Here is a 54191-nt window from a genome sequence, read left to right on the forward strand (position 1 = left end):
GTGGAGACTGCGGTACGACGGTCGGGGATCGGGGTTCCCACGGCAAACATGGGCATGACGGACAGCCCCTCGGACATCCCGCGGCTACGGGACGGTGACCCACGGGCACAGGCCCCGGCTCAGCGGCGATGCCGCGGTCGGTGGCGACGGCGAGTGGATGAGATGTTGCCTGCAGCGCAGGTCCGAGGGTTGCCGGTGCTCCCGGCGACGCCAGCTCAGCCCAGATCGAGGTTCAGCCCAGTGGTGTGACCTTGGTGGCCTGCGGACCCTTCTGGCCCTGCTCGATGTCGAACGACACGCGCTGGCCCTCGTCGAGGCTCTTGTAGCCGTTGGTCTGGATTGCGGAGTAGTGCACGAACACGTCCGCGCCACCACCGTCGGGAGCGAGGAAGCCGTAGCCCTTCTCGCTGTTGAACCACTTGACGGTGCCCTCTGCCATTCTTGCTCTCCTCGTACCTGGTGCGGGGGCACTCGCCCCCGGCATCGCGCCGCCTGGCCGCTACGGTCCGCGCCCCGGTCGGGACGCCGTTCGCGATCACGCGAGGTCGGCGTCGCGCCGGAGCGTATCGTGTTCGGGCGCCGCTGCCGAGAGCCAATGACCTGTGTGTTTGCCGAAGCTGCACCCGTCGCCACTGTGCGTCGCCGGTGAGGGACATATCGGGGCGAGCGCAACGCCGTGTGACCACCGTCCGCCGGACGGTGGCTCCGCATCGGGTGGGAACGGGCCGGGCGGGTGCGCCGTTGCGCCCGTCCAGCCCTGCTCACCGGGATGCGACTCAGGCCACGCCGCTGTCGGTGGTCTGTGGCCCGGCCGCCTGCGGGTCGTCGATCTTGTACTTGGCGGCGGCCTCGGCGACCGCCCCCCGGTCGAACTCGCCGCGCTCCGCGAGTGCCCCCAGCGCGGCGACCGTGATCGACTCGGCGTCCACGTTGAAGTGGCGCCGTACCGCGGGACGGGTGTCGGACAGGCCGAACCCATCGGTGCCGAGGCTCGTGAACGGAGCGGGCACCCACTGCCGCACCAGGTCGGGCAGCGCCCGCATCCAGTCCGAGACGGCCACCACGGGGCCGCCGTCGCCCCGATCCCCACGACTCAGCGCCTGCGTGATGAACGGGACGCGCCGCTCCCCCTCCTGGTGCAGAAGGTTGTGCCGCTCGCTCTCGACGCCGTCGCGGCGCAGCTCGCCCCACGACGTGACCGACCACACCTCGGCGCCGACGCCCCACTGCTCCGCCAGCATGTCCCTGGCCCGCAGCGCCCACGGCACCGCGACGCCGGAGGCCAGCAGCCGGACCTGCGGCCCGTCCGGCCGAGGGCTCGGGGCATAGCGGTAGATGCCCTTGAGCAGCCCCTCGACGTCCAGGTCGGCGGGCTCGGCCGGTTGCACGTAGGGCTCGTTGTAGAGGGTGAGGTAGTAGATCAGATCCTCGCCGCCGAGCACGCCGTCGTCGCCTGCCTCGCCGTACATGCGGCGCAGCCCGTCCCTGACGATGTGCGCCACCTCGTGGGAGAACGCCGGGTCGTAGGCCACGACCGCCGGGTTGGTGGCCGCGAGCAGCTGCGAGTGGCCGTCGTTGTGCTGCAGGCCCTCCCCGGTGAGCGTGGTGCGTCCCGCGGTGGCGCCGACGAGGAACCCGCGGGCCATCTGGTCTGCCGCCGCCCAGATCGAGTCGCCCGTGCGCTGGAAGCCGAACATCGAGTAGAAGACGTACACCGGGATCATCGGCTGGCCGTGTGTGGCGTACGAGGTGCCGACCGCGGTGAACGAGCCGACCGACCCCGCCTCGTTGATGCCCTCGTGCAGCAGCTGGCCCTGCTCGCTCTCGCGGTAGGCGAGCATCAGCGAGGCGTCGACCGAGGTGTACTGCTGCCCGTTCGGGTTGTAGATCTTCTGCGTCGGGAACATGGAGTCCATGCCGAACGTCCTGGCCTCGTCCGGGATGATCGGCACGAACCGGCCGCCGACCTCAGGGTCCTTGACCAGCTCGCGCAGCAGCCGGACGAACGCCATCGTGGTGGCGACCTCCTGCTTGCCCGAGCCCTTGCGCACGACGTCGTAGACCTTGTCGCCGGGGAGCACGAGCGGCTTCGCCGCCACCCGCCGCGAGGGCAGGTCACCGCCGAGGGCCCGACGGCGCTCCTGCATGTACTCGATGGCCGGGTCGTGCTCGCCCGGGTGGTAGTACGGCGGCAGGTACGGATTCTCCTCCAGCGCCCGGTCGGAGATCGGGATGCGCTGGGAGTCGCGGAACTCCTTGAGGTTGTCCAGCGAGAGCTTCTTCATCTGGTGGGTGGCGTTGCGGCCGGCGAAGTGCGAGCCGAGGCCGTACCCCTTGATCGTCTTCGCGAGGATGACGGTGGGCTGGCCCTCGTGCTCCAGCGCCGCCGCGTAGGCCGCGTACACCTTGCGGTAGTCGTGGCCGCCGCGCTTGAGGTTCCAGATGTCGGCGTCGGACATCGGCTCGACCAGCGCCTTCGTGCGCGGGTCACGCCCGAAGAAGTGGTCCCGGACGTAGCCGCCGTCGTTGGCCTTGTACGTCTGGTAGTCGCCGTCGGGGGTGGTGTTCATCAGGTTGATGAGCGCCCCGTCCCGGTCGGCGTGCAGGAGGGCGTCCCACTCCCGGCCCCAGATCACCTTGATGACGTTCCATCCGGCGCCGCGGAAGAACGACTCCAACTCCTGGATGATCTTGCCGTTGCCGCGGACGGGGCCGTCGAGGCGCTGCAGGTTGCAGTTGACGACGAACGTGAGGTTGTCCAGGCCCTCCGTGGCCGCGATGTGGATCAGGCCGCGGGACTCCGGCTCGTCCATCTCACCGTCGCCGAGGAACGCCCAGACTCGCTGGTCGGAGGTGTCGGAGAAGCCGCGGTCGCCCAGGTAGCGGTTGAACCGCGCCTGCATGATCGCGTTCATCGGGCCGAGGCCCATCGAGACCGTGGGGAACTCCCAGAAGTCCGGCATCAGGCGCGGGTGCGGGTACGACGGGAGGCCGTGGCCCTTGCCGCCGTGCGACAGCTCCTGGCGGAACCCGTCCAGGCGGTCCTCCGAGAGCCGCCCCTCGAGGTAGGCGCGCGCGTAGATGCCGGGGGAGGCGTGCCCCTGGATGTAGATCTGGTCTCCCCCGCCCGGGTGGTCCTTGCCGCGGAAGAAGTGGTTGAAGCCCACCTCGTAGAGCGTCGCCGACGACGCGTAGGAGGAGATGTGGCCGCCGACGGAGATGCCGGGGCGTTGCGCCCGGTGCACCGTCATGGCGGCGTTCCAGCGCACCCAGCGCCGGTAGGCCCGCTCGGTCTCCTCGTCGCCGGGGAACCAGGGCTCGCGGTCGGTGGGGATGGTGTTGACGTAGTCGGTGCTCGTCAGGGCGGGCACACCGACGTGACGCTCCCGCGCGCGCTGGAGCATGCGCAGCATGAGGTAGCGCGCACGCTGCTGACCTGCGGCGTCCAGCACCGCGTCGAAGGAGTCGAGCCACTCGGCCGTCTCCTCCGGGTCGATGTCGGGCAGGTGCGCCGCGAGACCGTCGCGGATGACGTGCACGCGCCGCGGCCCGGCGTCCGGTGCCCCGGAGCGGGTCGAACGGGCGCCGTCGGTGGTCTGGCCGGTCAAGGGATCTCCCTGCGTAGGCTTGAAGCTTGGGTAGAAGTCCGGGTCATCCCCTATCGTGCCCCTCGATGCTCGATCTCGTAACGAGTGGTTGCGCGCCGGACTGCCAACGTGTTCGGATTCCGCAACCGTTCGGCAGGCCCTCGCGGGGTACCACCGAGTTGGGTGTGATGGAACACGAGGAAAGAGGTACACGCGTGGTCGCCGCGGATGATGCCGGACGTACGTCCGACATCGCGGGCAAGCTCGGCGTCGAGTCGGGCATGGTCGTCCAGGAGCTCGGGTGGGACGAGGACGTTGACGAGACGGTCCGTGACGCCCTCGAGGAGAGATCGGGCGATGACTTGCTCGACGAGGACGCCGATGAGGTGATCGACGTCGTCATCATGTGGTTCCGGGATGGCGACGGAGATCTGGTCGATGCATTGATCAACGCCCGGAGCCCGCTCGCCGACAGCGGCGTGGTGTGGGTTCTGACACCGAAGACGGGCCGTCCAGGTCACCTGGAACCGAGCGAGATCGCCGAGGCGGCGCCGACGGCGGGCCTCGCGCAGACCTCGAACATCACGGTGAGCGAGGGCTGGGTGGGCACCAGGCTGGTGGCACCGAAGGCGGCCAAAACGCGGCGGTGAGCCAGGGTCAGGGCTTGTCTGCCGGCCGTGCTCGGCGGCTCAGGCGTGCGCGCCGGGGCCACAGTCGCGAACGGCGGGGCGTCACGACGTCTGCGAGGTACGCGGCCGGCGTCGATCCCCCGAACCGAGTCGTGGGGCCACGGCCGCGTAGCGCTCGTGCTCGCGGCGGTGGTCCTGCTCAGCACGGGGGCGTTCCCCGTGCTGTCGCGGAAGTCGTCCGGGCCCCGACAGGCCGAGGCGTTCACGCCGGTCGCCCGAGCGATCGCGCTCACCAGCGGTTGCGGAGCCGGTCGCGCAGCGGGCGCCCGTCCGGGTCGTATACGAGGCGGTAGACCGGCACCGCCCACAGCTTGGTGAGCAGGCCCAGCCGCTCGGGCCGGTGGTGGCGCAGTCTTCCTGGCGGCCGCGGTCCCACGCGGCCGCCCTCGTGCCAAACGTCGAGCGCGTGCGCCACGGCGTCGGCGGCGCGGACGGCGTCGTCCGGGTCGACGAGGTCTGCGTCGTCGTCCGCGCGCCGCGCGAGGTGCTCCCGCAGCAGCTCGAGCCGAAGCTCGCGCGCGAACCGGCGGGCGCCGTCGCCATGCCCGTTGGGGTCGGTGGGCGCGCGGTTGTCGCGGACGGAGTCGAGCACGGCGACCGTCAGCTCACTGTCGTGGCTCCACGAGCGCCGGTTGAGGTTCGCACTCCCGACGGCCGCCCAGGTGTCGTCGACGACGGCGACCTTCGCGTGCACGTACACGGGCGTGCTCTCCGAGTTCTCCAGGTCGTAGACGTGCACCCGGTCGGGGGCAGCGCTCAGGCACCCCTCGATCGCCTGAAGCCTGCCGACCTGGTTGGGCGGCAGCGCCAGCGGCCCGTCGACGTCCGGGTGGCGCGGAACCACGACCATCAGGTGCAGCCCCGGGCTGCGCCGCAGCGCGCCGGCGAGCAGGCGGGCGATGTGCGGCGACCACATGTACTGGTCCTCCAGGTACACCAGCCGCCGCGCGCGGCGCAGCACCTTGGCGTAGCCCCTGGCGACCGAACGCTCGCCCTTCGGGGCGAACGGGTAGCCGGGGCGGATGGCCGGGTAGGTGCGCAGCACCTGGACCGCGGCATCGCCCTCCCGGGGCGGCTCCGGCGGCTGCTGCGGCAGCGGGTCCGCCACGAGGTCGGCCTTGCCGAGCAGGTCGCGCAGGTGGGCGACCGGGTTGTGGCGGTCCAGGGGGTGCGGGTCCTCCCAGCGTTCACGGAACACGGCATCGAGCATGGCCACGGCCGGCCCGCGCACCTCGATCTGCACGTCGTGCCACGGCGGCCGGTCGCCGTAGACGGCGGCCATGGCCAGGGCCTGCGGGTCGCCACGGTGGCGGGCGTCGTCGCGCCGGGAGTGGCACAGGTCGATGCCGCCTGCGAACGCCACGTCCCGCTCCGGTGCGTCGGGGTGCCGCAGCACCACGAGCTTCTGGTGGTGCGACCCGGCCCGGCGCACCCGCTCGTCGAGGAGGACCTCCCCACCCGCCTCGCGCACCACGTCCCCGAGCCGGCGGTTCTCCTCCTCGCTGTAGGACAGGGCGTCGGTGTGCGAGCGCCACATCAGGCCCTTGACGACGACACCGCGCCGCGCCGCGTCGCTGAACAGCTCACCGACCGTCGGCCCGTCCTCGCAGAGGCGCTCGTCGGCGTCGCCGCGCCAGTCGGTGAAGAACAGGTGGTCACCCCGTTCGAGCGCACGCACCTCGTCGACGAGCCGCGCGAAGTAGGCCGCCCCGTGCACGCGGGCCAGAACCGCGTTGCCGTCGCACCAGTGCGGCAGCCGGTAGGCGCGGTTGCCGCGCTCGTCAGCCCGCAGAAACCAGCCTTCGACGTCCACCGCACCTCCTCGTCCTCCCGGCCCGGGGCCGTTCGGGATGGAACACACCTGATCCGGCTAGGCTCGGACGTGACGGCACCGCTCGAACCGAGGAGACCACAGACATGGCGCCCGAAGTCGGCACAGAGGCCCCGGACTTCACCCTGAAGGACCAGAACAACCAGCAGATCACGCTCTCGTCCTTCCGGGGCGAACGAAACGTCCTCGTGATCTTCTACCCCTTCGCGTTCTCCGGCGTGTGCACGGGGGAGCTGTGCGCCGTGCGCGACGACATCGGGACCTTCCAGAACGAGGACGTGCAGATCCTCGCCGTCTCCGTCGACCACGTGTTCGCCCTGAAGGCCTGGGCCAACGAAGAGGGCTACCAGTTCCCGCTGCTGTCGGACTTCTGGCCGCACGGGGAGGTGGCGCAGACCTACGAGGTCTTCAACCACGACCGCGGGATGGCGCTGCGGGGTACGTTCCTCGTCGACAAGGGTGGGATTCTGCGGTTCACCGAGGTGAACCAGCCCGGCGAGCCCCGCGACCAGGAGTCGTGGAAGAAGGCGCTTGCCGCTCTGGACTGATCCTCGTCGCCTGGCCGCCGACGGCGGTCGGGCACGCGGGCGCGTAGCTCAGCGGGAGAGCACTCGGCTTACACCCGAGCGGTCGCAGGTTCGAACCCTGCCGCGCCCACTACGTCTGACCTGTGCGTTTCGTCTGTGCCGATCAGCGCCCGCGGGCGCGTGACACGAGTCGTGACACAAGGTGCTCCTATCCTCGCGGCATGACGAGGTCCCGTTCCGGGTCCCGCCGACAGCGCGGAGCGATCGACGAGCTCCCGAGCGGCGGGCTGCGGGTGCGGGGCAGCCCGGCCGGGACTCCACTAGGTCCGGGCGGCGCAGATCAAGGCCCTCCGCGGCCAGGTACTCCGCCTCGATCAGCTCCTCGTACGCCGGTCGGGTCCGGCGGGTGACCGGGGACCGGGCCAGATGCGCGGGACCCTTCGCGGGCCGGACGACTGCACAAGCGATCCACGCAGGTCACAGCGATTCCAGCGGGATACCAGTCGTTGCCGCCCAGCCGTCCCTGCTCGCGGCACCGGTCCTCCGCCGCGATCTGATGGCCATCGAGCACAGCTCGATCATCACCGCTCCGCGCGGCGGCGTCTGGGCCGACGAGGTGGGAGTGATCACCGGCTCGCTGGAGTTGCGCACCGTCTGCGGTGACCACGGCGAGGAGCGGGTGATGGTCCGCTACGAGGGCGCCGACGAGTGGTACATGGTGCGCGGCGCCACGACCCGGCCGACGCGGAGGTGATGCACCAGGTGCCGGTGGGGGTGCTGAACCGGCCCGAGGGGTGAGCCCTCTCGCCGGGCCCACCCCGGGCGCGGTAGGGCAAGGCACTCCCGTCGACGGACGTGCGCGGCGCACCCGGTCGTCTACCGTGGTCGGGTGCGTCCGCGTGCGTCGCGTGGGGCTACCGTCTCTGCGACGCCACGGCCGGTACGCCTGGTCACAAGGCCGTATTCGGGCGACTCCTGCTCGTTGGCAGGCATGACTTCAACCTGCCAGTTCCCGGACGGGTCCGAGCGGAACGTCGGCGCAGCGGCCGGGCGTGACCGGCGCGATCCGTGGGTAAGCGGTGGCCCCGTGCGATGACGCGGCGCCGGCTATGGCCCCCGCCGGGCGCGGCACGAAGTCCCGGTGGATCGATCGCGGTAGGGACCGCCCTTGCGGGCGGCCCCCCGCACAGGTCCCAGCGTGCGGGATTGCCGCACTGGGCTCCTGCCTCGGGGTCTCAGGTGGGCACGGTGGCGGGGTGCCGGGCGGAGAGGGCGTGCACGGTGGTCGCGGCGGCGGGCTGGAACTCGGCCAGCAGCGCGGCGACCTCGGTGCACGCGGCGGCGACGTCGGCCTCGGCGCCGTCGTGCAGCCCCTCGACCACGACCAGCGCCCGCGTCGTGGTCGGCCGTGTCGCGCTCTGCGCGCTCTGCCGCCAGCACCAGCGCCGGGCGCAGGCGACGCCCGCGCGGTCGACGAAAACCACCTCCCCGGGCTCCGGCGCGACGGCCTCGGCCGCACCGATGTCGGTGAACCGCTCGGTGCCGGTGGCGAACCGGACGGTGATGCCGCCGTCGATCCCGGCGAGGTCGACCACGGCGACCGGCAGCGCGTACCGGATCGATACGAGGTTGCCGAGGTCGACGAGGGTGTTGATGGATGGGATGTCGCCCTGCTTGGCCAGCCGCCGCAGCAGCGCCTCAGCGGCGCTGCGGTACTGGGTGGGCTTCGCTCCGAACGCCGCGAACGCGCGGCGCCAGGCCGCGATGGACGGCAGCTCGGCGACCGGCGTGGTCGCGAGCCGTTGCGCGACGTCCCGCTGGGCGGCGCGGTAGCGCTCCAGCAGCGCGGGCGGCGTCGGTCCGTTGGTCAGCCCGGACGCAGCGACGATCCCGGCGTGGATCGCCGGGTACCGCTCCAGGACGGCGAGGTCGTAGCGGAACACGCGTGGAAGACTAAAGGCGCAGCGCCAGTGCCATAGCCCGGGCCCGGCACCTGCGACGACGCCGCGGAGGAGAAGTGCGGGTTTCTGTCGTGAGCCGGGCCGGGATGTCGCTACGTGGTTTCGCGGACGATGAGCTGGGGAGCGAGCAGGGTTCGACCGACGGTATGCCCAGGCGACTGGATCAGCGAGCGCAGCAGTTCGGCGGCGTGGCGGCCGGATTCCGCGAATGGCTGCCGGATGGTGGTGAGGCCGCGGCTTTCGGCGAGCGGGCCATCGTCGATTCCCGCGACGGCGACCTCGGCGGGGACCTCGGTGCCGGCGGCGCGCAGACCCGCGAGGAAGCCTGCGGCGAGGACGTCGTGGTGGCAGATGACGGCGGTCGGTCGGTTTTCGCGGCGGAGGAACTCGGCGGCGAACGCGCGGGCGGTCGACAGGTTGTTCTCGGGCAGTTCGAAGTCCTCGAGTGCACCACCGTCCTCGTTGCTGCCGGCCGTTCGCAGTGCGTGGTTCATCCCGTCGCGCCGGAGCATGCCGGGGGAGACGTAGGACGGCGAGCGCTGAGGCTCGTGCAGGTAGCCGATGTGCCGATGGCCGCGGTCGAGTAGATGGCGCACGAGCAGGAAGCCGGCCTGCTCGTCGTCGAAGGTGACGCTGGTGAACGCCGGGTGGGCGGAGTCGACCAGTACGGTCGGTGGTCCCCAACGGCGCAGGCGGTCCGCGCCCTCCTCGGCGACCGGGATCCCCATGATCACCAGGCCGTCGACGTCACCGCGTATGGGCAGGGTCTCCAGCAGGGGCGATCCGGCCGTCGCGACTGAGGGGGCGTCGTGCACCACGACTTCGACATCGTCGGGGCCGAAGGTGCCCAGGATGCCGACCAGCCGGGTGCGATAGGACTCGTAGCTGCTGAGCGTGGCCGGACGCAACTGAGACGAAAGCCCGTCCCGTGCTCCGGCCCAACTGACGGGCGCACGGGTCATACTCGAACAATGCGCGGCCAAGAACCGGCGCGCCATAGCGGATCCTGGGAGGCCCGATGTCGCAAACCATCGTGTGGAACCAGGTGACTCCTGCCAACGTGGAGCGCGCGATACGTGAGTACGACCGACTCGGAGCGGACGGCTTCTTCGCCGAACACGGCTTCGCCCCTGCCACGACCTACGAGCTGGTATGGCACGAGCGCTGCTACCCGCCGAAGGCGATCTTGGGAACAGCGTACGAATTCGCCACGGGCAAGCGCCTCGCCTCCACCGATTTCGAGGGCGGGAAGGCCGGCGCCGTCAAGGTGCTCGGAACGCTTGGATTCACCGTCAGACATCGACAGAGCTGACCCCTCCGTGGACAGCCTTCGAGGCTGACGTCCTGGTCGTCCCGGGGTACGCATGCCCCGCCGTGGTGCAACAGCAGTCGGTGCAGGTGTGCTGCGATCCGCCCACGCCCCGGGCGCCCCTCGCCGAGACCCCGGGGCGTTGTGCTTCCCGGGCTGACAGCCCGGGGTCGTCACTTCGGCCTGACCTCCGCCATCTCCGACCATGCCTCACCGTCGATGTTCTGGTAGTTGATCTGCGGTGTCTCGGTGATCATTCCGGGCATCCAGGCGAAGAACTTCGTGGCGTGCTCGGTAGCCACGTGTGCCGATCCCGCGTCGGAGTCCGCGAAAGTCTCGACCATGGCGAACTCGTTCGGCTTGTCGCCGTTCTCGTAGTAGTCGAATGAGACGTTGCCGGGCTCTCGCCGCACGTCGGCGGTGTACTGCTTGATCCCGGCCAGCCACTCGTCGCGCTTCTCGGGACGGATCTGGGCCTTGAGGACGATGAGAATCACGGAAACCTCCCGTGGAGTCGTGGCGGCTGTTCGGTCGTCGCCGACGGTCCGGACCTGGCGTGCGCAGTCTTCCACGGCGGACGTCGTGGAGCGGTCTCCTTCGCTGCGGCGAGCGGCAGCGGTGCGCTGATCGAGGAGCAGGACGCGGGCTGCCTGGGCGAAGGGGCGCCGGTCAGCCTGGTCGCCCGCTGCGACTTCCGGGGGCCGCCCCTCGGAGAGGACAATCGACGGCCTTCCGGACCAGAAGGCAACTGCTACCTACACGAGGGGTGCGGCATGACGTCTCCAGGCGTGCACCTACGGGAGATCACCGACGACAACCGGGACGCGGTTCGTGCCCTCCGCGTCCGACGGCACCAGAAGCAGTTCGTCGACTCCGTGTCCAAGTCGCTCAAGGAGGCGGCAAAGACGCCGGACGCCAACCCCTGGTACCGCGCCGTGTACCGCGGCGACGAGCCGGTCGGCTTCGTGATGCTGTCGTGGAACCCTCCGGCTGGTCCTTTCGCAGGGCGGCATTTCCTGTGGCGTCTGCTCATCGACAAGCGGTACCAACGGTGCGGGATTGGCCGGGAGGCGATGACGTTGATCATTGATCTGGTTCGAGCCGATGGCGGCACCCAGCTACTGACCAGCTACGGGCCCGGCGAAGGCGAACCGTGGCCTTTCTACAAAGGGCTCGGCTTCGAGCCCACTGGCGAGATCGACGACGGCGAGATCGTTCTACGGCTCACACTGCCCCCTCGGTGAGTCCAGCGTTCATTGCGGCGGGACTTGCGGGCGACTGACGAGTATCGGTTGCCGGTGGCCCTTCGAGGGGCCGTGGACAACCGATACCCGTGATCATGGAACCGGCGGGGGTCCTGCGTCGTCCGTGCCGCCGTGTCCGTTCGCCTTGAAGGTGCGTTCCGCGGGTCCCTTGCCGTCGCCGTCGGGGCCTTGACCCGCAAACAGCTGCGCGGACCACGGTTCCAGCGGCTCTTCCCCGACGTCTACGCGCCCGCGCACGTCGAACCCGGCCTGATGCTCCGGTCGCAGGCCGCAGCGCTGCTCGTGGCGGGGCGCGGCGTGCTGGCGGGCTACTCGGCGGCGGAGGTGCACGGGGCATCCTGCGGGGATCTCGACGCTCCCGCGGAGGTACTCCTCCTGCGGCCCGGCGGGCAGAGCTACCGGTGCCGCGGACTGCGGGTGCACCGGGACCTCGTCGACCCGAGTGAGACCGTCGTCGTCGACGGGATGGCGGTGACCGGCGTCGTGCGTACGGCGTTCGATCTCATCCGCTGGGCTCCGGGCCGCACCGAGAAGGTCGTGGCGGTGGACGCCCTCGCCCACAACTGCGAACTGGAGCTCCACGACGTCCTGCGGCTGTGCAGCAGGCACCTGGGCGCCTGGGGCGGACGGCACATCAAACCGGTCCTGGAGCTGGCGGACAGCCGCGCCGACTCACCGATGGAGACGCGCATGCGGATGGCCCTCTGGTTCGGCGGACTACCCCCGCCGGCCGTCCAGCACCCGGTGGTCACAGGCGGCCGACGGTACCTGCTGGACCTGGCCTATCCTGCCGTCCGGCTCGCGGTGGAGTACGACGGGGGCCACCACCTCACCCAGGAGCGGGCTCGCCTCGACCTGGCCCGGGAGGCGGCGCTCGTGGCCGCGGGCTGGAAGGTGCTGCGCTTCGACGCCGGAGTGGTGCGCAACCACCCCAGGCAACTGGCAGAACACGTCCGCTGGGAGCTGTCCCGACGCGGGCAAGCGGCATGATCAGAGGTATCGGTTGGAGATGGCCCCGGCGGGGGCCGTGGGCAACCGATACTCGTGATCAATACCCACGCCGCCGGGTGATCACACCGCCACGGGAAGCGCGCTGAGCCCGTGCATCAAGAGGCTCTGCCGCCACACGAGCGGGTCCGGAGTGGCGGCCAGCGTCATCTGCGGAAACCGTTGCAGAAGGGTGCGGAATGCGATCTCGCCCTCGAGCCGGGCCAGCGGTGCGCCGAGGCAGTGGTGAATACCGTGGCCGAACGCCACATGCCCGCTCGTGTCGCGCCCGACGTCGAGGTCGGCAGGATCTCTGAACCGCTCCGGGTCGAGGTTCGCGGACAGGAGCGACACGAGCACTACGTCCCCTGCGGGTATGGGCTGGCCGCCGATCTCGACGGGTTCGGCGGTGAAGCGGATCGTGGCGAGGTTGACCGGCCCCTCGATCCGCAGGAACTCCTCGACGGCGTTCTGGATCAGAGAGGGGTCGGCCTGCAGCGCCGCGAGCTGGTCGGGGTTGCGCAGCAGCTGCCAGACCCCGTTGCCGATGAGGTTGACGGTGGTCTCGTGCCCCGCCACCAGGAGCAGGAACGCCGTCGAGATCACCTCGTGCTCGGAGAGCCGGTCCTCGTCGTCGCTCGCGGCGATGATCGACGACAGCATGTCCTCGCCGGGCGAGGTCCGCTTCGCGGCGACCAGGCCGACCAGGTACTCCTCCATCGCCTGCCCGCTCTGGACGCGCAGCTCGGACTGCTCGCTGGACAGCAGCGCCGTCGACCAGCTCCGGAACCGGTCGCGGTCCGCCGGCGGGACGCCCAGGAGCTCGCAGATCACGGTCATCGGGAGCGGGTAGGCGAATTCCTGGAGGAGGTCGACGGTTCCCGGAGCCTTCGCCGCCATGCCATCGGCCAGCTCGGTGGCAATGGCCTCGATGCGCGGTCGCATGCGGGCCACCGCTCGTGCCGTGAACGCTCCGCTGAGCAGCTTGCGCAGGCGCGTGTGGTCCGGTGGGTCGGAGTTCAGCATGTGGGTGCGCAGCGCGTCGCCGAAGGGCATCTGGCGTGACCCCGACACCCCGTTGCTGCGCAGCACCTCACCGAAACGTGCGCTGTTCTTCGACAGCCGTGGCTCCGTCAACGCGTTCCGGACGTCCTCGTAACGGGTCACCATCCAGAGGTCGAAACCTAACGGGCTCGTCACCTTCACGACGGGCCGCTCCCTGCGCAACTCCTGGAACACGGCATCGGGATCGGAGAAGAACCGCGCGTCGAGGCGGAAGGCGGCGTCCGCAGCGCCCGCCAGCGGTTGATCGGTCATCGGGGTCTCCCTCGCGAGGTGGGTGAGCGTCTGCTCAGCCGGCGCGGTCGAGGAGTCGATCGCCAGCTGCTGAACGGGCGTTCGGTCAGCAGAATCGACCGTAGCTGAACGAGCGGTCGGCCAGCAACGCCGCTTGCTGTGAAGACGCTCAGCTCTGCACTTGGGCCGTAAGGGCGATGGTCGCGCGCCGCGCCGCCTCGATCACCTCGCCCGGGCCGGCGCCGAAGCCGTGCGCGGCCGCCAGGGCGGTGGCGACGGTGTCGAAGGCCATCCGCGCCAGCAGCCGATCCGGGGCGGGGGCGCCGTGGGTCAGGCGCTCGACGACCTTGTCGAAGCCGGATCGGACGTCGTACCCGTCGGCCGCCAGCCGCCGCATCACGGGCTGGTTGGCCTGGGCGAGCCGGATCGCCTGTATCCGCTCGGGTGTGGTGCTCTCGACCCAGCGCAGCGCGGCGCGCTGCAGCAGGTCGGGCGTGGGCGGCTGGGTCTCGACCCAGTCCAGCAGCTCGTCGAGCTCGCGCAGCCGCTGCTGCACGAGGCTGGTGGCGATCTCGTCCTTGCTGCGGAAGTGGTAGTAGAGCGCCGACTTGGTGATGCCCAGCGCCTCGGAGATGTCGCGGGTTGAGGTGCTGGTGAACCCTTTCTCCGTGAACAGCGCGAGCGCCACCCGGAGGATCTCAGCGCGGGTCTCGGCCCCGGTCCGCCGCTCCCCGCCGGTGCTCGTCGTCGTCATCGCCATCCCTTCGTCGGCGACACCCTAGTCGACGACTGACCGGGCGTTCAGTAGCTACGGCTACTGAACGCTCGGGTCAGACGCATGAGACGACGTACCTGGCCCGTCAGGCTTGACCCTCAGCACGCATCGCAATGTGAGAGGCATGCCACGAATCGTCAACGAATACACAACGGCCCCGGCCTGGAATTTCCCCGGAAACGCCGCCTCGCCGGTATTCGGCCCGGGTTGCCGGATATCGGCCCGTTGCCGTTCTTGCTTGTCGGCGCGCTCGCTCAGCGGCCCGGTGCCGGGGGCGGAAGGAGGCTCCCGCCACCTCGGGGCCCCGGTCACGCTTCGCGATCCGAACCCCGTCCGACGCGCACCCGCCGGCGCGAGGACAATCGGGGTGACACTGCCGGAAAGGGGTGGGTTCTGTCGTGGATGGGTTCTGGGGTTCCGACTGGGTGGCGCGGTTCGCCGACGAGGTGATCGCCGAGGCCGACCGGCGGAAGCCGGGGGCGACGATCGTGTGCGCCTCGGGGCTGAGCCCGTCCGGGCCCATCCACCTCGGCAACCTGCGTGAGGTGATGACGCCGCACCTGGTGGCGGACGAGATCAAGCGGCGCGGCCGGGACTGCCGCCACCTGCTCTCGTGGGACGACTACGACCGGTTCCGCCGGGTGCCCGCGGGCATGGACCCCTCCTACGCCGACCACATCGGCAAGCCGCTCACGAGCGTGCCCGCGCCGCCCGGCAGCCCGCACACGAGCTGGGCCGAGCACTTCAAGGCGTCGATGACCGAGTCGCTCGCCGCGCTGGGCATCGAGGTAGACGCGATCAGCCAGACCGAGATGTACACCAGCGGGGCCTACACCGACCAGGTGCTGCTCGCCATGCGCGAGCGCAAGCGCATCGACCAGATCCTCGGGCGGTACCGCACGAAGGACTCGGCCGTGCAGGACGACGACCCCGACGGGTCCGGCGGGCGGTCGGCCACCGCCGAGTACTTCCCCTTCAAGCCCTACTGCACCCGGTGCGGGCGCGACCTCACCACCGTCGTCCACTACGACGACGACACCACCGAGATGACCTACACCTGCGAGTGCGGGCACTCGGAGACGGTGCTGCTGCGGGAGTTCACCAGTGGCAAGCTGGTCTGGAAGGTCGATTGGCCGATGCGCTGGGCGTACGAGGGCGTCGAATTCGAGCCCTCCGGCGTCGACCACACCTCGCCCGGCTCGTCGTTCCAGGTCGGCGGGCTGATCGTCGAGGAGGTCTTCGGCGCGAAGCAGCCCATCGGCCCGATGTACGCGTTCGTCGGCATCACCGGCATGGCGAAGATGAGCAGCTCCCGCGGCGGCGTGCCCACCCCCGCCGAAGGGCTCGCGATCATGGAGCCCGCGGTGCTGCGCTGGCTGTACGCACGCCGCAGGCCCAACCAAGGGTTCAAGATCGCCTTCGACCAGGAGATCTACCGGCTCTACGACGAGTGGGACAGCCTGGAGCGGCGGGTCGCACAGGGCACCGCGTCGCCGGGGGAGCAGGTGGCGCACGCCCGCTCGGCCCGCACAGCGCTGGGCGAGCTGCCCGGCACGCCACGGCCCGTGCCCTACCGGACGCTCGCCTCGATCGTCGACATCACCACCGGCGACGACGAGCAGACGCTGCGGATCGTCCGCGGCCTCGACCCCGCCGATCCCGTCACCGACCTCGACGAGCTCCGGCCGCGCCTGGACTGCGCCGAGCGCTGGGTCGCCACGTACATGCCGGCCGACCAGCACACGCAGGTGCGCAGCGAGCCCGACCGTGAGCTCCTCGCCGGCCTCGACGAGGGCGACCGCGAGGCGCTTCGCCTCCTGCTCGGCAGGCTCACCGACGACTGGTCCCTCATGGGGCTCAACCTCCTCGTCTACGGCGTGCCGAAGCTCCGCGCGGGGCTCCCGATGGACGCAGGCCCCACTCCCGAGCTCAAGGTGGCGCAGCGCCAGTTCTTCGCGCTGCTCTACCGGCTGCTCGTCGGCCGTGACACCGGGCCCCGGCTGCCCACGCTGCTGCTGGCCGTGGGGGCGGAGCGGGTGCGGGAGCTGCTCGATCCCGACGCCGCCGCCACCGCAGCGAGCTGATCTCCGTCTAGGCTCGGGTACGCAGACGACGAGCAGGGGAGCACAAGATGATCTTCACGATTCTGGGGTGGATCGTGTTCGGGCTGATCGCGGGTTTCATCGCCCGCGCGATCGTGCCCGGCAAGGACGACATCGGCATCCTGCGCACGATCCTGCTCGGCATCGCCGGGTCGGTCGTCGGCGGGCTGATCTTCGGGCTCCTGACGGTCGGCATCCGCGGGTTCGAGCCGACCGGCTGGATCGGCTCGGTCATCGGCGCCGTCATCGTGCTTCTCGCCTACAACCAGATCACGGGACGCAAGCGCAACCGGCTCTGATCGGCCCCTTGTAACGGCGCTCGGACGTCACGTCCCGGACGCTAGGTGCCCGTAGCCGTCCAGATACCCGTAGAGGGCGGCGGAGGCGCGCAGCCGCTGCACGCTCCGGCGGTGCAGCTCCTGCTCACGTTTGGCCAGCTCCGCGCGCACCTGCTCCGGGCTGCCTCCGCGTAGCGCGTCGACCACGGCGTGCACGACGGGGAACGGGTAGGCGCCGCGGCGCAACAGCGCGACCACCCTCGCGGTGCGCAGCTCGGCCTCGTCGTACACGCGGTATCCCGTGCCGGGCTCCCTGGCCGGGCGCAGGAGCCCACGCCGCTCCCAGAGCCGGAGCACGGGGGTTCGGGCCCGCGCGATGCGGGCCACCTCGCCGATCCGCAGCCCGGACCGGGGCACCGGGGCCGCCTGGGTGGGGGCCGCACCGGACTTCACAGCCGTCACTGTCGTCAGCGCAGTCAGGACGTCGGCGACCTCGGCGCGCTCGCGGTCCAGCTCGGCATGACTCGCGTCGACGTTCGCGATCGCGGTTGCCACGTCCCCCTCGTGGACGGCCCGCATGATCGTGCGTGTCCAGGCCCAGCCGTGGCCCGCGGCCATCTGCCGGACGACCGCGAGCGCCGAGACGTGCTCGCCCGTGAAGATGCGGTAGCCGCTGGACGTCCGCTCGACCGCAGGGAGCACACCGAGGTCGACGTAGTTGCGGACCTGCTGCACCGAGATTCCCGCAGTGGCCGCGACATCGACCGGCCGCCACCGCTCGCCGGTCTCCCTGCGTGCCACCCACTCCTCCGACCCTGATCTGAGGTTCGAGGCTTCTTAGGTGTCTACCGCGCAGAACGCGGACAAACTCTCAAGTAGCAGTTGAATGAGACGATTGAAGCATAGATCGTCGAACCCCTGGAGAGCCATCGATGCAGGAGCTGCCGGTCCGGACCCTTCGGGTCCTGGACACCGCACGGGTCACGCCGCATATGCGGCGCATCACCTTCGGCGGGGACGACCTCGCCGATCTCACGGCCCGGCTCGGGGCCTTCGGGCCCGACCAGCAGGTGAAGCTGTACTTCCCACGCCCCGGGCAGGCGGCTCCGCACCTGCCGCCGGTTGAGGACGCCGACATGACCTCGTGGTACCGCGCGTACACGGCCGTTCCGGAGGCCGAGCGGCCCTGGATGCGCAGCTACACGATCCGAGCGCACGACCCCGAACACGCCACGATCGACGTCCACTTCCTCCTGCACGCGGACGCCGGCCCGGCCACGCGGTGGGCGCGGACGGCGAGCCCGGGCGACGTGCTCGCCATGTTCGGTCCCGATGGCGCGTACGCGCGCCCCGTCCCGCTCACCTCGTCCATCGCCGACGCGGCCTGGTTACTGATGGCCGGTGACGAGTCGGCACTGCCCGCGATCGGCACCCTCGCGGAGGCGCTCCCACCGGGGAGACGGGCGGTGGCCTTCGTCGAGGTCGAGGGCCCGGCGGACGAGCAGCAGCTCGCGTGCGCCGGTGAGCTGGCCGTGCACTGGGTGCACCGCGGCGCGGCCCCCGCCGGGAGCGGCACCGCCCTGATCGACGCAGTGCGCGGCGCCCGTTTCCCGGAGGGGAGCGTGTTCGCCTGGCTCGCGGGGGAGGCGGGAACCGTGCGGCTGCTGCGCCACCACCTCGTCGAGGAGCGTGGCGTTTCCAAGCGGGCGATCGACTTCGCCGGCTACTGGCGCCGCCGCCGGACCCAGGACGACCCGCCGACCGAGCAGGACCTGGCCGACGCGCAGGAGTTGCTCGCCAGGGGGCGGGAGTTGGCGGCGCAGGAATTGGAAGCGCAAGAATTAGCCCGGGTATCCGAGCGCCACCGGTAACGCTGTGGGGGCCTGTGCGGAGTTAACCGAGCGCCCGCGGTGAAATCCCCCCGGCCGCGGGTGCATCGACCAGGGTTCGCCCTGGTCGGCGGCAGCACCCGTCCACTGCCCGGACGGGTGCTGCTGTCTAGGAGGGTCCTGAGCAACTCCGCCCGTAGCGCAGTAGGGCAGAGTTGCTCAGGGCGCTCCTGGGTGTCTGCTGGGCGGAACCTGACACATGGACGGCCCTGACCGTTCGGCCAGGGCCGCAGAGGGAGCCGGATCAGCCGAGGATGCGCTGAAGGCGTACGTGGCGGCGACGCGCGGTGCTGCGGTCTCGGATGGCGGCACACAGCTGGCATGGCTGGCCGTCCGGCATCACCATGGGGGCAGCGGCGATCATGTGACCGCAGAGCGCCTGGAAGTAGCCGTCGGGCCTCATGGCGGACTGGCCGAGCTCGGTGTCGGGAACCTCGTGCGCCCGCTCGTCGAGGCAGCACGTCATCGTGACGGTCTCGACCGCCATCTGACGGTGCTCTGACGAACGAAGGGGAGAGGAAGCGCCGCCAGTCATGGCGCAAGTGTCCCTAGTTCGCCTTGCGGATGCAAGCACGTCTGCAAGAACGTCTGCCCAGTGGGTCCACGCCGTGCCGCGTCTCTGGCCTGGGCGCAGCAGTGTGGCCGATCCCGCCCACGGCTGCCTAGGCTAGGAGCGCCCTGAACAACTCGGCCCTACTGCGCGACGCCCAGGCGGGCACCTCGCGGCGTTGGACGATCGGACCGATACAACAGCGGTATCGGCCCGATCGCCCGCCTTGCGATGCACCCACCTGGACGCCGCTCGCTACGGGCGGAGTCGTTCAGGACCCTCCTAGATCGCCACCCCCGTCCGGTGGCGGCGGCGCCGGGATGGGGTCGAAGACGGCGCATTCGACCCCCTGACCGATCGACGATCTCGCCCGCCGAATCCTCCGCGTAGCGCTTCGCGCACGCTATGCTGCCCAGTCGTGGTGGCGGAGGCGTGACTGTGAAGGCGCTGATCTGCCCCATCACGGCGAACCGCTGCGCCGTGGTCGCCCCTTCGCCCCGTGAGGACGGTCCGACGTGAGAAACGAGCCGGCAGAGCGCACCCGACCGAGGCTCGGTCCCGAGGCGGGGCAGGAGAGCGGCCCTACGGTCCTGCGCATCGTGCTCGGCACGCAGCTGCGGCGGTTGCGGGAGGCGAGCGGGATCACCCGGGAGGCGGCGGGCGACGCGATCCGCGCGTCCCACGCCAAGATCAGCCGCCTCGAGCTGGGCCGCGTGGGCATCAAGGAACGCGACATCGAGGACCTGCTCACCCTCTACGGAGTGGCCGACCCCGCCGAACGGCTCGATTACCTCTCCCTCGTCCGCCGCGCCAACGCACCCGGCTGGTGGCAGCAGTACGGCGACCTCCTGCCGAGCTGGTTCGAGATGTACCTGCGGCTGGAGCAGGCCTCCGCGTTCATCCGTACCTACCAGGTGCAGTTCGTCCCGGGTCTGCTCCAGACCGAGGAGTATGCCCGCAGCGTCATCCTCGTCGGCCACCGCAGCGAGTCGGCCGAGGAGATCGACCGCCGCGTGTACCTGCGCATCTCGCGGCAGAAGATGCTGACGGAGCCCGGTTCCCCGAAGCTGTGGGCCGTGATGGACGAGGCCGCGCTGAGCAGACCGTTCGGTTCGCCGGGAGTCATGCGCGCGCAGCTGCAGCGGCTGCTCGAGATGACCGAGCTGCCCAACGTCATTTTGCAGGTGCTGCCGTTCGAGCGCGGCGCACACGCGGCGGCCGGTGGCCCCTTCACGATCCTGCGGTTCGCGGAGCCGGACCTGCCCGACATCGTCTACCTCGAGCAGCTCACCAGCGCCGTGTACCTCGACAAGCGGCCTGACGTCGAGAACTACCTGGCCGTGATGGAGCAGGTCACAGTGCAGGCGGAGACGCCCGCCAAGTCGAAGGACGTGCTGCGGAAGACGCTGAAGGCGATCTGACCGACCCTGCGTCGCAGGCAACCATGTTCGCCCGCGGCGGGCGCATCAGACCTTGCGGCCGATCCCGCCCGCGTGGAGCGTGCGCACGGCGTCCTCGGTGCTCGTGCGCTCGTCGGGCCGCCAGTCGTTGACGTAGACGAAGCCCGGCTCGACCAGCTCGAGCCCTTCGAAGAAGCGGCGCTGCTCGGCCCAGGTGCGGAAACGGCCCCGGCGCAGGCCGCTGTCCATGAAGGCCCGCTCGGCGGCCTTCGCGCGCGGCTCGTCGTCGTCGAGGAAATTGCTGACCAGGAGGTACGACCCGGGCACCAGCCGCTCCACGATGTGCGCGGTGGCGCCGTAGGGGTCCTCCTTGTCAAACAGGTGGTGCAGGATCCCGCCCAGCAGCATCGCGTACGGCTGCGAGAAGTCGATCAGCTTCGTGCTGTCCTCGTGCTCGAAGATCGTCTCGGGCTTGCGGAGGTCGGCCCTGATGATCGTGGTGATCTGGTCGCGGTCCAGCAGCGCGCGGCCGTGGGCGAGCACGACCGGGTCGTTGTCGACGTAGACGACGCGCACGTCGGGCGCGATTTCGTGCGCCAGCTCGTGCACGTTGCCCGCGGTGGGCAGGCCGGACCCGACGTCGATGACCTGACGGATGCCGGCCTCGCCCACGAGGAATCGCAGCGCGCGGCGCAGGAATTCGCGGTTGTCCCTGGCGATCTGCGCCGCCTCCGGCACGACGTTGAGGAAGCGGTTGGCGGCGCGGCGGTCGATCTCGAGGTTCTCCTTGCCGCCGAGCAGGAAGTCGTACACGCGGGCGATCGAAGGCCGGCTCAAGTCCACATCCGCGGGAGCGTGCGTGTTCTCGTCGTCGCCGTACGACATTCCCTGCTCGTGGTCGCCCACCAAGGGGGTTCCTCCTCTGGCGACCAGGTCCGGTGACTCCGGGACGTGTGGAAGGAGCCTAGCGTGATCGACAAGTGCACACGACACCGTTCACCGAAAGTGGGGGCGTTTCCTCCGCTTTCGTGCTGAACGCGAGTAACCGTCAACACCCAGTGTTGACACGCCGGTTTCCATTATCGACGGTGGCGACGTGAGCGATGGCGAGTCCACGGCCGCGCGGCGGGTGGAGTCGCTCGTGCGGCGCGGGTGCCTGCGCTTCCGCGCCCTGTTCGACAGCACGCTGCTCGGGCTGGACGTCGAGACCTCTACCACTACATGACCGACGTCATCGGCGCGTTGCCCGGCGTCCGCACCGCCGACATGACGCTGCAGACCCGCACCCTCAAGAAGGCCTACGTGCGGATCAACCACGACGGGACCAGGGAGCGAACGGGATGACGACCGAGTTGGAGCCGTGGCAGTGGGACGAGCCCACCTGGCGCGGCCACGTCGAACGGGTGCGCGCGGGCGAGCGGCTCGTGCCGCCGAGCTGGCCCGGCGGGGCGCGGTGCGCCGTCGCGATCTCCTTCGACCCCGACCACGAGACCATCCCGCTGCGCGACGGCGAGACCCGTCCCGGGAAGCTCTCCCAGGGCGAGTACGGCTCCCGGGTCGCCGCCCCGAAGGTGCTGGCGCTGCTCGCCGAGTACGGAGTGCCCGCCAGCTTCTTCATGCCCGCCGTGTCGGCGCTGCTACACCCCGAGGAGGTCGCGGCCTACGTCGAGGGCGGCCACGAGGTGGCCGTGCACGGCTGGATCCACGAGCGCAACTTGCTGCTCGCCCGCGACGACGAGCTCGACCTCACCGGGCGGGCGATCGAGGTGCTGGAGCGGCTCAGCGGGGTGCGCCCGGTCGGGATCCGCACCCCGAGCTGGGACTTCTCCGACACCACTCTCGACATCATCGAGGAGCTCGGGCTGCGCTACGACTCGTCGCTGATGGCCGACGACGAGCCGTACGAGCTCGTGGCCGACGGGCGGCGGACCGGCGTGGTGGAGATCCCGGTCGAGTGGATCCGCGACGACGCCCCCTACCTGATGATGGAGCGCTACGCGGCGCTGCGGCCCTACACGCCGCCGCGGGCGCTCCTGGAGATCTGGCGCGACGAGTTCGACGCCGCCTACGTCGAGGGCGGTCTCTTCCAGCTCACCCTGCACCCCCACGTGATCGGGCACCGTTCCCGGCTCGTCGTGCTGCGTGAGCTGCTCGGGCACATCACGGCCTTCGAGGGCGTCTGGTGCGCCACGCACGCGCAGGTCGCCGAGGTGGCCCGTGCGCAGCTCACCCCCGACGCGGAGGCTCCCTCATGAGCGAGTTCACCGCCGCGGTCAGTGCGTCCGAGACGCGGCTGAGCGGCAGCAGCTAGCTGTGCGCCGCAGGCCGACAGAGGTCCCGATGCACTACCGGCCGGTGCTCGACCGCGCCGCGCGGCTCGGGATCCCCGTGCCGGGCATGAAACGGTTGGTCGCACAGATCAGCGAGCTGGAGAAGGGTGCCCCGATGGACGAACAGCGGATCGCCGACCTCGCGGGGGTGCTGCGGTGAGCGAGCTTTCGAGCGAATCGGCGACGCAACGCGTGCCGTCCCCCGAGGCCATGGCCGGCGTCGACGTCGAGGCGTTCCGCGGCTGGCTCGCCGGCCACGGCGACGACATGGTCGCCGACCTCGTCGCGTACGCCGAACAGGAGACCCCCAGCGACGACAGCGCGCTCCTCGCAGCGGGGCTCGCGCAGATCGAGGGGTGGGTGACCGAGCGGCTCGGGGCGCCGGGGTCGCGGGTGCTGCACGAGTCGGGCGAACACGGGGACGTGCTCGTCCTGGATTACGAGGGCGCGGGCGAGCGGTCGCTCACCCTGCTCGCGCACTACGACACGGTGTGGAGCGCTGGCACGCTCGCGGACTGGCCCGTGCGGATCGACGGCGACCGCCTCACCGGCCCCGGCGTGTTCGACATGAAGGCCGGGCTCGTGCAGGCCGTGTGGGCGGTGCGTGCGCTGCGTGCGGCCGGCGTCGATCACCCCCCGCTGCGGCTGCTGCTCAACGGCGACGAGGAGATCGGCAGCCCGTTCTCCCGCCCGCTGATCGAGAAGGCGTCCGCGGACGCGGCGGCAGTGCTGGTATTCGAGGCGGCCGCCGGCGGTGCCGTGAAGACCGCGCGCAAGGGCGTGGGTCTCTGGGACGTGCACGTGCGCGGGGTGGAGTCGCACGCCGGGCTCGACCCCGCGGCGGGCGCGAGCGCCATCGACGAGCTGGCCCGCCTGGTGCGCACCCTGCACGACGCCACCGACCTCGAGGCAGGCACGAGCGTGAACGTCGGTGTGGTGCGCGGCGGCACCCGCGTCAACGTGGTGGCGGGCCGGGCCGAGGCGGGCGTCGACGTGCGGGTACGGACCGCTGCGGAGCAGGCCCGGATCGACGCCGTGGTCGCCGGGCTGCGCGCGCACGACCGGCGCGCCGAGGTCACGACCACCGGCGGCTGGAACCGTCCGGTGATGGAGCGGAGCGAGGGGATCGCGGCGGTGTACGCCCTGGCCCGGGCCGCGGCGGCGCAGCTCGGGGTGGACCTCGCCGAGACGGCGGTCGGCGGGGCGAGCGACGGCAACTTCGCCGCCGCGTTGGGCCGCCCGGTGCTCGACGGTCTTGGCGCCGTGGGGGCCGGGGCCCACGCGCGGCACGAGCACGTGAGTATCGAGGGGATGATCGAGCGGGCAGCGGTGGCGGCGGGGGTGCTGGCGGCCTTCGCGGGGTGACTTGTATCGAGTTGTACATTTACGTACATGACGCAGCTCAACCTCAGCGAGGCGCGCGCAAGACTCACGGAGTTGCTCGACCGGGTGGCGGACGGCGAGGAGATCACGATCACGCGCTACGGCCGCCCTGCGGCTGTCCTTCTGCGTCCCGATGCGGTGCGGACGCGCCGGGCCGAGCAGACGATCGGACGCGCGCGGCAGATCGGCGCTCTGGTGGCAGCGGCCCGCGAGCAGCCCTTGCCCCCGGCGACGGTGCCGGCTCAGCGGGTCGATGAACTGATCGAAGCAGTCCGGTCCGGGCGCGACGGCTCCTGATCCGGTCGAACGGAGTGGACGCCTTCGACGCGGACGTCCTGATCTACGCGGCCGCGCCCGGTCACCCTCTGGGGCGGCGAGTCAGGGCGCTCTTCCCGGACGAGCCCGGAAGCAGCGCCGGTGTCGGTTCGGTCCTCCTCCTGCCCGAGGTGCTCGCCAAGCCTGCCCGGGACGGTGCCAACGACGAGCTGGCGGCTCTCGCCGGGTTGCTGAGCCGCCTGGATCTGCGTCCGGTCGACCCGGTCACGGCCGAGGTGGCCACCACCCTTGCGATCGAGCACCGCCTCCGGGTCGCCGACGCCGTGCACCTCGCCACCGCGGTGGTCGCCGGTGCGGATCGGTTCATCACGAACAACCGTCGGGATTTCCCGACACACATCCCCGAGATCGCGGTGACCTACCCCGAAAGGCTTGCCGACCTGTGACGAACGGTTCAGGCGAACCGGGGTGAGGAATATGAGCGCGGGGACCAGTTACCTGGCGACGCACGCGCGAACGCCCGGCTGGAACCGTCCGGTGATGGAGCGGAGCGAGGGGATCGCGGCGGTGTACGCCCTGGCCCGGGCCGCGGCGGCGCAGCTCGGGGTGGACCTCGCCGAGACGGCGGTCGGCGGGGCGAGCGACGGCAACTTCGCCGCCGCGTTGGGCCGCCCGGTGCTCGACGGTCTTGGCGCCGTGGGGGCCGGGGCCCACGCGCGGCACGAGCACGTGAGTATCGAGGGGATGATCGAGCGGGCAGCGGTGGCGGCGGGGGTGCTGGCGGCCTTCGCGGGGTGACGGGGCCGCCTTTCCGGCCGGCTACGAAGTCGGGATGAGGTGGAGCCCCTCGTGGTCGGCGAAGTCGGCGAAGTCGGCGAAGTCCTTCGTGTTGAACGTGGCGAGCGGGAGCTCACGAGTTAGGCACACGCGGCGATCCAGCTGTCGTTGGGCCGTCGGGGCCGGCCGCGCAGCTGTGAGTAGGCCTGGAGTTCGCCCCAGCGGCCGGCGACAGTCTGGTCGTACGGAAGCACGACGAGCTCGCCGAGGAAGGCGCGCATCGCGGCGAGGCGGTCAGGACCCCAGCGGCGGACGAGCGTCCATTTGGTCAACTCACCGACTGTCACGAACGTGACTGCGAGAACGTGCCCTGCCAGCTGTCCGGCCATGGGTGCCGGTGTCCGTCGGCGCAGAACCGAGGACGCCACGTCGGTGTCGAGGACGATCGTCACGGAGCCTCAGCGCGCCGTGACCTGTACAGGTCGGCGAGGAACTCCTCGAACTCCTCGTCCGACTCGAACGGATCGGCGTGCGGTAGGTCGTCCACAGAGCTGATCGGGCGTACACCCTGCTGCCGGATCAGCTCCTCCGTCGGCACGAAGTCGCGCGCCGGGCGCGGCGCGGGCGGAGGCGTTGAGGACACGACGGTTCACCTCCTTTGTCCTTCGGTAGCATCCCACGTCGGACCGACAAGGCGCGGGACCATTGCGTTCTTGTTCGCAGATGCACACGCGCCATCCCCACGCGTGTTGCTCGCCCGTCGTACTGTCGGACCGCCGGGCTCTCCACCGCTTGGAGGTTGCGTGAACGCCGCTGAGGTCCTTGCCGACGCCTTCGGCCGCATCGCCGAGGAGGTGCACGACGCCGTCGCCGGGCTCACCGTCGAGCAGCTCGCCGAGCGCATCGCGCCCGAGGCCAACACCATCGCCTGGCTGGTCTGGCACCTCACCCGGGTGCAGGACGACCACGTGGCCGAGGTGGCCGGTACCGAGCAGGTGTGGACCTCCCGGGGGTGGTTCGAGCGGTTCGGCCTGCCGTTCTCGCCGCGGGCCACCGGCTACGGCCAGACGCCCGAGGAGGTCGCCCAGGTGCGGGTCGGCGCCGACCTGCTCACGGGCTACTACGACGCCGTCGCCGAGCGCACGCTGGAGTTCGTCCGCAAGCTCACCGACGCCGATCTCGACCGGGTGGTCGACGACCGGTGGGATCCCGCGGTCACGCTGGGCGTGCGGCTGGTCAGCGTGATCGGCGACGACGAGCAGCACGTCGGACAGGCCGCCTACGTGCGCGGGATCCTGTTGCGTCGCTGACTGCTCCAGTTCTCGGTGGCGAGCTTCCCGCCCCCGTGTGACGGCCGGATTCCCGGACCGACTCCGGATGTGCGTGGGGATCGGCCGATTCCGTTGGGCGAGCACGGCGGGAAGCCAACGGCCGGCGGGAATAGTCGATGACGCGCCGCTGAACTCTTTCCGGCCGATCGAGAACGTCCGGTGAACGACATCTGACAACTCCGTCGGGAGTGCTGTCGTTCGTCACACCGGTGACGGGAAACGGGAACTCCTCTGTCAGAGTGGAGACGCACCGAGAACAAAGGAATGTCCCCCGCATGGCGATCGCCACCTCGGCGCCGGATGCCCGGCGCCGCTCTGCCCCGCCCGGGAACCGGATCCGTGGAAGGTCCCGCTCCCGGCTGCGCAGTACCTCTGAGAGAATGTCGGATATGTCGCGATGATCTATCTCGCCGGATTGCAGGCGGTTCCCCGGGATGCGCTGGAGGCGGCGGCGCTCGATGGCGCCACGCCAATGCGTTCCTCTTTCTCCGTAGCCCTCCCGCTACTCGGGCCAACTACGTTCTTCCTGGGAATCACGACGCTGTTTTCGTCGCTGCAGTCGTTCAGCGCCGCCGCCGAGATCACCACCTCGTACGAGCAGAACGTTGCGCGCTACATCTGACAGGGCGGCGCCGAGCAGCCGCCTTCCCGAGCACCTGCAGCCCGAGCCGGGCCGGATTCGCACGATCGCGCACCGCGGCGACTCCGCGTCCGCCCCGGAGAACACGATCGACGCCTTCGACGCGGCCGCCCGCGCAGGCAGCGACCTCATCGAGATCGACGTCCAGCTCACCGCCGACGGCGACGCCGCGGTGATCCACGACGAGTCGGCGATGCGCACGACGGGTATCGACGCCCCGGTGGCCGAGCTGACCGCGGCCCAACTCTCCGCCGCCGATGCGGGCAGCTGGTTCGGGCCCGAGTTCGCCCACGCGCGGGTGCCGATGCTCGCGACCGTGGCCGACTGGGGCGCGGCGCACCCGGACATCGGCTGGCTCATCGAGTTCAAGGGCTTGTGGACGCCCGCGCAGATGGCCGGGCCGGTGGCCGCGCTCCGCGGTCGCGGTCTCACCGGACGGACCATCCTGCAGAGCTTCGACCCGGACACGGTGGCGGCGGCCCGCGACGTCGCGCCGGACTTCGCCCGTGCCCTCCTGGTGTGGGAGCTGGACAGCGAGGACAAGCTGTTCAGCCGCCTGCGCGAGATCGAGGCGGCCGGCTGCAACCCGAGCGGGATGCTGCCGAACCGCACGCCGGGCCTCGCCGCGCGCCTGCGGGACGCCGGCTACAGCGTCTTCCCGTGGACGCTCGACGAGCCCGACGAGTGGGGGGCGGCGGGCGGGGCGGGGGTGGACGGCGTGATCACCAACCGCCCCGGTCCGTTCCTCGACTGGCACACCATCCGCTGGACCGGCCGGACCGCCTGACGGGGAGCGGGTCCGGCTTACGCGCAGTGGACGTCCACCAGGGCGTGGCGGCGGTCCTCCTGCACCGTGCGTAGGGCTTTCTCCAGCGCCGGCATCAGGTCCGCCCTTGCGCTCACCTCGATGCCCATGCCCCCCGACGCCTCGGCGTACGTCGCGTACCGGGGGGACGGGTCGAGGCGGGCGAGCGGGGACAGGTCGGGGACGCCGGCCGCGTGGCCGTCGGGGTACATCCGCAGCGCCGAGCCCTGCACCGCCCCCCAGTGGGCATTGGTGCAGACGATCGTGAGCACCGGGAGGTCGTGCATCGCCATCGCCTGGTGGCACGCGGCCGGGTTGGCGAACAGGTAGGCCCCGTCGCCGACGGTCGCGATCACCGTCGCCTCCGGGCGGGCCATCTGCAGGCCCATCGCCGCAGGCAGCCCCCAGCCGAGTCCGCCTGCAGGCGGTGTGCCGTAGAACGTGCCGGGGACGGTCGAGCCGAGCAGCTCCGCCGACCCCCAGTACTCGCTGACGACCACGGCGTCGGCCGGGCGCACCCGGGCCAGCGCCGCGTTCAGCACCGGCTTGGTGATCGGGTCGGCGTTCTCGAAGTCGGCGGCGAGCACCTGGTCGCGGCGGTCGCGCCAGCCACGCACGCGCTCGGCCAGCCGCTCACCGCGTGCCGGGTCGGACGTTCGCTGCGCCATCGCGGTGGTGAGCGCCTGCAGCAGCGCAGCGGTGCAGGCCGTGATCGACAGGTCGGCGCGGTGGGTGCGCACGGGGTAGCGGGTGAAGTGCGGGTCCGGGCCGGCCTGGACGACCACCGCATCAGGGCGTGGGCCCGCCGTTCCCGGGATCCACGGCACGTCGTGGTCGAGCACGAGGAGCACGTCGGCGTCGGCGAGCACGGCGTCGACCGCGTACCCGGCGTGCAGCGGGTGGTCGGCCGGGACGTTGACGTGCCGCGTCCCGTGCTCGACGACCGCGATCCCGAAGCGCCGGCAGAGCTCGTCGAGCAGCGGCACGGCCGCGAGGTCGGCCCCGGCGTCGGCCGTGACGACCACCGGGAACTCCGCGGCGGCGAGCAGGTCGGCCAGCCGGTCGACGGCTGCCGGCTCGGGGTGCGCGGGTGTGGGTCCCGCCGGTGCGGGGCGGTCGTCGGTGCCGAATACCGGCGCGGCGAGCACCTCGCGGGGCAGGGTCAGGTACACCGGGCCGCGCGGCTCGGTGCAGGCCACGTCCAGCGCCCGGTCGACGACGTCGGTGACCTGAGCGCCGTCGCGTAGCTCGTAGTCCCAGCCCACGAGCTCGCGCAGCATCCCGGCCTGGTCGAACATCTCCTGCGCCCAGTGGATCGGCGCATCGCGGGCGCCGAGCATCGAGTGCTCGAAGATCGGTGTGCGGCCCGCCGCGAGCAGGACGGGCACCCGGCTGCGGGCGGCGTTGAAGACGGCGCAGACCGCGTTGGCCGTGCCGACGCTCGTGTGCAGCATGACGGCCTGCACGCGCCCGTCACCGAGGTAGGAGCCGTGCGCCATCGAGACCGCGAGGTTCTCGTGGGCGCACACGACGACGTCGGGCAGGTCGAGGCCGGACTCCTTGCGCCGGGCGTACGCCTCGACGATCGGGGCGAAGTCGGTGCCGCTGTTGACGAACAGCCGGTCCACCCCGCGGCGCCGCAGCCGCACGAGGAACGCCTCGGCCACCGTCTCCGCGTCCTGCAACACCATCGTCGCTCTCCGTCCCCGCTCCGCTGAGCGGATCACTCCGCTGGGTTGATGAGCGGATCACTCCGCTGCGTCGATCAGGGCCTTCGCCAGCGCCTCGGGCGCCGTCACCATCGCCTCGTGCCCGGTCGGCACGGTGAGGACGGGCCAGCCGGCCGCCTCCGCCCGCTCGGCCTGCTGCTGGAACACTCGCATCCAGTCCGTGCACTCGACGAACGCGGCCGGCACCGCGTCGCAGGCCCCGGTGAGGGTGAGCGGCTGCGTGTAGGTCAGCCATGGGTGCGGGGTGAGCCGCGGGTGCAGCCAGTCGAGGTCCTCCTGACCGGTCACCCCGAGCACCTCCAGCGAGCGCACCGGCACGAGCCACCCGAACCCCGGGCCCGCCACCGACTCGCGGTAGTGCTCGGCCACCTGCGCGGGCAGCAGATCGATCGCGGCCTCCCCGTCGCGCCCGACGAACGCGTCGAGGTAGACGCGCCTGCGGATGCGATGCGGCCGCTGGTCGGTGACACCGGTGACGACCTGGCCCCCGTAGCTGTGCCCGACGAGCACCACGTCGTGAAGGTCCTCGGCGTCGAGCAGCGCCACCACGTCCCGCACGTGGGTGTCGAGGCCGACGGAGGGGTGCAGCAGGTGGGCCCGGTCGCTGAGCCCTGTGAGGGTCGGGGCCAGCACCTGGTGGCCGGCCTCCCGCAGGTGCGGCGCCACCCGGCCCCACACCCACCCGCCGTGCCACGCCCCGTGCAGCAGGACGAACGTGGCCGGCTCCGGTCGCGTCGGTGGCACCGCTGTCACAGCTCCTGGGGGTGGGTCGCGAGTGGCTCGATCGAGACATCCAGCCAGGGGAAGAGCGGCAGCGACGTCAGCGCGTCGTGCAGGGTCGTCGCGTCCGGCACCTCGAACAGCCCCACCCAGGCGTTGCGCCCGGGGACCCGCCAGAGCCGTTCGAGGATGCCCGCGTCCCTGAGCTCCTGGGCCCGCGCTCGCTCGGCCTTGCGCAGGCGGAGGCTCTCCTCCTCCGGCGTGTCCAGGGGCAGCCGGTTCTCGGCGCGTACCAGGAACTCCATCCATGCCTCCTACGTGTTGCTTGTCAGCGCGTCGGAACAGCGCGTCAGAAGAGCTTGTCGGTGGCCCGGGCGGCGCCCTCGCCGAGCGCGCGGAGCTTCTCCCAGGCGAGCTCGGGAACCACCCCGCCCCACCCGGCGAAGGTGCCGAAACCGCAGTCGGTGCTGGCGATCACCCGCTCGCGCCCGACGATGTCGGTGTAGCGCTCGATGCGCTCCGCGACGAGGCCGGGGTGCTCCACGAAGTTGGTGGTCGTGTCGATCACGCCGGGTGCGAAGACCTTGTCCTCAGGGATCTTCGCCGCGGCCCAGCCCGCCCAGTCGTGGCCGTGGCGGGGGTTGGCCGCCTCGCAGAGGACCGTGCCCGGCTTGGCGCGCAGCACCAGGTCGGCGATCTTCTCGACGGCGATGTCGAACGTGTGCGGGCCTTCGTAGTTGCCCCAGCACAAGTGGATGCGGCTGCGCTCCGCGGGGACGTCGCGCAGCGCGTGGTTGAGCACCTCGACGAGCACCTCCGCGCGGGCGAGGAACTCCTCGTCCGTGAGGTGCTTGTACTTGTTGTGCCGCCCCATCCCGAGGTCGGGGGCATCGATCTGCAGGTCGAACCCGGCCGCGACGATCCGGTCGTACTCGACCTTCAGCGCGTCGGCGATCGCGTTGAGGTAGGTGTCCTCGTCGGGGTAGTACTCGTTGGGCTGGAAGAGCGCGGTGATCCCCGGCGAGGGCGCGTTCATGAACGCCCCCTCGACCTGCACGGCGTCGGTCGCGGACCGCAGCGTTGCCAGGTCGGTCTCGAGCGGCTCGGGGTTCACGTAGCTGATCGGCCCCCGGCAGATCGGGCGCAGGTAGGCAACGGTCGCGCCCGAGCGGTGCAGCGCCTCCTTGTACTCGGGGTAGGCGTCGAGGTCGGCCGGGGTGGCGCGGGGGGCGTCACCGATCTCGAACCCGCTCATCCGGTGCCGGATGTAGGTCGCGTAGCCGATCTTGCTCATCTCGCCGTCGCTGACGAGGTCGATGCCGACCTCGGCCTGGTGGCGCACCTGCTCGTGCACCGCGGACTCGATGCGGGCGGCGAGGGCGGCCTCGTCCACCGGCTCGCCGCGGTCGCTGGCGTTCATCATCTCCAGCAGGTCCTGCGGGCGCGGCAGGCTACCGACGTGCGTCGTTCGGATGCGGTCGACACCGGACATGAACGGGCCCTCCTCGTTGAGTACTCGCCTGGAACGCGTTGGGTCGGACGTGGGCACCGGGGGACCGTTGTCGTTCCTCACCACTGGTGCAGGTTCGCGTCGAGCTGCTCGAGCGCCTCGACGACGCTCAGCAGGTGGGCGCGCATCGTCTGCTCGGCGATGTCGGGGTCGCCCGCGCAGACCGTCTCGATGACGTGCAGGTGTTCCTGGAGGCCGACGGCCGGCCGGCCGGGCAGGAGAGCGATCGTGTAGTGGTAGCGCACGCTCTGCGTCCGCAGCCTGTCGAGCAGCCGGCCCGCCGTCTCGTGGCCCGAGATGTCGCGGACGGTCCGGTGCACGAGCTGGTTGACCCGGCTGTAGGCGGGCACGTCGGCGTTGGCGACGGTCTCGGTGAGCTCGGCGCCCAGCTCGCGCAACCGCTTGCGGTCGGCGTCCGTGGCCCGCACCGCCGCCTTCGCCGCGCACAGCCCTTCGACCACCGCTCTCGCCTCGGTGATCTCCACGGCCTCCTCGAGCGAGATCGGCCGCACGCGGGCGCCGCGGTTGCGCTCCCGCTCGACGATGCCCTCGTTCTCGAGCTGGGCGAGTGCTGCGCGGACCGCACCCCGGGAGGCGTCGTACAGCGAGACGAGGTCGGCCTCCGGAAGTCGCTGCCCGGGCGCGAATCGGCCCTGCATGATCCCGTCGCGGACCGCGGTCACGACAACGGTGACGTCGCTCGTCGCGGTTCCACCGCCTGCGGTCATGCAGGTCCTTTCGCCCGCACCGACCCGGCTGGGTCGGCGCTCCGGCGGCCGACTGTACTCGTCGACAACATTGTTAACAATCTGGTTGCCACTCTTGTTGACCGACGCTATGGTCCAGGCCACAAGACCGCAAGAGCCAGCCAGGAGGCGCAGCACATGGCTTCAGCCGTCGGAGCAGACGGGCCGTCCGTGGTGGTCGTCAGCGCGCACGCCGCCGACTTCGTGTGGCGTTCGGGCGGGGCGATCGCCCGCGCCGCGGAGGACGGGGGCTCGGTCACCGTGCTCTGCCTGAGCTACGGCGAGCGCGGCGAGTCCGCGGCGCTCTGGAAGGACGAGGGTGCCACGCTGGAGTCGGTCAAGGCTGCCCGGCAGGAGGAAGCGGCGGCCGCGGCCGACGTCCTCGGCGCCGACGTGGTCTTCTTCGACGCGGGGGACTACCCGCTGCGCCCCACCGACGAGCTGGTCGACGGGATCGTCGCGCAGTTCCGGCGGCTACAGCCCACGCTGCTGCTCACCCACGCCGAGCGCGACCCGTACAACCTCGACCACGCGCTCACGCACGAGATCGTGCTGCGCGCACGGATGGTGGCGCAGGCCGCCGGGCTACCCGACCGCAGCACGCCCCCGCTCGGCGCCGCGCAGGTGATGGCCTTCGAACCGCATCAGCCCGAGCAGTGCGGCTTCGTCCCGAACCGGTTCCTCGACATCACCGCGGTGTTCGAGCGCAAGCAGGCGGCCATGAAGTGCATGGGCGCGGCGCAGGGCCACCTCATCGACTACTACGAGGACCTCGCCGTCCGCCGCGGTGTGCAGGCCCGGCGCAACGGCGCACCGGGGTCGGTCATCCACGCCGAGGCGTTCCAGCAGGTCTTCCCCACGGTCGGGGCCACCCTGTGGTGAGCCCGGGGGCGGGGCACGTGATCGTCCGCAGCGACGCCGCCCCCGACCCGGACGCCGTGGCGGCGCTGCGCCGGCAGGGTGTCGCCACCGTGCACGAGGCGCAGGGGCGCCGCGGGCTGCTGGGCCCGCAGGTCCGGCCGGCGCAGGAGGGCGCGACGGTCGCCGGCCGGGCGGTCACGGTGCTCTCGCACCCCGGCGACAACCTCATGATCCACGCGGCGGTGGAGCTGTGCCGGCCAGGCGACGTGCTGGTGGTCGTCACCACCTCCGAGTCGACCGACGGGATGTTCGGCGACCTGCTCGCGGTGTCGCTGCAGGCCCGCGGGGTGGTCGGACTGGTCACCGGGGCCGGTGTCCGCGACGTGGCGGACCTGCGCCGGATGGCCTTCCCGGTCTGGGCGCACGCCATCAGCGCGCAGGGCACGGTCAAGGCGTCGCCGGGCTCGGTGAACGTCCCCGTGGTCGTGGCAGGCGCGCTGGTGACGGCGGGCGACGTCGTGGTCGCCGACGACGACGGCGTGGTCGTCGTCCCGCGCGCCGAGGCCGCGGCCGTCGCCGCGGCGGGGGAGGCCCGGCTGCGCAACGAGGCGGACAAGCGCGCCCGGCTCGCGGCGGGCGAGCTCGGCCTCGACATGTACGGCCTGCGCGCCGAGCTGGAACGGCTCGGCGTCCGGTACGTCGACGCCCCAGCATTCGACGTCCCAGCATCCGGCGGAGCCGTCGTCGAAGGAGCACACCATGGCTGAGATCGTCGCCGCGGCCGCGGCCGTTCACGCCCCACAGTTGCTGAGTCGCCCGCCGCACGAGGACCCGGCGAAGCTCGACGGCAGCACCGACGCGCTGCGCCGATTCGGCACGGTGCTCGACGCGGCGGCGCCGGACGCGCTGATCGTGATCGGCATCGACCACCTGGAGACGTTCTGGCTGGAGGCGGTGCCCACCTTCACCCTCGTCCTCTCACCGCTGGCCACGGCGCACTACATGCAGAAGGAGCGCCGCGTCCCGGTGCACACCGACCTCGCCACGCACCTGCTGCACGGCGTGGTCGCGCGGGACATCGACCTGACGTACTCGCAGGAGGCCAAGCTCGGCCACGCGTTCCTCACGCCGTTCGAGTACGTGCTGGGCGACCGGGACATCCCGGTGATCCCGCTGCTGGTGAACGCCTACCTGCCGCCGCTGCCGAGCCCCCGCCGCTGCTTCGCGCTCGGCAAGGCCATCGCCGAGGCGCTCGCCGACCGCCCGGAGCGGGTCGCGGTGCTCGCGAGCGGCGGGATGTCGCACTTCCCCGGCACCGCCCGCTACACCGCACCTCAGTTCTCCTTCGACGAGTGGGTGCTGCAGGAGGTGGCGGCGGGCCGCTACGAGGAGCTGCTCGACCTCACCCCGGTGCAGCTGGACGAGGTGGGCGAGAGCGAGCTGCTCACCTGGTTCGTGATGCTCGGGGTGCTCGCCGGCTCCGGCGGCGCGCCGCCCGGCGGGCTGCTGTCCTACCAGCACCTGTCCCACCACGGGCACGGCGTGGTGCAATTCGTGCCGCCGCTCGCCGAGGGCACCGAGCCGAACGTCGACGAGCCGCTGGCGAGCCCCGTGCCCCTCTTCGGCGGCTACGAGTTCACCTCCACGGACTTCATCTACTACCGGTTCCCGGAGCCGTCGAGCTTCCCGCTGAACCGGCTGTTGCACCGCATCATCACCGACGAGGAGCTGCGCACGGAGTTCGTGCACGACCCGGCCGCCGTCGCGGCGCGTGCCGAGCTCACCGACGAACAGCGCGCCGCCCTTCTGGCCGACGGCTTCGACAAGCTCACCGAGGTGGGCGCGCACCCGCTGCTCGCGCTCTCGGCCCGGCAGGTCGCGCTGCTGGAGCAGCAGCGCCAGGAGGCGCCGCCGGCGGTCCCTGCCACCTGACCTTTCTCCAGGCGACATCACCACTCATCTCGAAGAGAGGCCGACGATGCTCTCAGCACAGGACAACGAGCTTCTGACCCGTGTGGGGCCGGGCACCCCGATGGGCGAGCTGTTGCGCCGTTACTGGACACCTGCGCTGCTGGTCAGCGAGGTTCCGACGCCGGGTGGCGACCCGGTGCGCGTGCGGTTGCTGGGTGAGGACCTCGTGGCGTTCCGGGACCGGGAGGGCCGGGTCGGGCTGATCCAGGGGAACTGCCCGCACCGTGGGGCGTCGCTGTTCTTCGGCCGCAACGAGGCCGGTCCGGACGGGGCCTGCGGGCTCCGGTGCCCCTACCACGGCTGGCAGTTCGCCACCGACGGCACCTGCATCGACATGCCGAGCGAGCCGCCGACCAGCTCGTTCAAGGACCGGGTGAAGGCGAAGGCCTACCCGACGCACGAGTCGGGCGGGATCGTCTGGACCTACATGGGCCCCGCGGAGACCATCACGCCCTTCCGCGACTTCGGCACCGAGACCCTCGCACCCGACGAGGTCGCGGCCACCAAGCTGCACACGAGCTGCAACTGGGTGCAGGCGATGGAGGGCAACCTCGACACCTCGCACATCTCCTGGCTGCACCAGTGGGAGGGCGTCGACGACATCCCGGACGACGGCAGCGACAAGCCCGGCTACCCGTCCAACGCGATGTCGTGGAAGTTCTGGAAGCACGACCGCGCGCCCCGGCTGGAGATCGAGGACACCTGGTACGGGTTCAAGTACGTCGGCGTCCGCACCACGCCCGCCGGGCACAAGCACGTGCGGATGAGCGCGTTCTGCTTCCCGTACAACACGGTGATCGCGTCGGTGCCTTTCGGCACCCAGCACGGCCTGTTCGTGCCGGTCGACGACCACAACACCATTCGCTACAGCTTCTCCACGCGGGTGAACGAGGGCCTGCAGGAGGTCGGCGGCACGAACCTCTTCGCGCTGAGCCCGTTCGAGTTCGGCCCGGCCGAGGTGGGCCGCAACGGGATCATCCCGCGCCGCTACACGGCCGAGAACGACTACGGGATCGACCGCGAGGAGCAGCGCACCACCACGTACTCCGGGGTGCGCGAGTTCATCAGCCAGGACTTCATGGTCACCGAGTCGATGGGCCCGATCTACGACCGCACGCAGGAGCGGCTGGGCACATCGGACAAGGCGATCATCCGGATGCGCCGGCTGCTGATCGCCGCCGCGAAGAGCGTGGCGGAGGGCGGCGAGCCGCCCGCGGTGGAGCCCGACCTCGACTACCGGAGCATCCGTTCCGCGGAGAAGATCCTCGACGAGGGCGAGGACTGGCGCGAGCTGGGCACCGACGCCGACCCGATGGTCCAGAGGTACGACGCCGGCAACGCCCGGACCCCCGTCGCCGGTAGCTGACGCACCACCCGGCGCGCCCCGGCCCCCTTTCCGGGGCGCGCCGCTTCCCACGACCCCCTTACAGACACATCGAGGTGTACTGCGATGAGGTTGCGACCCCGCACGTCCCGCGCTCTCGCGGCCGTGGCGCTCGCATGTTGCGCCGTCCTGCTGGGAGCGTGCGGGGCCGCGAACCGCGGTGCCGTCGCCGAAGGCGCCCTCCAGGCGCGTGACCCGTACGGCGCCGATCTCGCAGCCGAGGGCACGCCCAAGTCGGGCGGCACGCTGCTGCTCGGCATGGACCGCGAGGCCGTGAGCTTCGACCCGACGGTCCAGAACTCGAACATGGCTGCGATGGCCGTCTACGACTCGCTGATGAAGCTCACCCGGGACGGCAGCGCCGAGCCATACCTCGCGCAGTCGATGGAGTCCCCCGACGCCGGCACCACCTGGGTGCTGACCCTGCGGCCCGGCGTCACGTTCTCCGACGGCACCCCGCTGGACGCCGACGCGGTGATCGTCAACACCCAGCGGCACATCGACAAGGTCTCCTCGCCTGCGCACGCCTTCGCGCAGCGGATCACGTCGATGCGCGCGGTCGACCCGTTGACGGTGGAGTTCGTCCTCAACGCGCCGCTCGGCGACTTCCCGGTCGTCTTCGGTCAGCCGATCACCTACGGTGCGCTCGGGCTGATCATCTCGCCCGCCGCGCTGCAGCAGCACGGCGACGAGATCGGCCGCCACCCCGTGGGCGCCGGCCCGTTCCGGTTCGTGGAGTGGATCCCGGACTCGCGGATCGTGTTCGAGAAGAACCCGACGTACTGGCAGCAGGGGATGCCCCACCTCGACGGGCTGGAGTTCCGCCCGCTGCCCGACACCGAGACCCGCTACGCCTCGATCGAGAACGGTGACGTCGACGTGGTGTTCGGCGGCTACAACCAGGAGCTGGTGCGGGCGAGCCAGAACCCGGACCTGCGCGTCTACTACGGGCCGGGCAACGCAGGCGAGTACCTGTACTTCAACTTCAACAAGGCGCCCTTCGACGACCGCCGGATGCGCGAGGCGCTGGTCCGCTCGCTCGACCTGAACGCGCTGGCGGCGAGCCAGTACAGCGGCCGGATCGTGCCCTCGAGCAGCTTGTTCACCGAGAACAGCCCCTACCACACGCAGGCGGCCTCGGACGCGTGGCCGAAGTACGACCCGGAGCTCGCGAAGCAGCTCATCGCGGACTACCGCGCGAGCGGCGGAAACCCCGACTTCGTCTTCAAGACCACGCAGGCGCGGGTGCCGTTCGGCGAGTTCATCCAGGCGCAGATGGCGGCCGTCGGGATCAACGTCCGGCTGCAGTTCTACGACCTCGCGCAGTTCTCCTCCGCGGTGGTGCAGAGCAACGACTTCCAGCTCACCACGTGGGTCGGCGCCTTCGACACGCCGTTCCCCGGCGCGACCCGGCTGCTGCACAGCGGCGGCAACACCAACTACGGCAAGTACTCCAACCCGCAGGTGGACGCCCTGCTCGACCAGGCGGCGAGTACGTCGGACCCGGCCGTCCGGACGCAGGCCTACCAGCAGGTGGAGACGCTCGTGGGGCAGGACCTGTCCATGGCGTGGTTCAGCCGCAGCTACCTGTCGACGATCACCAAGCCCGAGGTCAGGGGCCTTGACCGGTACGTGTCCCGCGACATGTTCTACGCGACCACATGGCTCGACCGGTGACACCCGGCCGCGACGCCGCGCTGACCGAAACCGGGCCGACCACAGCCGACCGTCACGGAAGGGGCCGAACCAGATGACCTACGTCATCGCCGAATCCTGCGTCGACCTCATGGACCGCAGCTGCGTCGACGTCTGCCCGGTCGACTGCATCTACACCGGCGACCGGAAGCTCTACATCAACCCCGCCGAGTGCATCGAGTGCGGGGCCTGCGAGCCGGAGTGCCCGGTCGACTCCATTGTGCTGGAGCAGCAGGCCGCCGACTCCGAGGCGGCCTACATCGCCGACAACGCGGCGTTCTTCTACGACGTGCTCCCGGGGCGCGTGGCCGCGCTCGGCGACCCCGGTGGCGCGTCGGCCATCGGGCCGGTCGGAGCGGACACCCCGCTGGTGGCGGCGCTGCCGCCCAGGGAGAGTTGAGGCGGCCATGGCCGACACGATGGCAACGACGCCGGCGATACCGGCCACGGCCGGGGGGCCGGGCGCACCGCGCGGTGCCAGGCGGAGATCCGCGGTGGGCCGCATCCGCAAGCGGCTGACGCACCTGCTGCTCGTGCTGCTCGCGGTGACGTTCCTGTCGTTCGTGGTGGTCGACCTGCTGCCGGGCGACGCCGCCGTGGTGGTGGCAGGCGACAACGCGACGCCGGAGCAGGTGCAGCAGGTGCGCGAGGACCTGCAGCTCGACCGGCCGGTGCTGATCCGGTACGTCGACTGGCTCGGCGGCGTGCTCACCGGCGATCTCGGCAGCTCGTTCCGCACGGGGCAGCCGGTGGCCGAGGCACTCGCCCAGCGCATCCCGGTGTCGTTCGAGATCACGATCGTCGCCCAGCTGCTCGCGCTGCTGATCGCGGTGCCGCTGGCCGTCTACTCGGCCTACCGGCCAGGGCGGCTCGTGGACCGGGCGTCGATGACCATCGGATTCGGCGCCGCGGCGATGCCGACGTTCGTGTTCGGCATGGTGCTGATCGTGCTGTTCGCCGGCGGCGTCTCCAGCATCCTGCCCGCCACCGGCTACACCGGGTTCTTCGAGGACCCGCTGGCCAACCTGAGATCGATCATCCTGCCGTGCCTGACGCTGATGATCGCCGAGGCCGCGGTCTACCGACAACTGCTGCGCTCGGACATGATCTCGACGCTGCAGGAGGACTTCATCCTCATGGCCCGGTCCAAGGGACTGAGCCCACGGAAGATCCTGCTCCGCCACGCGCTGCGGCCGTCGTCGTTCTCGCTGATCACGCTCTCCGGCGTGAACATCGGGCGGCTGCTCGGCGGCACCGTGATCGTCGAGACGCTGTTCGCGATCCCCGGCCTCGGCCAGCTCATCGTCCAGGCCGTGTTCAACCGCGACTACATGATCCTGCAGGGCGCGCTGCTGTTCGTCGCGGTCGCCTACGTCGTGATCAACATGCTCATCGACCTCCTCTACCTGGCCCTCGACCCGCGGGTGCGCAGAGATGCCTGAGACGACGACGCCTGGGACGACCCCGGACACCAGCCCCGGCCTCGCCGGGGACTCCGTCGCGACGCCGGTGCCGAGCGCCACGGTGCCGACCGCCACGGTGCCGACCGCCAGGGGGGCGGCCAAGGACGCGAAGCGGGCGCGCAGGGCAGGCCGCACGCCGTTCGGCTGGTACGTGGCGTGGACGTGGCTGGGCGCCGTGGTGCTCGCGGCGGTGTTCGCCCCGCTGCTGCCGCTCTGGGACCCGGCCGTGCCCGACTACAACAACGTGTTCGGCGGGATCACCCCCGAGCACTGGCTGGGCGGCGACACGCTCGGCCGGGACACCTTCTCCCGGGTCATCCACGGGGCGCGGGCGTCGCTGCTGGTCGGCATCTGCGCCGTCGGGCTCGGAGCGCTGGTCGGTGGCATCCTCGGCATGCTCGCCGGCTACTTCGGTGGGCGCACCGAACGGGTGCTGGCGCTGGTCACCGACGTGGTGCTGGCGTTCCCCGGCCTGGTGTTCATCATCGCGATCGTCGCCATCCTGGGTTCCAGCCTGACCAACCTGATCATCGGGCTGGCGATCCTGTCGGTGCCGACGTTCATCCGGCTCACCCGGGCGGCCACGCTGGTGGTGGCGCAACGGGAGTTCGTGCAGGCCGCGCGGGCCTACGGGTGCAGCCCCTTGCGGATCATCGCCAGGGAGATCGCACCCAACGTCGTGCTCCCGGTGGCGGCGTACGCGTTCATCATGATCGGCACGTTCATCGTGGTGGAGGGCTCGCTCAGCTTCCTCGGCCTCGGCATCCCACCGCCCACGCCCAGCTGGGGCGGCATGATCGCCGGCGGCCGCACCGAGCTGCTCAACTACCCGCACATCTCGCTGTTCCCGGCCGCGGTCATGTTCCTCACCGTGCTGTCGATCAACTACATCGGCGAGCGCACCCGCAAGCAGTTCGAGGTCAAGGAGAGCAACTTGTGAGCGAGCTTGCGAGCTCACCATTGGGCGCAGCAGCACCGCGAACGCGGCCGACGAGCGTCAGCGAGGAGGGTTCGTGAGCGCGGGCGTGGGGGACGGGGACCTGCTCACGGCCGACGACATCGTCGTGCGCTTCCATACCAAGAAGGGTGTGGTGCACGCCGTCGAGGGGGTGTCGCTGCGGCTCAAGGCGGGCGAGGTGCTCGCCGTCGTGGGGGAGAGCGGCTCGGGCAAGACTGTGTTCACCCGGCGTGTGATGGGGCTCGTCGCCGGCGGGCGAGGCACCGAGGTGTCGGGCACCGTCACCTACGACGGCACGAAGCTCACCGAGCTCTCGGGCAAACAGCTCTCGAAGTTCTGGGGCTCGGAGATCGCGCTGATCCTCCAGGACCCCATGACCTCGCTGAACCCCGTGAAGCGGATCGGCGCGCAGCTCACCGAGTCGATCGTGCTGCACGAGCGCCTCACCAAGAAGGAGGCACTCGCCCGCGCGGTCGAGCTCCTGCGTTCGGTGGGGCTCTCCGAGCCGGAGCGGCGGGTGCGGCAGTACCCGCACGAGCTCTCCGGCGGCATGCGCCAGCGCGTCACGATCGCGATCGCGCTGTCGTGCAACCCGCGGCTGCTGCTGGCCGACGAGCCGACCACCGCCCTCGACGTCACCGTGCAGGCCCAGATCCTGGACCTGCTGGCCGACCTGCAGGAGCGGCGGCAGATGGCGATGCTGCTGGTGACGCACGACCTGCGGGTGGTGCGCAGCCGCTCGGACCGCATCGCCGTGATGTACGCGGGCCGGATCGTCGAGACGGCGCCGACGCCGGAGCTCTTCGCCGCCCCGCGAATGCCCTACACCGAGGCCCTCATGAACGCGGTGCCGCCGACCGCGGGACCCAACCACGTACGGCTCCAGGTCATCCCGGGTCGCCCGCCGGACCTGCTCAACCCGCCCGTCGGGTGCAAGTTCAGCCCGCGCTGCCCCTACGCCCAGGAGAAATGCCTCGCCGAGGAGCCGCCGCTGCGCGATGCCGGCTCCGCCGAGCACCAGTACCGCTGCTGGTTCCCGGTGGGCAGTGCGGCGGGGGCCGAGGCGCGAGCTCGCAACGTCCAGCGTGGGACCAGTGCTGCCGGCACGCCGGTGACCGAGGAGATGGTGTTGACATGAACGAGCAACGGAGCTCGTCGATCAAGGCCCGCAGGGGAGCGCGTGTCGGCAGTGCGCTGGCGCTGCTGCTCAGCGCGGCGCTGCTCGCCGCGTGCGGGAGCAACGTCGGCCCCGGCGCGACGGCGCCGGCCAAGGACGATGGCATCTCCGCCACGAACGCGTACGGCGGGAACCTCGCCGCGGAGGGTCAGCCCAAGCGGGGCGGGGTACTCAAGCTGGGCACCGACCGCGAGGCCATCGGGTTCGACCCCACCGTCCAGAACACGAACCAGGCCGCCCTGGCCGTCTACGACTCGCTGCTGAAGCTCACCATCGAGGGCGACGCCGAGCCGTACATGGCCGAGTCGATGGCGACCACCGACGACGCCCGCACCTGGCGGCTGGGTCTGCGGGAGGGCGTGCGGTTCTCCGACGGCACCCCGCTCGACGCGCAGGCCGTGATCACGAACGTGCAGCGGCACATCGACAAGAAGTCCTCGCCGGGGCACCGGTTCACCGAGCCCATCGCCGCGATGCGCGCCGTCGACCCGCTCACCGTGGAGTTCTCGCTGAAGGCGCCGTTCGGGCAGTTCCCCGTGGCGTTCGCGGTGAACTTCACCGGCGGCAGCCTCGGGCAGATCATCTCGCCCGCGGCGATCCAGCGTTACGGCGACCAGATCGCGAGCAACCCCGTCGGTGCCGGCCCGTTCAAGATGGTCAGCTGGCAGCGCGACTCGCGCATGGTGCTGGAGCGCAACCCGGACTACTGGCAACAGGGCATGCCCTACCTCGACGGGCTCGAGTTCCGGCCGTTGCCCGACACCGAGTCGCGCTACGCCTCCATCGAGAACGGCGACGTCGACGTGATCTTCGGTGGCTACCACACCGAGCTGATCCGGGCGCTGGACAACCCGAACCTGACCGTCTACTACGGCCCGGGTCACGGTGCGGAGTACATCTACTTCAACCACGAGACCGCACCGTTCGACGACCACCGCATGCGTGAGGCGGTCGTGCGCGGCATCGATCTCAACGCGCTCGCGGCCACCCAGTTCCGCTCGCGGATGACCCACGCCGACGGCTACTTCGGCTCGGACAGCCAGTACCAGACGCCGGAGGCCGAGGCCGCGTGGCCGACATACGACCTGGAGCGGGCCAAGCAGCTCGTCCAGGAGTACGTGGCGAGCGGCGGGAGCGCGACGGTCCAGTACAAGACGACGAACGCGCCCAACCGCGTGGCGTTCGCGGAGTTCCTGCAGGCGCAGATGGCGGCCATCGGGATCACCTTGCAGCCACAGTTCTTCGACCTCGCGCAGTACTCCTCGAGCGTCGTGCAGAGCCAGGACTTCCAGATCGCGGGCTGGGTCGGCGGTCCGGTGGACGCGCCGTACCCGGCGGCGGCGAACCTGCTGCACAGCGGCGGCAACACCAACTACGGCGGGTACTCCAACCCGCAGATGGACCAGCTGCTCGACCAGGCCACGGCGTCGTCCGACCAGGCCGAGCGCACGCGGCTCTACCAGCAGGTCCAGCTGCTCGCCAACCAGGATCTGGCCGTGGCGTGGTACAGCCGCGGCTACCTGTCGACGATCACCAAGCCGGAGGTCAAGGGCGTGGTCCGCTACCTGACCAGGGACATGTTCTTCGCGACGACATGGCTCGACCGATGACGGCGGCGCGCACGGAGCAGGCACCGGGCACCCGCGCACCGGACGCGCCCGAAAACGACGTGGTGCTCCGGCTGGAGGACCTCGTGGTGGAGTTCCCGGCGGGCGGCGGGCAGACCGTGCACGCCGTCTCCGGAATCAGCCTGGAGGTCCGCCGCGGGGAGACGCTCGGCCTGGTCGGCGAGTCCGGCTGCGGCAAGTCGACCACCGGCCGGGCGATCATGCAGCTGCCCCGCCCGACCGGCGGTGCGGTGGTGTTCGAAGGCCGGGACATCACGAAGCTGTCGGCCGCCGAGCTGCGCGAGACGCGGCCCAAGCTCCAGATGATCTTCCAGGATCCGATCTCGTCGCTCAACCCGCGCCGCCGGATCCCCGACATCGTCGGCGACCCCCTCGTCGTGTGGGGCCGCAGGGACGAGCGGGCGAAGGTGGTGCCCGAGGTGCTCACCGCCGTCGGGCTCGACCCGGAGCAGGTGGCCGACCGGCGGCCGCACCAGTTCTCCGGCGGGCAGTGCCAGCGCGTGTCGATCGCACGGGCGCTGGTGCTCGAACCGGAGGTGCTGATCTGCGACGAGCCCGTGTCGGCGCTCGACGTCTCGGTGCAGGCGCAGATCCTGAACCTGCTGGAGGACATGAAGGCCCGCTACGGGCTGACGCTGGTGTTCATCGCCCACGACCTCGGAGTGGTGCGCAACATCAGTGACCGGGTGGCGGTCATGTACCTCGGCAAGATCTGCGAGCTGGGCGAGACCGAGGAGCTTTTCGACGACCCGGTGCACCCGTACACGCGGCTCCTTGTCTCGTCGATCCCGTCGATGGAGACGGTCACCGGCGCGGACATCGAGAAGGCCGACCGGGGTCGCGGCGAGATGCCCTCGCCGGTCAACCCGCCGAGCGGCTGCCGATTCCGCACTCGCTGCCCGCTGGCCACCGAACGCTGTGCGGCCGAGGTGCCGGAGATGCGGGAGGTGCGACCGGGCCGGTTCGCCGCCTGCCACTACCCGATGCTCGAACCGGTGGGCGCGGGCGCCGCCGTCGAGGGCGCCTGATGCCGATCGACCCCAGCGTCGTCGGCCGGGAGGGCGAGCCCCGCACCCGGACGTGGAACTCCACCGACGCCCTGCTCTACGCCGTCGGCGTGGGAGCGGGGCTCGGGGAGCCCACCCAGGAACTGGCGTTCACCACCGAGAACTCCCACGGGGTGGAGCAACGGGTACTGCCCACGTTCGGCGTGCTGCTCTCGCAGGCGCCGCCGCCGCCCGTCGGCACATTCGACCCTGCGCTGCTGGTGCACGCCGAGCAGGAGATCACCCTCCACCGCCCCGTCCCGGTGGCGGGCACGGTGACGGCCACGGCGCGGGTGGCAGGGGTCTACGACAAGGGCAGGGGAGCGCTCGTCGTCATCGAGTCGACGGCGGTGCTCGCTGAAGGTCCGGACGCCGGGGAACCTCTCGCGACGAACCGCAGCGCTGTGTTCATTCGCGGCGAGGGCGGGTTCGGTGGCGACCGCGGCCCGCGTGACCAGTGGGCTGCCCCGGACCGGTCACCGGACCGCAGCGTCCGCTACGAGACCAGGCCGGAGCAAGCGCTGCTCTACCGGCTCTCCGGCGACCGCAACCCGCTGCACTCCGATCCGGTGTTCGCGGCGCGTGCCGGGTTCGGGAAACCGATCCTGCACGGGCTGTGCACCTACGGCGTCGCCGGCCGGGCGCTCCTGCACGAGGCTGCTGGCGGTGACCCCTCCCGGCTCACCGGGATGTACGGCCGGTTCAGCGCCACGGTCGTGCCGGGGCAGGCGCTGACGGTCGACATCTGGGACGCCCCCGACGGGGCCGTCCGGTTCCGCACGAGGACCGACGACGGGACCGTGGTGATCGACCGCGGGCGCGCCACCGTCGGCGTATGAGCGAGGGAGAAGCTGTGCTGACCGGGAAAGTGGCCGTGGTGACGGGCTCCGGACGGGGCCTCGGCCGGGCGTACGCCCGCGCGATCGCGGCGGCAGGAGCCTTCGTCGTCGTGAACGACGTGGACGCCGACGCGGCGGCGGACGTGGTGGCGGAGATCGAGGCGGCCGGCGGACGCGCGGTACCGGTGATCGCGCCGGTGGGCCCGACGGCTACGGCGGGCGCACTGGTCGCGGCGGCCGTCGAGCACTTCGGGCGGCTGGACGCCATGGTCACCAACGCGGGCGTGCTGCGGGACCGTTCTATCGGGAAGATGACCGACGACGACTTCGACGTGGTCGTCGAGACCCACCTGCGGGGCACGTTCACGTGCGCCAGGGCGGCGCTCGCGCGGTTCAAGGAGCAGGCCAACGAGGATCAGCAGAGCGGTGGGCGGCTCGTGCTCGTCGGCTCACCGGCCGGGCAGCGCGCGAGCTTCGGGCAGACCAACTACTCGTCGGTGAAGGCGGGGATCGTCGGGATGGCCCGGACGCTCGCCGTCGAGGCCGCGCGCGCGCAGGTCACGGTGAACGCGCTGATCCCGGTGGCGCTCACCCGCATGGTCGCGACCGTCCCGGTGTTCGCCGAGGCCGTCGCGGCCGTGGAACGGGGCGAGCCGGTGCCCGCTGAGCTGAGAGAGCGCGGGGTGGGCACCGCGGAGGACGTGGCGCCTCTGCTGGTCTACCTGCTCTCCGACGCGGCGGCCGGGATCACCGGGCAGGCGCTGGGTGTCGGCGGCGACAAGATCAGCGTCTGGAGCCACCCCACCGTGGCGGCCGAGACGTCCCGGACCGGCGGCTGGAGCGCGCAGGCCATCGCCGAGGCGTTCCCCGGCGAGCTGGCGCAGCACCTGCAGCCCTACGCGCCGGACCTCCCGGCCGAGGCGAGCCGATGACCTCACCGAGCGTGCCCACGAACCCACCCGAGCTCGTGGCGGCCGACCTCGTCGCCATCGACATGCACACCCACGTGCACTTCTCCACCCGCGCCGCACAGTCCGATGCCGGCGCCGCGCGAACGGCGGAGATGAGGGCGCACTTCAAGTCCGACGTGCTGGGCATGGACCTGCACCAGCTCGCGGCGTACTACCGCGAGCGGCGGATGGCCGCGGTGGCGTTCACGATCGACTCGCTCGGCGACGTCGACGAGCACGCGCCGACCAACGAGGAGATCGGCGAGGTCGCGGCCCAGCACCCGGACGTGATCATCCCGTTCGCGAGCGTGCACCCCTTGCGCGGCAAGGCCGGGGCGAAGATCGCGCGGCGGCTGATCGAGGAACACCGCTTCCGCGGGTTCAAGTTCCACCCGAGCGTCCAGGAGTTCTACCCCAACGACCCGGTGGCCTTCCCGCTGTACGAGGTGCTGGCCGAGTACGGGCTGCCCGCGCTCTTCCACACCGGGCAGAACGGCGTCGGCTCGGGCACCAAGGGCGGCGGCGGGGTGCGGCTCAAGTACTCCAACCCGCTGTTCCTCGACGACGTCGCCGTGGACTTCCCGGACATGCCGATCGTCATGGCGCATCCGTCGTTCCCGTGGCAGGACGAGGCGCTGGCCGTCGCCGTGCACAAGGGGCAGGTCCACATCGACCTCTCGGGCTGGTCGCCGAAGTACTTCCCGCCGCAGCTCGTGCACTACGCCAACACACTCCTGCGCAAGAAGGTGCTCTTCGGCACGGACTTCCCGCTGTTCACGCCGGAGCGTTGGATGGCGGACCTGGAGAAGACCGAGATCCGCGACGCCGCCAAGCCGGACATCATGCTGCACAACGCGGCGCGGCTCTTCGGGCTGGAGACGGACGAGAGCCCTCGATGAACGCGCGGCTGGCGGACAACTTCGCCTCGCACTTCGAACACATCGCCGACCTCGTGCCTCGCCGAGTCGCCGTGGCGGCGGGGGAGCGGGAGCTGACCTGGGCACAGTTCGACGAGTCGGCCGACCGGCTCGCCGGGCACCTGGCCGCCCGCGGCGTGCGGGCGGGCGACCGGATCGGGCTCGACGCCCGCAACTCGCCCGAGTACCTGGTGGCGCTGCACGCGCTGTTCAAGCTGATGGCCGTCCCGGTGAACGTCAACTACCGGTACCGGGCCGACGAGGTCGGCCAGATCCTCGGCAGCTCCGGCGCCCGCGGCGTGATCGCCGACGCCGACCTGCTCGACGTCGTGACCGAGTCGGCCGCCCCGCTGCCCGCCTGCGACCTGTTCGTCGCGATCGACCCGGCAGGCGGATTCGGACCGGACGTCGCCGCAGCCGCGCGGCAGCCCCGGCGCCCGCGGGGCGACACGGAGTGGCTCCTGTTCACCGGCGGTACCACCGGCTATCCGAAGGCCGTGGTGGGCAGCCACGCCGAGCGGCTGCGGGCCGTGCGCTCCGCCGGGTTCAGCTCGCTCGGAGTGAACGCCGGCGACGGCGCGGAGGCGCTGCACCAGGCGCTCGACGTCGACCCGCGGGGCCCGCGCGGGATCGTGGCGCTGCCCGCTCCGCCGCTCATGCACGGCACCGGCCTCTACGCGGCGCTGGGAGCGCTCGCGTCCGGGGCGCCGGTGGCGCTGCTCCCCGGCCGCGGCACCACCGGCGCCGACCTGGTAGCGGCGATCTCGCGGCACGGCGTCACCGACCTGACGATCGTCGGGGACGCGTTCGCGCTGCGCCTGCTCGACGCCCTCGACGAGGCAGCAGCCGCCGGGCGGCCGCTGGGGATCGACTCGCTGCGCCGTGTCCGCTCCATCGGGGCCGTCTGGAGCCCGTCGGTGAAACGCCGCCTGCTCGCGCACGCCGACCTGACCTTGATCGACACGATCGCGGCGTCCGAGGGCGGGGTGTACGCGACCTCGTCGGTCACCCGGGCCACCGTCGACGTCGACGCCGGGAGCTTCCTCCTCGCCGCCGGCGCCCGGCTGCTCGACGAGAACGATCGCGACGTCGTGCCCGGCTCGGGTCAGGTTGGCCTGCTCGCCGCGCCGGTCGTGGCGGAGGCGGGCTACGAGGGTGACCCGGAGAAGACCGCGGGCGCCTTCCACGACCTCGACGGCGTCCGCTACTCCATCCCGGGGGACATGGCCCTGCTGGAGGCAGACGGACGGCTGCGACTGCTCGGCCGGGGCAGCTCCGTGATCAATACCGGTGGTGAGAAGGTGTACGCCGACGAAGTGGAGCTGGCCCTGCACGAGCATCCGGCGGTGCGTGACGCGATCGTGCTCGGCGTGCCCGACCAACGGTGGGGCAGCTCCGTGGCCGCGGTGGTGTCGCTGGAGCGCGGCTCGGACGCCGCACCCGAGGAGCTGTCGGCGTTCGTCGGCGCGCGCCTCGCGGGCTACAAGAAGCCCCGCCGCATTGTGGTGGTGCCGGAGGTACAGCGGCTGAACACGGGCAAGGCCGACCTGCGCTGGGCCGAACGCCAGTTCGAGGACCAGGACGCCGTGGTTCCGAACGCACGATGACCCCGCGCGGGCGGGGAGTGAGCACGAACGGCTGGTGGATCGTCGTGGGCGGCTCCGTGCTGCTCATGCTGCAGAACGGCCTGATACTCAGCGCGTTCGGCGCCTACCTGGTGTCGATCACCGCGGACACCGGGTGGTCCCCGGGCGTGATCGCGCTGGGCTACGCGATCCTCCAGCTCGGCAACGGTTTCCTCGCACCGCTGACGGGATGGTGCTGCGACAGGTTCGGCACGCGCGCGGTGTCCCACGTGGGGAGCCTCGGTACGGCGGCGGGCTTCGCGCTGGCCAGCCAGGTCGGCGACGCCGGGCACTTCATCGGCGCGGTGTCGGTGATCGCGCTCGGCTGCTCGGCCGCCGGCATCATGCCGCTGACGGTCGCCGTGGTGCAGACGATCACCGAGCGCCGCACGCTCGCGCTCGGGCTGCTGCCCACCGGGATCGCGCTCGGCGGCCTGGTTGTCCCGCTGGTCACGTGGGCGCTCGACGGGTTCGGGTGGCGGGCCACGTTCCTCGGGGTGTCGGCGGTGATCCTGGTGATCGGCATCCCCGCCGGGGCCGTCCTGCCGAGAGACCGGCGCGGACGGCGCGCCACCCCGCCTGCGGTACCTGACGATCCGGCCCCCGACCCCGACCCCGACCCCGACCCCGACCCCGACCCCGAGCCGAGCCACAACCTGGGCGGCGCCCTGCGCACCGCTGCGTTCTGGCTGCTCGTCGCCGGGCACGGCACGGCGCTCGTCGCCGTCAGCGCGGTGAACCTGCACCTCGTGCCGCTGATGACCAACCACCACGGCATCCCGCTCGCGACAGCAGGCCTTACCGTGGCGGTGATGTCGACGGCGCAGCTGCTCGGCCAGGTCGTCACCGGGTTCATCGGCGACCGGGTGGACAAGCGCTGGCTCGCCGCCGCCTGCATGGTTGTGCAGACCGGGGTGCTGGTCGTGCTCGCGACGGCGTCGGGCGTGGGGCTCGTCGTCGCGGCCGCAGTGGTGCACGGGATCGCGTGGGGACTGCGCGGGCCGGCCATGACCGCGATGCGCACCGACTACTTCGGCACCGGCTCGTTCGGCACGATCATGGGCTGGTCGATGGGTTTCGTCTCGATCGGGCTGGTGGTGGGGCCGCTCCTCGTCACGGCGGTCGAGGGCGGCCCCGGTGGCTACCCGTGGGCGTTCCTCACGCTCGCGATGGTGACCGCGGTGGGATCTGTGATGTTCGCTGTGCTCCGCAAACCGCGGGCGGCGCGATGCCGGCACGTGCACACTGACCGCGCAACGTCAGCATGACTCCCGGATGGCAGCGCGGATCCGCGCAGGCCGCGCGTCCGCTCAGCCCTGCGCGCCGTCCAGGTTCCGGCCGGGCACCGGTTGGCCCGCGTTCTCCCGGCTCCCGGCGCGCGTGCGCTGGGGGTCGGGAGCGCTCTCCTCGGGGAAACGGCGCAGGAACTCCTGCTCCAGCGCCAGCATCCGCTGGGTGTGTGCCTCCAGGGCCGATTCGCTGCCGCCGAGCAGCGTGTCGTGCCGGGTCTCGTGCAGGTGCGCGACCTCGCGGTGGAGGTCGTCGTCGGTGAGCTCCTGGGGGGCGATGCCGTGCGAGCGGTCGGTCATGACGGGGGAGTGCCCAGCCGCGGCAGCGCCCATGCCATCGGCTTCTCCAGCGGGACGCGCCACGATCACCAGTCGTGGACCGTTCCGTCCCGCAGCCGGTTGACGGGCAGGTACGCCGGGTCGTACGGGAACCTCGCCGCGGCCTCCCGGTCGAGCGTGACGCCGAGGCCCGGCTCCTCGCCCGGGTGCAGGTAGCCGTCCTCGAACGTGTACGAGCGGCGGAACACCTCGTACGTCTCGGCGCTGTGCGGCGTGAACTCCTGGATGCCGAAGTTGTGGATTGCGAGGTCCAGGTGCAGGGCCGCGGCCATCCCGACGGGGGAGATGTCGGAGGGTCCGTGGATTCCGGTCTTGATCTGGTACTGGGCGGCGAGGTCGAAGAGCTTGCGCATCGCCGTGATCCCGCCGGTGTGGGTGACGGCGGAGCGGACGTAGTCGATGAGCTGCTCGCGGATCAGCGTGTGGTAGTCGACGCTCGCGTTGAACACCTCGCCGATCGCGAGCGGGGTGGTGGTGTGCTGGCGGACCAGGCGCAGGCTCTCCTGGTTCTCGGCCGGCGTGCAGTCCTCCAGCCAGAACAGGTCGTAGGGCTCCAGTGCCTTCCCGAGCTTCGCGGCCTCGATCGGCGTGAGCCGGTGGTGCACGTCGTGCAGCAGCGGCAGTTCGGGGCCGAACTCGTTGCGGACGGCGTCGAACACCGTGGGCATGTGCCGCAGGTAGGCGCGGGTGTCCCAGGTCTCCTCCGTCGGCAGCGGGTGCCGCCGCGCCGGCTCGTAGCCGAGGCCGCCGGTGGCGTCCGGGGAGGCCGAGATGCCGTAGATCGCCTCCAGGCCGGGCACGCCGGACTGCACACGGATCGCCGTGAAACCGTCGTCCTGCCGGGCGCGGACGGAGTCGAGCAGCTCGGGCAGGTCGCGCCCGCTCGCGTGGCCGTACGCGCGGATGCCGGTCCGGCTCGCCCCGCCGAGCAACTGATAGAGCGGCAGGCCCGCCACCTGCGCCTTGAGGTCCCACAGGGCGACGTCCACGGCGGCGATCGCCGCCATCGTCACCGGACCGCGCCGCCAGTACGCGCCGCGGTGGAGGTACTGCCAGGTGTCCTCGATCCGGTGCGCGTCGCGGCCGATCAGCAGCGGGACGACGTGGTCGGCCAGGTAGCTGCGCACGGCCAGCTCGCGGCCGTTCAGCGTGGCGTCGCCGTACCCGACGAGGCCGTCGTCCGTGGTGATCGCGAGCGTGACGAAGTTGCGTCCTGGGCTGGTGACGATGACGTCGGCGGCGACGATCTGCATGCCCAGACTCTGCCTCTGGCGGCGCGCGAGGTGATCAGTGGGGGTGACCGTGGCCCGCCGGTCGGGTGGTGAGCAGCTCCACCCGTGCGGTGACCTCGCCTGGGGCGAGCGCGCCGCGGCCGGCGAGCACGTCCTCCAGCGCGGCCAGCCAGCAGCGGTAGTAGCTCCATTCCGCGCCACTGGGATCGGCTGTCTCGGACTCCGCGATCCGCGCCACGAGGGCGGCCTGGAACTCGTCCCACCCGAACGCCCGGTCCGCGTGCAGGGCCATAGCCATGCCGAACGCCCGGCTCTCCCACGGTTCGGCGAAGACCAGCTCTCCATTGGCGCGCGGAGGAGCGGCGGGGCCGTCGAGGGCCAGCGGCGATGTCATGGCGCGACCTTCGCGACGCCGACCAGCGCGTCGCGGGTGACCAGCGGGACCAGCTCTGCCTCCGAGAGGCCCGCGGTGCTCGCCGGGCGCTCGGGCAGCACGAGCCAGCGCACCTCGCTGCTGGAGTCGTGCACGACGATGTCGGTGGATTCGGGCAGGTCGAGGCCCATCTCGCGCAGCACCGTGCGCGGCTCCCGCACCACCCGCGCCCGATAGGCCGGGTCCTTGTACCAGGACGGAGGCAGGCCCAGCACCGGCCAGGGGTAGCACGAGCAGAGCGTGCAGACCACCACGTTGTGCACGGCGGGCGTGTTCTCCACGACAACGATGTGCTCGCCCTGCGGGCCGGAGAACCCGAGCTCGGCGATCGCCGCGGTGCCGTCGGCGAGCAGCCGCTCCCGGTAGGCGGGGTCGGTCCACGCCCGCGCGACGACCTTCGCGCCATTGAGAGGCCCGACCTCCGTCTCGTACCGGGCGACGAACCCGTCCACGACCTTCGGGTCGACGAGCTCGCGCTCGGTGAGGAGCTGCTCCAGCGCCTCGGTGCGCTGGGCGGGGGTGGGCCGCGTCGTCTGCTGGGTCATGCGGGCTCCAGGTAGCTCTCGTACAGCTCGATGGTCACCGCGAACTCCTCCGCGTCGGCGCCCCACAGCTCCTGAGAGGTGAAGCGGACGGAGTAGACGTGCTCGGGGTTCTCGCCCTGGAAATGGGCGTTGGTGTCGGGGAGCACCTGGGCGGGCTGTACCAGCTCGACGACGCCGACGTGGCCTCGCACGTAGCGGGGGAGGCGGGTGTGGCCGGGCGGGTCGAGGTCCTTCGCCCGCACCGCGTCGCCGGGGGCGAACGCGGGGGCCTGATCGACTGTGCGCAACGAGCCGGGACCGGTCGCCGCATAGTCCGGCTTGCACGGTTCCGGCACCGCGGGCTCCAGGGCGTCCTCCCCGGCCAGCGCGCGGGCCCGGGCGTCGACTGCGCCGGGCGCGAGGATCGCCGAGTCGGCGAGCATCAGCTCGGCGGCGGCGAGCCAGCGACCGTAGTAGCCGTCGTCGAAGTAGGCGGCTCGGTCGAGCCGGGCGAGGGCGTGCCGGAACGCGTCGATGTTGCGGCCGGAGATCCGGCCAATCGTCAGCAGGGTGAGCGCGAACGCCCGGCCCTCCCACGGCTGCCCGAAGGCCGGTTCGGTCGGGTCCGGCGCGGGCACCGGTCCCCAGCCCGCGGTGCCGCCCAGGTCGACGGTCCCGTCCATCACGTCTCCATCTCATAGTGGACAGCTGCACACTATCGGAGAACCGCCCCGGCTTCCGGATGCCGGCGTCCAGGGGGCAGTATCGAAAGATGATCGTGCGACTGACGGCCGAGGGCGCAGTGGTGCAGGACGCCGACGACCTCGGCCGCCTGCACGTCCAGACCGACCTCGACGCCGACGGGCTGCGCACCGCCCTCAAGACCACGGGTACCGGTGAGCTGGTCGACGCCGACACCGCGCTGCTGGACGTCGCGGTGCTCCGGTCCAGGGCCGCGCTGCTCGCCACCACACCGGACTGGGCCGAGCGGTGGGGAGAGATGATCGCCTACGCCGAGCGCAAGGGCTGGCTCTCCGACGGGGGCCGCTGCGTGCAGGTCCACGTCGAGCGCTGAGCGCGCACCCAGACCGCAACTCGCTCGCACTTTTGCGGCGACTCGCGCGGGAGGGCTTCGCCTCCCTCCCCGCGAGTCGCTGGTTTGCGTG

61 protein-coding genes and 1 tRNA gene are annotated in these 54191 nt (G+C 71.3%); 39 read left to right on the plus strand and 23 right to left on the minus strand.

The window, feature by feature from the left end:
- Window positions 1-232: 232 nt before the first annotated feature.
- Both ABD143_RS25800 and aceE read right to left on the minus strand, forming a co-directional pair.
- The gene (locus ABD143_RS25800) at window positions 233-439 is read right to left on the minus strand and encodes a cold-shock protein (RefSeq protein WP_075941971.1); all 207 of its coding nucleotides are present in this window, start codon (window positions 437-439) and stop codon (window positions 233-235) included.
- A 337-nt stretch (window positions 440-776) separates the two neighbouring features.
- Window positions 777-3608 carry a pyruvate dehydrogenase (acetyl-transferring), homodimeric type gene (aceE, locus tag ABD143_RS25805; protein WP_379659944.1) on the minus strand — a complete coding sequence of 944 codons (2832 nt, stop codon included), beginning with the start codon at window positions 3606-3608 and terminating at the stop codon, window positions 777-779.
- A gap of 194 nt (window positions 3609-3802) precedes the next feature.
- On the opposite strand from aceE, the gene ABD143_RS25810 reads away from it, so the two are divergent.
- The gene (locus ABD143_RS25810) at window positions 3803-4237 is read left to right on the plus strand and encodes a DUF3052 domain-containing protein (RefSeq protein ID WP_343983574.1); all 435 of its coding nucleotides are present in this window, start codon (window positions 3803-3805) and stop codon (window positions 4235-4237) included.
- A 268-nt stretch (window positions 4238-4505) separates the two neighbouring features.
- Here ABD143_RS25810 and ABD143_RS25815 read toward each other — a convergent pair whose 3' ends face one another.
- Entirely contained in the window at window positions 4506-6089 is a 1584-nt protein-coding gene (locus tag ABD143_RS25815; RefSeq protein ID WP_343983577.1) for a phospholipase D family protein, read from the minus strand.
- Window positions 6090-6193: 104 nt separating this feature from the next.
- Between ABD143_RS25815 and ABD143_RS25820 the strand changes: the two genes are divergently transcribed.
- From ABD143_RS25820 to ABD143_RS25830, 3 genes are all read left to right on the plus strand, one after another.
- Window positions 6194-6655 carry a peroxiredoxin gene (locus ABD143_RS25820; protein WP_343983580.1) on the plus strand — a complete coding sequence of 154 codons (462 nt, stop codon included), beginning with the start codon at window positions 6194-6196 and terminating at the stop codon, window positions 6653-6655.
- A gap of 37 nt (window positions 6656-6692) precedes the next feature.
- Window positions 6693-6764, plus strand: a tRNA-Val gene (locus ABD143_RS25825).
- 426 nt (window positions 6765-7190) lie between these two features.
- Window positions 7191-7388 (plus strand): hypothetical protein, encoded by a 198-nt coding sequence (locus tag ABD143_RS25830; protein ID WP_343983582.1) that lies wholly within the window; start codon window positions 7191-7193, stop codon window positions 7386-7388.
- A 481-nt stretch (window positions 7389-7869) separates the two neighbouring features.
- Here ABD143_RS25830 and ABD143_RS25835 read toward each other — a convergent pair whose 3' ends face one another.
- Both ABD143_RS25835 and ABD143_RS25840 read right to left on the minus strand, forming a co-directional pair.
- Window positions 7870-8577: a B3/B4 domain-containing protein gene (locus ABD143_RS25835; RefSeq protein ID WP_343983586.1), complete on the minus strand. Its 708-nt coding sequence runs from the start codon at window positions 8575-8577 to the stop codon at window positions 7870-7872.
- 110 nt (window positions 8578-8687) lie between these two features.
- Entirely contained in the window at window positions 8688-9557 is an 870-nt protein-coding gene (locus tag ABD143_RS25840; RefSeq protein ID WP_343983589.1) for a LacI family DNA-binding transcriptional regulator, read from the minus strand.
- Between the two features lie 56 nt (window positions 9558-9613).
- On the opposite strand from ABD143_RS25840, the gene ABD143_RS25845 reads away from it, so the two are divergent.
- Window positions 9614-9907: a ScoMcrA-related endonuclease gene (locus ABD143_RS25845; RefSeq protein ID WP_343983592.1), complete on the plus strand. Its 294-nt coding sequence runs from the start codon at window positions 9614-9616 to the stop codon at window positions 9905-9907.
- A 170-nt stretch (window positions 9908-10077) separates the two neighbouring features.
- Here ABD143_RS25845 and ABD143_RS25850 read toward each other — a convergent pair whose 3' ends face one another.
- Window positions 10078-10401 carry a putative quinol monooxygenase gene (locus ABD143_RS25850; protein WP_343983594.1) on the minus strand — a complete coding sequence of 108 codons (324 nt, stop codon included), beginning with the start codon at window positions 10399-10401 and terminating at the stop codon, window positions 10078-10080.
- A gap of 276 nt (window positions 10402-10677) precedes the next feature.
- Here ABD143_RS25850 and ABD143_RS25855 point away from each other — a divergent pair, with 276 nt between their 5' ends.
- Complete coding sequence (locus ABD143_RS25855) at window positions 10678-11148, plus strand: GNAT family N-acetyltransferase (RefSeq protein WP_343983597.1); 471 nt, start codon at window positions 10678-10680, stop codon at window positions 11146-11148.
- Window positions 11149-11337: 189 nt separating this feature from the next.
- Window positions 11338-12159: a DUF559 domain-containing protein gene (locus tag ABD143_RS25860; protein WP_343983600.1), complete on the plus strand. Its 822-nt coding sequence runs from the start codon at window positions 11338-11340 to the stop codon at window positions 12157-12159.
- Between the two features lie 81 nt (window positions 12160-12240).
- On the opposite strand, the gene ABD143_RS25865 is transcribed toward ABD143_RS25860, so the two are convergent.
- Both ABD143_RS25865 and ABD143_RS25870 read right to left on the minus strand, forming a co-directional pair.
- Entirely contained in the window at window positions 12241-13473 is a 1233-nt protein-coding gene (locus ABD143_RS25865) for a cytochrome P450 family protein (protein ID WP_343983602.1), read from the minus strand.
- Window positions 13474-13621: 148 nt separating this feature from the next.
- A complete protein-coding gene (locus ABD143_RS25870) occupies window positions 13622-14206 on the minus strand; it encodes a TetR/AcrR family transcriptional regulator (protein ID WP_343983605.1) in 585 nt (194 codons plus the stop codon).
- 419 nt (window positions 14207-14625) lie between these two features.
- Between ABD143_RS25870 and lysS the strand changes: the two genes are divergently transcribed.
- Window positions 14626-16311 carry a lysine--tRNA ligase gene (lysS, locus tag ABD143_RS25875; RefSeq protein WP_343983608.1) on the plus strand — a complete coding sequence of 562 codons (1686 nt, stop codon included), beginning with the start codon at window positions 14626-14628 and terminating at the stop codon, window positions 16309-16311.
- Window positions 16312-16358: 47 nt separating this feature from the next.
- Window positions 16359-16628 carry a GlsB/YeaQ/YmgE family stress response membrane protein gene (locus ABD143_RS25880; RefSeq protein ID WP_343983611.1) on the plus strand — a complete coding sequence of 90 codons (270 nt, stop codon included), beginning with the start codon at window positions 16359-16361 and terminating at the stop codon, window positions 16626-16628.
- A gap of 27 nt (window positions 16629-16655) precedes the next feature.
- Here the strand turns inward: ABD143_RS25880 and ABD143_RS25885 are convergent, their stop codons facing one another.
- On the minus strand, window positions 16656-17408 hold the full coding sequence (locus ABD143_RS25885) for a MerR family transcriptional regulator (RefSeq protein WP_343983613.1): 753 nt from the start codon (window positions 17406-17408) through the stop codon (window positions 16656-16658).
- 131 nt (window positions 17409-17539) lie between these two features.
- Here ABD143_RS25885 and ABD143_RS25890 point away from each other — a divergent pair, with 131 nt between their 5' ends.
- Window positions 17540-18478, plus strand: coding sequence for a siderophore-interacting protein (locus ABD143_RS25890; protein WP_343983616.1), 939 nt, complete (start codon window positions 17540-17542; stop codon window positions 18476-18478).
- Window positions 18479-18740: 262 nt separating this feature from the next.
- Here ABD143_RS25890 and ABD143_RS25895 read toward each other — a convergent pair whose 3' ends face one another.
- Entirely contained in the window at window positions 18741-18983 is a 243-nt protein-coding gene (locus ABD143_RS25895) for a hypothetical protein (protein ID WP_343983619.1), read from the minus strand.
- A 578-nt stretch (window positions 18984-19561) separates the two neighbouring features.
- Between ABD143_RS25895 and ABD143_RS25900 the strand changes: the two genes are divergently transcribed.
- Window positions 19562-20467, plus strand: a complete 906-nt coding sequence (locus ABD143_RS25900; protein ID WP_343983622.1) for a helix-turn-helix domain-containing protein — start codon at window positions 19562-19564, stop codon at window positions 20465-20467.
- Window positions 20468-20512: 45 nt separating this feature from the next.
- Here ABD143_RS25900 and ABD143_RS25905 read toward each other — a convergent pair whose 3' ends face one another.
- Complete coding sequence (locus ABD143_RS25905) at window positions 20513-21352, minus strand: SAM-dependent methyltransferase (protein WP_343983625.1); 840 nt, start codon at window positions 21350-21352, stop codon at window positions 20513-20515.
- A gap of 190 nt (window positions 21353-21542) precedes the next feature.
- On the opposite strand from ABD143_RS25905, the gene ABD143_RS25910 reads away from it, so the two are divergent.
- From ABD143_RS25910 to ABD143_RS25945, 8 genes are all read left to right on the plus strand, one after another.
- Complete coding sequence (locus ABD143_RS25910) at window positions 21543-21671, plus strand: hypothetical protein (RefSeq protein ID WP_343983628.1); 129 nt, start codon at window positions 21543-21545, stop codon at window positions 21669-21671.
- Window positions 21668-21790 (plus strand): hypothetical protein, encoded by a 123-nt coding sequence (locus ABD143_RS25915; RefSeq protein WP_343983631.1) that lies wholly within the window; start codon window positions 21668-21670, stop codon window positions 21788-21790. Before ABD143_RS25910 ends, ABD143_RS25915 begins: the two co-directional genes overlap by 4 nt.
- A complete protein-coding gene (locus ABD143_RS25920; RefSeq protein WP_343983634.1) occupies window positions 21787-22701 on the plus strand; it encodes a polysaccharide deacetylase family protein in 915 nt (304 codons plus the stop codon). The genes ABD143_RS25915 and ABD143_RS25920 overlap by 4 nt, the downstream gene beginning before the upstream one ends.
- 85 nt (window positions 22702-22786) lie before the next feature.
- Window positions 22787-22936, plus strand: coding sequence for a hypothetical protein (locus ABD143_RS25925; protein WP_343983637.1), 150 nt, complete (start codon window positions 22787-22789; stop codon window positions 22934-22936).
- 50 nt (window positions 22937-22986) lie between these two features.
- Window positions 22987-24141 carry a M20 family metallopeptidase gene (locus tag ABD143_RS25930; RefSeq protein ID WP_425563746.1) on the plus strand — a complete coding sequence of 385 codons (1155 nt, stop codon included), beginning with the start codon at window positions 22987-22989 and terminating at the stop codon, window positions 24139-24141.
- 27 nt (window positions 24142-24168) lie between these two features.
- The gene (locus ABD143_RS25935) at window positions 24169-24456 is read left to right on the plus strand and encodes a type II toxin-antitoxin system Phd/YefM family antitoxin (protein WP_343983643.1); all 288 of its coding nucleotides are present in this window, start codon (window positions 24169-24171) and stop codon (window positions 24454-24456) included.
- Window positions 24457-24470: 14 nt separating this feature from the next.
- Window positions 24471-24881, plus strand: coding sequence for a type II toxin-antitoxin system VapC family toxin (locus tag ABD143_RS25940; RefSeq protein ID WP_343983646.1), 411 nt, complete (start codon window positions 24471-24473; stop codon window positions 24879-24881).
- A gap of 31 nt (window positions 24882-24912) precedes the next feature.
- Window positions 24913-25233, plus strand: coding sequence for a M20/M25/M40 family metallo-hydrolase (locus ABD143_RS25945; RefSeq protein ID WP_343983649.1), 321 nt, complete (start codon window positions 24913-24915; stop codon window positions 25231-25233).
- A gap of 119 nt (window positions 25234-25352) precedes the next feature.
- On the opposite strand, the gene ABD143_RS25950 is transcribed toward ABD143_RS25945, so the two are convergent.
- Window positions 25353-25664, minus strand: coding sequence for a PIN domain-containing protein (locus tag ABD143_RS25950; RefSeq protein ID WP_343983652.1), 312 nt, complete (start codon window positions 25662-25664; stop codon window positions 25353-25355).
- Window positions 25661-25855: a hypothetical protein gene (locus ABD143_RS25955; protein ID WP_343983655.1), complete on the minus strand. Its 195-nt coding sequence runs from the start codon at window positions 25853-25855 to the stop codon at window positions 25661-25663. Before ABD143_RS25955 ends, ABD143_RS25950 begins: the two co-directional genes overlap by 4 nt.
- A 160-nt stretch (window positions 25856-26015) precedes the next feature.
- Between ABD143_RS25955 and ABD143_RS25960 the strand changes: the two genes are divergently transcribed.
- The 3 genes from ABD143_RS25960 to ABD143_RS25970 all read left to right on the plus strand — a co-directional run bounded on the left by ABD143_RS25960 (window position 26016) and on the right by ABD143_RS25970 (window position 27970).
- Complete coding sequence (locus tag ABD143_RS25960; RefSeq protein ID WP_343983658.1) at window positions 26016-26522, plus strand: mycothiol transferase; 507 nt, start codon at window positions 26016-26018, stop codon at window positions 26520-26522.
- Window positions 26523-26940: 418 nt separating this feature from the next.
- Window positions 26941-27165, plus strand: a complete 225-nt coding sequence (locus ABD143_RS25965; protein WP_343983660.1) for an ABC transporter permease subunit — start codon at window positions 26941-26943, stop codon at window positions 27163-27165.
- A complete protein-coding gene (locus ABD143_RS25970; RefSeq protein ID WP_343983663.1) occupies window positions 27149-27970 on the plus strand; it encodes a glycerophosphodiester phosphodiesterase in 822 nt (273 codons plus the stop codon). The genes ABD143_RS25965 and ABD143_RS25970 overlap by 17 nt, the downstream gene beginning before the upstream one ends.
- A 17-nt stretch (window positions 27971-27987) precedes the next feature.
- On the opposite strand, the gene ABD143_RS25975 is transcribed toward ABD143_RS25970, so the two are convergent.
- From ABD143_RS25975 to ABD143_RS25995, 5 genes are all read right to left on the minus strand, one after another.
- Window positions 27988-29679: a thiamine pyrophosphate-requiring protein gene (locus ABD143_RS25975; protein WP_343983667.1), complete on the minus strand. Its 1692-nt coding sequence runs from the start codon at window positions 29677-29679 to the stop codon at window positions 27988-27990.
- A 57-nt stretch (window positions 29680-29736) separates the two neighbouring features.
- The gene (locus ABD143_RS25980; RefSeq protein ID WP_343983670.1) at window positions 29737-30462 is read right to left on the minus strand and encodes an alpha/beta fold hydrolase; all 726 of its coding nucleotides are present in this window, start codon (window positions 30460-30462) and stop codon (window positions 29737-29739) included.
- 5 nt (window positions 30463-30467) lie between these two features.
- On the minus strand, window positions 30468-30743 hold the full coding sequence (locus ABD143_RS25985) for a muconolactone Delta-isomerase (protein ID WP_343983674.1): 276 nt from the start codon (window positions 30741-30743) through the stop codon (window positions 30468-30470).
- Between the two features lie 44 nt (window positions 30744-30787).
- Window positions 30788-31930 carry a cobalamin-independent methionine synthase II family protein gene (locus tag ABD143_RS25990; protein WP_343983677.1) on the minus strand — a complete coding sequence of 381 codons (1143 nt, stop codon included), beginning with the start codon at window positions 31928-31930 and terminating at the stop codon, window positions 30788-30790.
- A gap of 77 nt (window positions 31931-32007) precedes the next feature.
- Window positions 32008-32676, minus strand: coding sequence for a GntR family transcriptional regulator (locus tag ABD143_RS25995; RefSeq protein ID WP_343983680.1), 669 nt, complete (start codon window positions 32674-32676; stop codon window positions 32008-32010).
- Window positions 32677-32832: 156 nt separating this feature from the next.
- On the opposite strand from ABD143_RS25995, the gene ABD143_RS26000 reads away from it, so the two are divergent.
- The 16 genes from ABD143_RS26000 (at window position 32833) to ABD143_RS26075 (ending at window position 50476) form a co-directional block, all read left to right on the plus strand.
- Window positions 32833-33576 (plus strand): PIG-L deacetylase family protein, encoded by a 744-nt coding sequence (locus ABD143_RS26000; protein WP_343983683.1) that lies wholly within the window; start codon window positions 32833-32835, stop codon window positions 33574-33576.
- Window positions 33577-33593: 17 nt separating this feature from the next.
- Window positions 33594-34322 carry a 4-carboxy-4-hydroxy-2-oxoadipate aldolase/oxaloacetate decarboxylase gene (locus tag ABD143_RS26005; RefSeq protein ID WP_343983686.1) on the plus strand — a complete coding sequence of 243 codons (729 nt, stop codon included), beginning with the start codon at window positions 33594-33596 and terminating at the stop codon, window positions 34320-34322.
- Window positions 34315-35487, plus strand: a complete 1173-nt coding sequence (locus ABD143_RS26010) for a DODA-type extradiol aromatic ring-opening family dioxygenase (RefSeq protein WP_343983689.1) — start codon at window positions 34315-34317, stop codon at window positions 35485-35487. Before ABD143_RS26005 ends, ABD143_RS26010 begins: the two co-directional genes overlap by 8 nt.
- A gap of 46 nt (window positions 35488-35533) precedes the next feature.
- Window positions 35534-36892 (plus strand): Rieske 2Fe-2S domain-containing protein, encoded by a 1359-nt coding sequence (locus tag ABD143_RS26015; protein ID WP_343983691.1) that lies wholly within the window; start codon window positions 35534-35536, stop codon window positions 36890-36892.
- 84 nt (window positions 36893-36976) lie between these two features.
- Entirely contained in the window at window positions 36977-38587 is a 1611-nt protein-coding gene (locus ABD143_RS26020; protein WP_343983693.1) for an ABC transporter substrate-binding protein, read from the plus strand.
- Window positions 38588-38660: 73 nt separating this feature from the next.
- Window positions 38661-39005: a ferredoxin gene (fdxA, locus tag ABD143_RS26025; RefSeq protein ID WP_343983695.1), complete on the plus strand. Its 345-nt coding sequence runs from the start codon at window positions 38661-38663 to the stop codon at window positions 39003-39005.
- A 94-nt stretch (window positions 39006-39099) separates the two neighbouring features.
- The gene (locus ABD143_RS26030; protein WP_343983698.1) at window positions 39100-40047 is read left to right on the plus strand and encodes an ABC transporter permease; all 948 of its coding nucleotides are present in this window, start codon (window positions 39100-39102) and stop codon (window positions 40045-40047) included.
- Window positions 40040-41008 (plus strand): ABC transporter permease, encoded by a 969-nt coding sequence (locus tag ABD143_RS26035; RefSeq protein WP_343983701.1) that lies wholly within the window; start codon window positions 40040-40042, stop codon window positions 41006-41008. Before ABD143_RS26030 ends, ABD143_RS26035 begins: the two co-directional genes overlap by 8 nt.
- A gap of 73 nt (window positions 41009-41081) precedes the next feature.
- A complete protein-coding gene (locus tag ABD143_RS26040; protein WP_343983704.1) occupies window positions 41082-42164 on the plus strand; it encodes an ABC transporter ATP-binding protein in 1083 nt (360 codons plus the stop codon).
- Complete coding sequence (locus ABD143_RS26045; protein WP_343983707.1) at window positions 42161-43813, plus strand: ABC transporter substrate-binding protein; 1653 nt, start codon at window positions 42161-42163, stop codon at window positions 43811-43813. The genes ABD143_RS26040 and ABD143_RS26045 overlap by 4 nt, the downstream gene beginning before the upstream one ends.
- On the plus strand, window positions 43810-44859 hold the full coding sequence (locus ABD143_RS26050) for an ABC transporter ATP-binding protein (RefSeq protein WP_343983711.1): 1050 nt from the start codon (window positions 43810-43812) through the stop codon (window positions 44857-44859). Before ABD143_RS26045 ends, ABD143_RS26050 begins: the two co-directional genes overlap by 4 nt.
- Complete coding sequence (locus ABD143_RS26055) at window positions 44859-45716, plus strand: MaoC/PaaZ C-terminal domain-containing protein (RefSeq protein WP_343983714.1); 858 nt, start codon at window positions 44859-44861, stop codon at window positions 45714-45716. Before ABD143_RS26050 ends, ABD143_RS26055 begins: the two co-directional genes overlap by 1 nt.
- A complete protein-coding gene (locus tag ABD143_RS26060; RefSeq protein WP_343983717.1) occupies window positions 45713-46648 on the plus strand; it encodes an SDR family NAD(P)-dependent oxidoreductase in 936 nt (311 codons plus the stop codon). The genes ABD143_RS26055 and ABD143_RS26060 overlap by 4 nt, the downstream gene beginning before the upstream one ends.
- A complete protein-coding gene (locus tag ABD143_RS26065; protein WP_343983720.1) occupies window positions 46645-47565 on the plus strand; it encodes an amidohydrolase family protein in 921 nt (306 codons plus the stop codon). Before ABD143_RS26060 ends, ABD143_RS26065 begins: the two co-directional genes overlap by 4 nt.
- Entirely contained in the window at window positions 47562-49190 is a 1629-nt protein-coding gene (locus ABD143_RS26070) for an AMP-binding protein (RefSeq protein WP_343983723.1), read from the plus strand. The genes ABD143_RS26065 and ABD143_RS26070 overlap by 4 nt, the downstream gene beginning before the upstream one ends.
- Window positions 49187-50476, plus strand: a complete 1290-nt coding sequence (locus ABD143_RS26075) for an MFS transporter (RefSeq protein ID WP_343983726.1) — start codon at window positions 49187-49189, stop codon at window positions 50474-50476. The genes ABD143_RS26070 and ABD143_RS26075 overlap by 4 nt, the downstream gene beginning before the upstream one ends.
- Before the next feature lie 42 nt (window positions 50477-50518).
- Here ABD143_RS26075 and ABD143_RS26080 read toward each other — a convergent pair whose 3' ends face one another.
- From ABD143_RS26080 to nthB, 5 genes are all read right to left on the minus strand, one after another.
- Window positions 50519-50797 (minus strand): DUF6158 family protein, encoded by a 279-nt coding sequence (locus tag ABD143_RS26080; RefSeq protein ID WP_343983729.1) that lies wholly within the window; start codon window positions 50795-50797, stop codon window positions 50519-50521.
- Between the two features lie 65 nt (window positions 50798-50862).
- On the minus strand, window positions 50863-52089 hold the full coding sequence (manD, locus tag ABD143_RS26085) for a D-mannonate dehydratase ManD (RefSeq protein WP_343983732.1): 1227 nt from the start codon (window positions 52087-52089) through the stop codon (window positions 50863-50865).
- Between the two features lie 34 nt (window positions 52090-52123).
- On the minus strand, window positions 52124-52462 hold the full coding sequence (locus tag ABD143_RS26090; protein WP_343983735.1) for a nitrile hydratase accessory protein: 339 nt from the start codon (window positions 52460-52462) through the stop codon (window positions 52124-52126).
- On the minus strand, window positions 52459-53046 hold the full coding sequence (nthA, locus tag ABD143_RS26095; RefSeq protein WP_343983738.1) for a nitrile hydratase subunit alpha: 588 nt from the start codon (window positions 53044-53046) through the stop codon (window positions 52459-52461). The genes ABD143_RS26090 and nthA overlap by 4 nt, the downstream gene beginning before the upstream one ends.
- Window positions 53043-53708, minus strand: coding sequence for a nitrile hydratase subunit beta (gene nthB / locus ABD143_RS26100; RefSeq protein WP_343983741.1), 666 nt, complete (start codon window positions 53706-53708; stop codon window positions 53043-53045). Before nthB ends, nthA begins: the two co-directional genes overlap by 4 nt.
- 89 nt (window positions 53709-53797) lie before the next feature.
- Between nthB and ABD143_RS26105 the strand changes: the two genes are divergently transcribed.
- Complete coding sequence (locus tag ABD143_RS26105) at window positions 53798-54100, plus strand: hypothetical protein (RefSeq protein WP_343983744.1); 303 nt, start codon at window positions 53798-53800, stop codon at window positions 54098-54100.
- Window positions 54101-54191 lie beyond the last annotated feature (91 nt).

The sequence above is a fragment of the Pseudonocardia aurantiaca genome (assembly GCF_039526725.1).
In the GTDB taxonomy this organism is placed as follows: domain Bacteria; phylum Actinomycetota; class Actinomycetes; order Mycobacteriales; family Pseudonocardiaceae; genus Pseudonocardia; species Pseudonocardia aurantiaca.

Coding starts and splice junctions, on each gene's coding strand:
- ABD143_RS25800 (WP_075941971.1), bottom strand. CDS start 439: ATGGCAGAGGGCACCGTCAAGTGGTTCAACAGCGAGAAGGGCTACGGC.
- ABD143_RS25820 (WP_343983580.1), top strand. CDS start 6,194: ATGGCGCCCGAAGTCGGCACAGAGGCCCCGGACTTCACCCTGAAGGAC.
- ABD143_RS25830 (WP_343983582.1), top strand. CDS start 7,191: ATGGCCATCGAGCACAGCTCGATCATCACCGCTCCGCGCGGCGGCGTC.
- ABD143_RS25840 (WP_343983589.1), bottom strand. CDS start 9,557: ATGACCCGTGCGCCCGTCAGTTGGGCCGGAGCACGGGACGGGCTTTCG.
- ABD143_RS25845 (WP_343983592.1), top strand. CDS start 9,614: ATGTCGCAAACCATCGTGTGGAACCAGGTGACTCCTGCCAACGTGGAG.
- ABD143_RS25855 (WP_343983597.1), top strand. CDS start 10,678: ATGACGTCTCCAGGCGTGCACCTACGGGAGATCACCGACGACAACCGG.
- ABD143_RS25865 (WP_343983602.1), bottom strand. CDS start 13,473: ATGACCGATCAACCGCTGGCGGGCGCTGCGGACGCCGCCTTCCGCCTC.
- ABD143_RS25870 (WP_343983605.1), bottom strand. CDS start 14,206: ATGACGACGACGAGCACCGGCGGGGAGCGGCGGACCGGGGCCGAGACC.
- ABD143_RS25880 (WP_343983611.1), top strand. CDS start 16,359: ATGATCTTCACGATTCTGGGGTGGATCGTGTTCGGGCTGATCGCGGGT.
- ABD143_RS25890 (WP_343983616.1), top strand. CDS start 17,540: ATGCAGGAGCTGCCGGTCCGGACCCTTCGGGTCCTGGACACCGCACGG.
- ABD143_RS25895 (WP_343983619.1), bottom strand. CDS start 18,983: ATGGCGGTCGAGACCGTCACGATGACGTGCTGCCTCGACGAGCGGGCG.
- ABD143_RS25915 (WP_343983631.1), top strand. CDS start 21,668: ATGACCGACGTCATCGGCGCGTTGCCCGGCGTCCGCACCGCCGACATG.
- ABD143_RS25920 (WP_343983634.1), top strand. CDS start 21,787: ATGACGACCGAGTTGGAGCCGTGGCAGTGGGACGAGCCCACCTGGCGC.
- ABD143_RS25925 (WP_343983637.1), top strand. CDS start 22,787: ATGCACTACCGGCCGGTGCTCGACCGCGCCGCGCGGCTCGGGATCCCC.
- ABD143_RS25930 (WP_425563746.1), top strand. CDS start 22,987: ATGGCCGGCGTCGACGTCGAGGCGTTCCGCGGCTGGCTCGCCGGCCAC.
- ABD143_RS25935 (WP_343983643.1), top strand. CDS start 24,169: ATGACGCAGCTCAACCTCAGCGAGGCGCGCGCAAGACTCACGGAGTTG.
- ABD143_RS25945 (WP_343983649.1), top strand. CDS start 24,913: ATGAGCGCGGGGACCAGTTACCTGGCGACGCACGCGCGAACGCCCGGC.
- ABD143_RS25965 (WP_343983660.1), top strand. CDS start 26,941: ATGATCTATCTCGCCGGATTGCAGGCGGTTCCCCGGGATGCGCTGGAG.
- ABD143_RS25975 (WP_343983667.1), bottom strand. CDS start 29,679: ATGGTGTTGCAGGACGCGGAGACGGTGGCCGAGGCGTTCCTCGTGCGG.
- ABD143_RS25985 (WP_343983674.1), bottom strand. CDS start 30,743: ATGGAGTTCCTGGTACGCGCCGAGAACCGGCTGCCCCTGGACACGCCG.
- ABD143_RS25990 (WP_343983677.1), bottom strand. CDS start 31,930: ATGTCCGGTGTCGACCGCATCCGAACGACGCACGTCGGTAGCCTGCCG.
- ABD143_RS25995 (WP_343983680.1), bottom strand. CDS start 32,676: ATGACCGCAGGCGGTGGAACCGCGACGAGCGACGTCACCGTTGTCGTG.
- ABD143_RS26000 (WP_343983683.1), top strand. CDS start 32,833: ATGGCTTCAGCCGTCGGAGCAGACGGGCCGTCCGTGGTGGTCGTCAGC.
- ABD143_RS26010 (WP_343983689.1), top strand. CDS start 34,315: ATGGCTGAGATCGTCGCCGCGGCCGCGGCCGTTCACGCCCCACAGTTG.
- ABD143_RS26015 (WP_343983691.1), top strand. CDS start 35,534: ATGCTCTCAGCACAGGACAACGAGCTTCTGACCCGTGTGGGGCCGGGC.
- ABD143_RS26020 (WP_343983693.1), top strand. CDS start 36,977: ATGAGGTTGCGACCCCGCACGTCCCGCGCTCTCGCGGCCGTGGCGCTC.
- fdxA (WP_343983695.1), top strand. CDS start 38,661: ATGACCTACGTCATCGCCGAATCCTGCGTCGACCTCATGGACCGCAGC.
- ABD143_RS26035 (WP_343983701.1), top strand. CDS start 40,040: ATGCCTGAGACGACGACGCCTGGGACGACCCCGGACACCAGCCCCGGC.
- ABD143_RS26045 (WP_343983707.1), top strand. CDS start 42,161: ATGAACGAGCAACGGAGCTCGTCGATCAAGGCCCGCAGGGGAGCGCGT.
- ABD143_RS26050 (WP_343983711.1), top strand. CDS start 43,810: ATGACGGCGGCGCGCACGGAGCAGGCACCGGGCACCCGCGCACCGGAC.
- ABD143_RS26055 (WP_343983714.1), top strand. CDS start 44,859: ATGCCGATCGACCCCAGCGTCGTCGGCCGGGAGGGCGAGCCCCGCACC.
- ABD143_RS26060 (WP_343983717.1), top strand. CDS start 45,713: ATGAGCGAGGGAGAAGCTGTGCTGACCGGGAAAGTGGCCGTGGTGACG.
- ABD143_RS26065 (WP_343983720.1), top strand. CDS start 46,645: ATGACCTCACCGAGCGTGCCCACGAACCCACCCGAGCTCGTGGCGGCC.
- ABD143_RS26070 (WP_343983723.1), top strand. CDS start 47,562: ATGAACGCGCGGCTGGCGGACAACTTCGCCTCGCACTTCGAACACATC.
- ABD143_RS26075 (WP_343983726.1), top strand. CDS start 49,187: ATGACCCCGCGCGGGCGGGGAGTGAGCACGAACGGCTGGTGGATCGTC.
- ABD143_RS26080 (WP_343983729.1), bottom strand. CDS start 50,797: ATGACCGACCGCTCGCACGGCATCGCCCCCCAGGAGCTCACCGACGAC.
- manD (WP_343983732.1), bottom strand. CDS start 52,089: ATGCAGATCGTCGCCGCCGACGTCATCGTCACCAGCCCAGGACGCAAC.
- ABD143_RS26090 (WP_343983735.1), bottom strand. CDS start 52,462: ATGACATCGCCGCTGGCCCTCGACGGCCCCGCCGCTCCTCCGCGCGCC.
- nthA (WP_343983738.1), bottom strand. CDS start 53,046: ATGACCCAGCAGACGACGCGGCCCACCCCCGCCCAGCGCACCGAGGCG.
- nthB (WP_343983741.1), bottom strand. CDS start 53,708: ATGGACGGGACCGTCGACCTGGGCGGCACCGCGGGCTGGGGACCGGTG.
- ABD143_RS26105 (WP_343983744.1), top strand. CDS start 53,798: ATGATCGTGCGACTGACGGCCGAGGGCGCAGTGGTGCAGGACGCCGAC.